The following is a 54,388-nucleotide window of genomic DNA, read 5'->3' on the forward strand; positions in this document are numbered from 1 at the left end:
TTCGCCATCGACGCCACCGCCGCGGGATAAACCACAGCGACGGCGGCCCAGCCGAGAATCATCAGCGGCAGGACGAGAATGGCGAGCATCGCCATCTTGACTTCCCGCGCCTCGATCTTCTTTCCGACAAATTCCGGCGTACGGCCGACCATCAGGCCTGCGACGAAGATCGCCAGGACGACGAACAGCAGCATGCCGTACAGGCCGGCGCCGACGCCGCCGACGATGATCTCCCCTAACTCCATGTTGATCAGCGGGATCATGCCGCCGAGCGCGGTGAAGCTGTCGTGCATGGCGTTCACGGCGCCGCACGACGCGGCGGTGGTGATCACCGCGAACAGCGAGGACGCAACGATGCCGAAGCGGACTTCCTTGCCCTCCATGTTGCCGCCGGTCAGGCCGAGTGCATGCAGGGTCGTGGTGCCGCTGGCTTCAGCCCAATAGCAAACGGCGACGCCTGCGACGAACAGCACGCCCATCACGGCGAGGATCGCCCAGCCCTGGCGCTGGTTTCCGACCATGCGGCCGAACACGTTGGTGAGCGCCGCGCCGAGCGCGAAGATCGACAGCATCTGCACGAAGTTCGACAGCGCGGTCGGATTCTCGAAGGGATGCGCGGCGTTGGCGTTGAAGAAGCCGCCGCCGTTGGTGCCGAGCATCTTGATCGCGACCTGCGAGGCGACCGGGCCGACCGCGATGGTCTGCCTGGCGCCTTCGAGCGTGGTCGCTTCGACGTAGTCGCCAAGCGTTTGCGGGATGCCCTGCCAGACCAGGAACAGCGTGAACACGACGCAGATCGGCAGCAGGATGTAGAGCGTGCAGCGGGTCACATCGACCCAGAAGTTGCCGATTGTGCGCATGGACGCGCGGGCAAAGCCACGGATCAGCGCGACCGCGAGCACGATACCGGTCGCCGCCGACAGGAAATTCTGGTGGGTCAGGCCGACCATCTGGGTCAGATAGGACAGCGTGCTCTCGCCGCCGTAGTTCTGCCAGTTGGTATTGGTGATGAAGGAGATCGCGGTGTTGAAGGACAAATCCTCGGCGACCGCGGACTGACCGGCCGGATTGAACGGCAGCACGGCCTGCAGCCGCATCAGGCCGTAGATGATGAGGAAGCCACCGACATGAAACAGCAGCATCGCGACCGTGTAGGTCAGCCAGTGCTGCTCGCGCTTCTCGTCGACGCCGGAGATCCAATAGATGCCGGCCTCGATCGGCCGCAGGACGGGCGACAGGAAGGTGCGCTCGCCGTTGAACACGCGCGTCATGTACCAGCCGAGCGGCTTGGTCAGCGCGACCACGATCGCGCAATAGAGAATGATCTGGAACCAACCGATCACAGTCATGGCATTAACCCTTCAGGCTTTTGGTCCGGCGCAAAAGCGGCAGGAGCAGCGCGAGCAGGCCCGCGACGAGCGCAGCCTCGGCCAGCAGCAATTTTGCGAGCAGCAGCACGGCGTCAGAACCGCTCGGGCCGCAGCAGTGCATAGGTGAGATAGATCAGGAGGCCGAACGAGACGGCGCCGGCGAGCGCATAATCGAAGATCATGGTCCGCTCCCTCACAGCCGTTCGCAGGCATAGGTGTAGCCGATCGCGAGGGCAAAGAAGAAGAAGCCCAGCGCCAGCATCAAAAGGTCCATCATGGCGATACTCCTTAGGAGAGACGAGTCCGGGATAGCCCGTCTCTGGATCCCGGCGGGCCGCTTGCTGCAATCGAGCGCGGCACGGGCCGGAACTTCACCGCGCTGAAGTGCCACCGTGCCCATAGGTTTTCGAGATGAGACCTGTGGCGACGTTATAGGAATCTCATAAAGGCCGACCCGTCTCGGCGCAGGGCTATCGCGACTGAGAGCCCTCCCCGCAGCCATCCTTCGAGACGCCCGCTTGGGGCGGGCTCCTCAGGATGAGGGCGGACTGCGCGGCCATAGTTTCAGCGGGCACTGACGCCGATGAGCCTCATCCTGAGGAGGCGCGTCAGCGCCGTCTCGAAGAACGAGGCGTGCGCACGGGCTGCCGCTACGAGTCCGCTGACCGGGAAGACCCGGCCGCTTATGGAATCCCTATATCTCTCGCCCGATCCCTCTCTCGTTTTCAAATGCTCTTCCCGCCATCTTGGCGAGGCCGGCCGACTGACCGACGCCAATTCCAGGAGGCCTGACATGACCGCTCTCCACCCGCTCGATCTCCCCTCGCTCGCCGAACAGCTGCGCAAGGCCCATTCAATGACGCGGCCGCTGATGCTCGACATCATCGGTCGCGCCTGCCGACGCTTGCCGTCGCTGGGCCGGGGCGAACGCGCAGCCCGCGTCATGCGCCTGATCGATGCGGAAGCCTGGGCCGATGCGGCGCTGGCGCTGATGGAGCTCGAGCTGCCGATGTGGCAGGTCCGCCGCATCGCCTACGATGACGGCGAGTGGCATTGCGCGCTGTCGCGCGAGCGCGAGCTGCCGGACTGGCTGGATGCCGCGGTCGAAGCGCGCCATGCCGACCTCGCGCTCGCCCTGTTGTCGGCGTTCGTCGAGGTGCGGGCGCTGACGGCCGAAATATCGCGGCCGAGCGTTCCTTCCGTCCGCCCGATGCTGGACCCGCTTTACGAGCCGGTCGCCTGCGACAATTCCCGCTAGACGCATCTGAAAGGACACGAGAAATGCCGACGCCGTTTCTCGGCTTTGGACGACCCCGTCTGAGGGCTGAACAGCAGTTGCGCATATCGAAGCTGCGCAAAGCTCGACTCGAGCGTATCGCCCTGGATGGGTTGGCCATGCTGTCGATGGGCAGCGTGCTCACCGCGCTGATCGCGCTGAGGACCGCAATCCATATCTGGCATCTCCCCGCCTGACCGGCATTGCGGACGTGATGATCTTTCGCGGCCTCGGGGTCTAGTTCCTCACCTCCGCCTCGATCAGTCGCGCCAGCTCCGACGCGGTGACCTCGATCGGCCGGCCGCTGCGCTCGACGCGGGCCTGGATCAGCGCGCCCTGGAGCGCCGACGTGCAGAGCACGGCCAGCGCCTCCGCCCGCGGCCTGGCAAACCCGTCGGCGACCAGCTTGTCACGCAGGATCGATAGCCGTGCCGCATAGGCCTTGCGACCGGCCTCCGACACGGCGCGCTCGCGCGGCGCAAGCTCGAGCAGCACGGTCGTGATCGGGCAGCCGTTACGGAAGCCGGAGCCCTGCATCCAGCCTGCCAGCAGTCTGGCGTGCGCGCGCAAGAGCTCGCCGGTCGAACCGCACTCTGCCGCGAGCTCGGCGACCGTCGCCGCGACGCGGCGGCCCGCCTCCTCCACCGCCGCCACCGCGATCGAGGATTTTCCGTCCGGAAAGTAATGATAGAGCGACCCCTTCGGCGCGCCGCTGACGTCGACGATGTCGTTGAGGCCGGTGCGGGCAAATCCCTGGCGGCGGAATAGCGTCACTGCGGCATTGATGATGGGCTGACGGTGCTTCGGCACGGCCGGCATGGCACTCTCCTCCGCTCAGAAATTATACTGATTGGTCTACATCAGCCTCCGACAGTCAAGACATGACAATGACGGAGAGAGGCAGATGCCTGAGAGAGTGACCTATGAACTGAACGACGGCGTGGCGCGGATCGGGCTCGACGACGGCAAGGTCAACGTGATGTCGGCCGCGATGCTGGGCGAGATCGGCGCCGCCTTCGACCGCGCCGAGACGGAGGCGGAGATCGTGGTGCTGCGCTCAGGCCGGCCCGGCATCTTTTCCGCGGGCTTCGATCTGAAAGTGTTCGCCTCGGGCGATGCTGCCAAGAGCCTGGAGATGGTCCGGGCCGGCGCCGAGCTTGCGCTGCGGCTGATGTCATTTCCGCATCCGACCATCGGCGTGATGGAGGGCCATGCTTACCCGATGGGAACGTTCCTGCTGCTCGCCTGCGACGTCAGGCTGGGCGCGCGCGGACCGCACCGCATGGGGCTGAACGAGGTGGCGATCGGCATCGCGCCTCCCAGCTTTGCCATCGAGCTCGCGCGCAGCCGGCTGCAGCCGGCCTGGCTCAGCCGTACCGTCACGCTGGGCGAGATGTACCAGCCCGAGGAGGCGCAGACGGCCGGCTTTCTCGATCGCGTGGTTGCACCTGAGATGGTCGACGCCACGATCGAGACGATCATCACCGGCCTGCGCGCCATCCACAAGCCGTCGCATGCCACCGCAAAGCGGCGCCTGCGCCGGGGAGCCATGGACGCCATGCGCGCGGCGATCGACCGCGAGCTGACCATGGCTGCCTATGAGGCAAGCAACCGCGCGCGCAGCGCAGTCGCGCTGCCCGGTTGAGGCCGGCTACCCCGCGGAAAAGGCGTTGCCTAAAACCACCTGGCCGATCTGGCGCAGTTTCACGGAACCGTGTAGAGCGGTTTCATGAGCACCAGCAACGTCAACGTCGTCGCCCACCCCCTGGTCCAGCACAAGCTCTCCCTGATGCGGGAGAAGGACCGCTCGACCAAGAGCTTTCGCGAGATCCTGAACGAGATCGGGATGCTGCTCGGCTACGAGGTGACGCGCGACCTGCCGCTGGAGCTGGTGGAGATCGAGACGCCGATCGCGGCGATGCAGGCGCCAAAGATCGCCGGGAAGAAGCTCACGCTGGCGCCGATCCTGCGCGCCGGCGTCGGCTTCCTAGACGGCATGCTGGCGCTGATGCCTTCGGCGCGCATCGCCCATATCGGGCTCTACCGGGACCCGGAGACGCTGCAGGCCGTGGAATATTACTTCAAGGCGCCGCAGGACCTGTCCGACCGCACCGTGATCCTGATGGATCCGATGCTGGCGACCGGCAACTCGGCCTGCGCCGGCGCCTCCCTGCTCAAGGCGCGCGGCGCCCGCGACATCCGCTTCGTCTGCCTCCTGGCCGCCCCTGAAGGCATCGCCAAGTTCCAGAGCGAGCATCCCGACGTGCCGATCTGGACCGCCGCGATCGACGAGCGGCTCAACGACCACGGCTATATCGTGCCGGGCCTGGGCGACGCCGGCGACCGGATGTTCGGCACCAAGTAGACAGGCTTGCGCGACCGGGTTAGTCCGATGGCCATGAGCGCCAACGATTTTTCTCTGCAATCGCTGCTCCGGATCAAGACCGCCGCCGACCCTGCCCTGGTATTCGACGGCAAGGCCGTCTCTCGCGCGGAATTCTTGGCGAAGATCGAGCAGACCGCCGCCTGGCTAGCCGCGCAAGGCATCGGCAAGGGCGACGTCGTCGCGGTCTGGCTGGTCAACCGGGTCGAATGGCTTGCACTGCTGTTCGCCGCCGCACGGCTTGGTGCGGTCGTCGCCGCCGTTAATACGCGCTATCGCAGCGCAGAAGTCGCGCACCTGCTCAAGCTATCAGGCGCGAAGCTCATGGTCGTCGAGGCCGCATTTCGCGCGATCGACTTTGCCGCCATCCTCGCCGATGTCGCCGAGGCCGAGGTGCCCGCGCTGCAACGGCTGGCCGTGGTCGGCGCGGATGCGATCCCCGCACGCTGGCCCTGCGTGCGGTTCGATGCGTTCGAGACGCCTTACCCGCCCCCTCCGCCGATCCAGTATGATGTCGATCTGCCCGTGCTGCTCTACACCACGTCAGGCACCACCAAGGGGCCGAAGCTGGTCGCGCATTCGCAAGCGACGCTGGCGACGCACGCCGTCTCCGTCGCCCGCGCGCTCCAGCTCGATCCCCGGCGTCATTCGCTGCTGGCGATGCTGCCGTTCTGCGGCACGTTCGGCATGACGAGCCTGCTCGGCTTCCTCGCGGCCGGTGCGACCATTCATGTGCTCGATGCCTTCGAGGCAGCGCCGGCGCTGAAGATCCTCAGCACGGAGCGCATCACGCATTCCTTCGGTTCGGACGAGATGTTCCGGCGCATCCTCGCCCTCACCGATGCACCACGCCCGTTTCCGCATCTCGAAGTCTGCGGCTTCGCCGCGTTCCAGCCCGGCTGGCGCGAGCTGGCTGTGGAAGCCGAAGCGCGCGGCATGAAGCTGTTCGGCCTCTACGGTTCGAGCGAGGTGCAGGCGCTGTTCGCGATCGGCCGCCCCAGTGATGCTTTCGCCGATCGGATCGAGGGCGGCGGCTGGCCGATGTCGCCGGAGGCGAAAGTTCGCGTGCGCGATGTCGAGACCGGCGAGCTCGCCGGAAGCCGCGTCTCCGGCGAGATCGAGATCAGCGCGCCCTCACGCTTCCTCGACTACTTCAACAATCCGGAGGCGACGCGCGAGGCGATCACCGCCGACGGCTTCTTCCGGACCGGCGACATCGGCCGGCTGCGCGGCGACGGGTCGTTCGTCTACGAGACTCGCGCCGGCGATGCGATGCGCCTCGGCGGCTTCCTGGTCGCGCCCGGTGAGATCGAGGACGAGCTCAAATCCTGCACCGGTGTCGCCGACGCCCAGGTCGTCGCCATCGATCTCAAGGGCCAGGCGCGCTGCGTCGCCTTCGTGATCCCGACAACGGAGCCGCCCATCCAGGAGACGCTGATCGCGCGCCTGCGCGAGCGGCTCGCCGGCTACAAGGTGCCGGCGCGGATCTATGTCGTGGACGCCTTCCCCGTCACCGACAGCGCCAACGGCGTGAAGATCCAGCGCGCCAGGCTTCGCGCCATGGCGATGGAGCGGATCGCCGCCGAATAGACCCGTTCAGTACGACTTGTTCAGTACGACTTCGCGAGCCCCAGCACCTTTTCCGCGATGAAGCTGAGCGCGAGCTGCGGGCTGACCGGCGCGATGCGCGGGATCAGCACCTCGCGCAAATAGCGCTCGACGTGGAATTCCTTGGCGTAGCCGAAGCCGCCATGGGTCATCACCGCCTGCTCGCAGGCCGAGAAGCCCGCTTCGCCCGCCAGATATTTTGCGGCATTGGCCGCGGCGCCGCAGGGCATGCCCTTGTCGTATTGCCAGGCCGCCGACATCACCATCAGCCAGGCCGCCTCGAGCTCGACCCAGTTCACCGCAAGCGGATGCTGGATGCCCTGGTTCTTGCCGATCGGCCGGTTGAACACGACGCGCGTCTTGGCGTATTCGGTCGCGCGCGACAGCGCGAGCTTGCCGAGTCCGACCGCTTCCGCCGCGATCAGAATGCGCTCCGGGTTCATCCCTTCGAGGATGTACTCGAAGCCTTTGCCCTCCTCGCCGATGCGATCCTCCATCGGGATCTCGAAGTCCTCGAAGAACAGCTCGTTGGAATCGACGATCTTGCGGCCCATCTTTTCGATCTCGTGGACCTTGATCCTGTTGCGGTCGAAATCGGTGTAGAACAGGCTGAGACCGTGGGTGGGCGAGCGCACCTCCTCCAGCGGCGTGGTGCGCGCCAGCAGCAAAATCTTGTGCGCGACCTGCGCCGTCGAGATCCACACCTTTTGACCATTGACGATGTAGCGGTCGTTCTTGGCGACCGCGCGGGTCTTGAGCTGGGTGGTGTTGAGGCCGGTGTTGGGTTCGGTGACGGCGAAACACGCCTTCTCGCGGCCTTCGACCATCGGCGGCAGCATGCGCCTGCGCTGCTCCTCGGTGCCGAACACGACGACGGGGTTGAGCCCGAACACGTTGATGTGCACTGCCGAGGCACCGGACATGCCGGCACCCGACTCGGCAATGGTGCGCATCATGATCGCCGCTTCCGTGATGCCAAGCCCGGAGCCGCCATACTCTTCCGGCACGCAGATGCCGAGCCAGCCGGCGTCCGCCAGCGCCTTGTGGAAGTCGTGCGGGAAGCCGCCGTCGTGGTCCTTCTTCAGCCAATAGGCGTCGGGAAAGCCTTCGCAGATCTTGGCGATGGCGTCGCGAATGGCTTCCTGCTGATCGGTGAGCGCGAAATCCATGGTCTTGATCTCCCTTCGCCAAGCGTTCTTTAGCTCGAAAAACTGCAGGCAGATACGTGAATTTGCCCGCGAAGTGTGTCTACCATGCATGGGGTCATGCGGCGCGACGCTGCGCGTGCGCCGTTATTTCGCAGGGAGGAAACCGCGATGGCCGGACTATATTTCGAGGACTTTTCCGTGGGCCAGGAGTTCAGGCATCCGCTGACCCGGACCGTCACGGAGATGGACAACACCATGTTCAGCCTGCTGACGCTCAATCCGCAGCCGCTGCACATCGATGCGCATTTCGCCGAGAAGACCGAGTTCGGCCAGCGCATTTTCAACAGCCTTTACACGCTCGGCATCATGATCGGCATGACGGTCTATGATACGACCTTAGGGACCACCGTCGCCAATCTCGGCATGACCGACGTCACCTTTCCGAAGCCGGTCTTCCATGGCGACACGTTGCGGGCCACGACAAAGGTGCTCTCAGTGCGAGAATCCAGATCGCGGCCCAAGGCCGGTATCGTCGAGTTCGAGCACCATGCCCTGAACCAGAACGACGAGATTGTCGGCAAATGCCGCCGCATGGCGATGATGCACAAGAGGCCGGTCTGATGCGTTCGATGCTGTTCGTGCCGGGCGATTCCCCGCGCAAATTCGAGAAGGCGAGCGAAGGCAAGGCCGACGCGCTGATCATCGATCTCGAGGATTCCGTCGTCACCGAGAAGAAGGCGGAGGCGCGTGAGCTGACGCTCTCGATGCTGAAGAGCCGCCCCGGCCCGCATCAGCTCTATGTCCGCGTCAACGCACTCGACACCGGCATGACGCTGGCCGATCTCGCCGCGATCATGCCGGGCAGGCCTGACGGCATCGTGCTGCCGAAATCGCAAGGCGGCAAGGACGTGCGTCAGGTCGCAACCTGGCTCGAAGCTTTGGAAGCCGCATCCGGCATCGCGATCGGCGCGACCCGCATCGTCTGCGTCGCGACGGAGACTGCCGGCTCGATCTTCGGGCTCGGCAGCTACAAGGGCTGCTCCCCTCGCCTCGCCGGCCTGATGTGGGGCGCTGAAGATCTCTCCGCCTCGCTCGGCGCCACCGAGAAGGCGAGCGGCGGCGTGTTCCACAGCCCCTACCGCCTGGCGCGCGATCTCTGCCTGATGGCGGCGGCCGCGGCAGAGGTTGCGGCGATCGACACGGTTTACACCGACATCGACAATCTTGCCGGCCTCGAGCAGGAGACGCGTGCCGCGCGGCGCGACGGTTTTTCGGCCAAGGCGCTGATCCACCCCAAGCATGTCGACATCGTCAACGCGGCCTTCGCGCCGACGGAGGCCGAGCGCGCCTGGGCGGAGAAGGTGATCGCGGCGTTCGCGAGCAATCCCATTTCCGGCACGCTGCGGCTCGACGGTCAGATGATCGACAAGCCGCACCTTCGCGCCGCGAAGAAGATTCTCGGCCAGTCCTAGAGCGGGACGCAAGCTTCGTCCGCTAAAGCGAAATGAGATTCGATGTTGCAAGGAGGGAGGTACGCTCCCTCTCCCGCTTGCGGGAGAGGGTTGGGGAGAGGGTGCTTCCGCAATGGGACAATCCCCTAGAGGAGAAAGCCCTCACCCGGCGCTTCGCGCCGACCTCTCCCGCAAGCGGGAGAGATGACCGGCCCGCGGCAGTATTAAAGCTAAACCATCGCGCTATAGGCTGCAGCCTGAAGTTGGCGGTCTCAGTCGAACCCCTGAACGGGCGGTGCCGGGGAATGCATCGGCGCGGCAGGAGCGGCTTGAACCGGCGGAGCCTGGACCGGCGGCGGAGCCGGATTGCCGGCAGCTCTCATCTGGCCGTTGGCGGCCATCGCCTCGCGCGTGCGCGACGGGCTGCCGGTCGCGGCGGCGCGACGTGGCGGCGGCTGCCGGTGCCTGGCCGACTGCGAGCCTCTCAGGCCCCAGGACCGGGCGATCGAAGGTCCGGCCGTGTAGCCGATCAAGGCGCCGGCGACCGCACCGACCGGCCCGAGCACGACCGCACCCGAGACCGCGCCGAGCGCCGCATCGCCCGCGCGCTCCTGCGCGAGCGCGCTCGCGGGCACGCAGGCCAGCATTGCGACAGCAGTGATCAGTGCCTTTTTCATCGGAGCGCCTCCCTCGCGACAGATCACTCCTGCTCAAATATGGCCACACGAGGTTCGCTTGCCGGCCAACAAAAGGCAATCGCGCCCGGAACCCAGCCGGCCGGACGGTTCGACCGGCCGATCATCGATCCCAGGAGCCAGCAACGAGGACAGGCGCGCCAACATCTTGACACCGCTTAGCCGCTGAATATTTTTTCGCCGAGAAGAGATCTTCTCATCCTCGCAAACCAAAGGATCTAACGCGACCGTCTGGAGAGACGACGATGCTCGATGAGAATTTGGCCCGCATTCGTGCGCACCGCAACAACATCCACCGCTACCGGCGCCTGCTGAAGACCAGGCTGTCGCAGCTTGAGCGCCAATTCATCGAGAGGCGACTTGCGGAAGAGCGATCGGCGCTCGATGGCCTGACCGCCACCACCTTTCCCGTCGGCTTCCGCGCCGCCGAAGCGCCGACGGGCGCAATGGGGATGGCGCAATGAACAGCCAACGCGACCTGCTCATCCGCGGCAGCGAGAAGGTCATCGGCCATTACGAGCTGCTTCTTGCCAGCGCCAAGAACGAGCACGAGCGCGAGCTCTATCGCCAGCGCATCGAACGCGAGCGGCGGCTGATCCGGGACTTGCAAGGCGAATGGGATCACCGCGCCGCCTGAGCTGGGAGATCACGCCTCCCCGGCACCGTCGCAGGGAGGGCTATCGCATTTGAGAGCTCTCCCCTGCGGCCATCCTTCGAGACGCCCGCTTGAGGCGGGCTCCTCAGGATGAGGACGGAGTGTGTGGCTACAGTTTCAAGAGACACTGACGCCGATGAGCCTCATCCTGAGGAGGCGCGTAAGCGCCGTCTCGAAGGACGAGGCGTGCGCACCGGCCGCCGCTACAAGTCATATGCCATAGCCCTGCCATCGCACGACGAACCGCTTGCGCGGTTCGTCCCTGCGCATTCGTTTCAGCGGACGAGGCGATTGGGGCCTGCGAGCGCGCTGCTCGTGCCGGCTGCCGGCGCCACTCTCACCGTGGCGGTGAACGGCGCACCGTTGCGCAGCAGCGTGAGCTTCACGTCCTCGCCGATCCGCGCCAGGCCGATCGTGTTGCGGAGCTGGGCGGCAGTGCGGATCGGGCGGTCGTCGGCGCCGGTCACGACATCGCCCTTGCGCAGGCCGGCCTTCTCTGCGGGCGAATCCGCCGCGATCTCGGCGATGACGGCGCCCTGATTCAATCCCTTGTTGACCGACGGATGCAGGTCCTTCAGCGAAATGCCGATGCGACCGCGCTCGACGCGGCCGCTCACGATGATCTGCTCCATCACCTTGCGCGCCATGTTGACCGGAATGGCAAAGCCGATACCGACATTGCCGCCCGCGGGCGAGATGATCGCCGAGTTGATGCCGACGAGCTCGCCGCGCAGGCTGACCAGCGCGCCGCCGGAATTGCCGGGATTGATCGCCGCGTCGGTCTGGATGAAATCCTCATAGCCCTGCTTGCCTAGGCCGGTGCGGCCCAGCGCGCTGACGAGCCCTGAGGTCACGGTCTGGCCGAGGCCGAAGGGATTGCCGATCGCGAGGACGAAATCGCCGACATCGAGCCCGTCGCTGTCGCCGAAGGCAAGCGCCTTGAGCCCGACCGGGTTCTGGACCTGGAGCACCGCGACATCCGTCGGCGGATCACGGCCGATGACCTTGGCGGAAAACTGCCGGCCGTCCTTGGTCGTGATCTGAACGGCGGATGTGCCCTCGACCACGTGATTGTTGGTCAGCACATAGCCGCGCTGGGCGTCGACGATCACCCCGGAGCCGGTCGCATTGACCTCCTTCTCGATCTGCCGGGGGACGTCGAAGAACTCGCGAAACAGCGGGTCGCGATAGAGCGGGTTGTCCTCGCGCACGCGGCCATGCACGGAGATGTTGACGACGGCCGGCGTCACCTGGCGCACCAGCGGCGCCAGGGTCGGTACCGGACCGCCGGTCTTCAGATCCGGAATCTGGCCGGCGGCAGGCTGCGACGCCGTGAGCGTCAGCATCAGCAAGGCCAGGAACAGCAGACGCACAGCATTCATCATCGTCACCCTGCCGCGTTGTGTTGTGAGGATAGTCGGAACCTTGGTGCTTCAGCCTTCGTCGCCTGATGCGACGATCCAGCCTTGCAGGGCCAGAAGCGGGACGGTCCAGGCTGCCGCGGCCTGGCCGAGCAGCACGAGGGCGAGGACGGTGTTGGTGAGGATCATGCCGCCTGCCCTTCGGCGGCGGCCCATGGCCGCCGCAACCGCATCGGGACGCCGCCCCCGCGTGGCGGGTCGTCATTGTCGTTGTCGCCGTCGAGCTTGCGCAAGGCGGCCAGAATGTCGGCGAGCCGGACCGTGTGGCTCATGCCGGGAATCTCGCGCAAGGCGGGATAGGATTCGACCGCGTACATGTCCGATGCCCAGGACGACAGGATGACGCGCTTTTCGGGCGGTGAGAGCTCCTCGGCATTCAGGACGTCGGCAGGCGAGTCGTAGTGGGCGGCGGGATGAAACAGCGGATTGAGAGTGCCGGAATTGGTATTCACGTTGGTCATCGGTTAAGTCTCCCACATGCTCCTTTCCAGGGGGACAGCTTGTTGACGATGAGACGGCGGCGCCACATCGCCGCCGTCTCACTTGACTTAATGCGTGTTGATCGCGATGCGCTTGACGCCTTCGCGTGCCTTCTCCGACTTCGGCAGCGACACGGTCAGGACGCCATTCCTGAACGACGCCTCTGCCTTGTCCTCCTCGACACCCTCCAGCGGAATCTGCCGTTCGAAGGCGCCGTAATAGCACTCGGTGAAGAACCTGCCTTCGCCGTTGCGCTCCGCCTTCTTCTCGCCTCGCACGGTCAGCACGCCATTGGCGATCTCGACCTGAACGTCCTTCTCCGTCAGGCCGGGAAGCTCAGCCGAGACGGTCAGCGTCTTGTCGGTCTCGCTGAGCTCGACCTTCGGCCAGCCGAACCGGCCCTCCATCAGCGGCGACAGGCTGGTCGCCCCGAAGCCGCGGAAGACATCGTCGAACAGACGGTTCATCTCGCGGTGAAGCGTCAGGAACGGATCGAAATTGTCGCGCGCCGGCGCAAGCTCCTGGTTTTTCGACCAGGGAATGAGATCACGAAAAGCCATGGTACCCTCCTTCTTGCATCGGAAAGCGCGGCCCGCGCATGCGCGCGCCGCGTTCCGCCTGTTCGATCGAGCGCTCAGGCTGCTTTCTTCTGCTCGATCTGCGTTGCCGCAGGAGCGCCGCCCGCGATCGGAATGCGACGCGGCTTCATGGCTTCCGGAACCTCGCGGACGAGGTCGATAATCAGGAGCCCGTCCTGGAACGAGGCCTGCTTCACCTGGACGTAATCAGCGAGGTTGAACACGCGCCGGAACGGACGCGCGGCGATGCCCTGGTAGAGGTATTCGCGCGCAGCCGCCTCGGGCTTCCTGCCCTCGATGGTAAGCGCGTTCTGCTCGGCCGTCACGGTGATGTCGCTGGCGCCGAAGCCTGCCACGGCAAGGCTGATCCGGTAATGGTCTTCGCCGGATCGCTCGATGTTGTAGGGGGGATAATTGTCCTCGGTCGCCTGGCGGAGCGTGCTGTCGACGAGGTCGGCCAGGTGGTCGAAGCCGATGGTGGAGCGCCACAGCGGCGCGAAGTCAAAGCTGGTCCTCATAACCAAGTCCTCCAAAGAGCAAGATGGATACGAAGGAGCGCAAGGCGGGATTTCAGACGGGTCCGAAACGACCTGCCCGGCGCCCGTGCCGGACCCTGTTGGCATCCGGCACACCGCTCTCGCGGCGAAAAACGACTTAGAAAACCGGAAACCGGTTTCAAGAGGGGCCAGCGGATTTTTTTTCGACCCCATCGATGGTCCGCCGAGCCCGGACGCTCTCGGCGGCAACGGCAAGGTAAAATAGGGGTAAAATGGGCGGGTCGAGGTAAGGCCAGGTTGCCTCCGCGCATCTGGCCCCGGGCAACGCGCATGACGAACCAAGCGGCAGCACACCGCAGACCAGGGACCCGACCGCGTCCGGCCGGTCGCACGGCGGGTGCGATTGCCCTGCTGGCCGCCGCAACCGCCTTTGCGGCGCAGGCCGACGACATTGCCATCTCGCCTGCCGGGCTAAAGACGCTCGGAACGATCGATGCGCGCTTTCAATCCTACAACATCGAGATGGTGGAGGTGACCGGCGGACGGTTCTGGAAGCCTTATCCGCGAACCGCACGTGGCTTCGACGAACGGGATCGTTACAGCGCGCGGCCGCCGATCGATCTTGCCAATGCACGACTGCGCCTGCTCGCCGCGGCGTTGTCGCCGGCCTATCTGCGCGTGAGCGGCACCTGGGCCAATGCGACGTTCTTTGCCGAGGCGCCGGGAGAGCCACCGCCGGGATTCAACACGGTGCTCAGCCGCGCGCAATGGCGCGGCGTCGTGGAGTTCGCGCATGCGGTCGATGCGGAGATCGTCACCTCCTTTGCGATCAGTCCCGGCAGCCGCGATGACCACGGCATATGGAAGCCGGATCAGGCGCAGCAGCTGGTCGACACCACGCGCGCTCTGGGTGGGCGCATCGCCGCCGCCGAATTCATGAACGAGCCGACGCTCGCAGCGACGGGCGGTGCACCGGCGGGCTATGACGCGGCCGCCTATGGCCGCGACTTCAAGGTCTTTCGCGAGTGGATGCGGCGCGCCGCACCGGAGACGCTGATCCTCGGTCCCGGCTCGGTCGGCGATGCACCATCGCCGTCCGGAGCGGGGCTCACCACGCGGGACCTGCTTGCCGCATCCGGCCCCGGCGTCGATCGGTTCTCCTATCACCATTACAACACGATCTCACCGCGCTGTGGCGGGCACGACGATCCGGCGCAGGCCCTCTCGGAGCAATGGCTGGCGCGCACGGATGCGACGCTCGAGACCTACCAGGCGCTGCGCGACGCATTCGAGCCGGGCAAGCCGATCTGGCTGACCGAGACGGCTGATGCCGCCTGCGGCGGCGGCTTATGGGACCGGACTTTTCTGGACACGTTCCGCTATCTCGACCAGCTCGGACGCCTGGCGAAGGCTGGTGTCCAAGTGGTGATGCACAACACGCTGGCTGCCAGCGATTACGGCCTGCTCGACGAAACAACGTTCCGGCCGCGGCCGAGCTATTGGGCCGCGCTGCTCTGGCGCCGGCTGATGGGAACGATCGTGCTCGACGCAGGCAAACCTGCCGCGCGCGATCTCCATCTTTACGCGCACTGCCACCCAGCCACGACAGGCGCGGTGTCGCTGCTCGCAATCAACACGTCGCGCGGCACATCGCGCACGCTATCGCTGCCGGATTCCGCCGAGCGGTACACGCTGCACGCAGCGCAGTTGCAGGGTACGATTGTGCAGTTGAACGGCAAGAGGCTCACGCTGACCCCTGAGGGCCAGCTGCCCCGGCTCGAGGCACGCGCAGCACCGCCGGGAACGGTCAGGCTTGCGCCGACGACCATCACCTTCCTGGTGTTTCCGAACGCTGCAAATCCGGCTTGCTTGTCCCGACGCTCAGGATCTTAGCGAGTCCCGCGCCGTCTCCGGCGCCAGCAGCGTCGCGAGGATCGTGACGATCGACAGCGCGACGATGTAGACCGACACCGCCCAGTACGAGCCGGCCCATGCCAGCAGCGCAGCCGCGATCAGGGGCGAGAAGCCGCCGCTGAGCGCCGCCGCGACGTTGGCGCCGAGCGAGGCGCCGCTGTAGCGCACCTGGGTGCGGAACAGCTCCGGCATGAACGCGGCCTTCGGCCCGAACAGCAGCGCATGGGTGAGCGTCATCGTGACGACGAGCGCAAGCGTGATCAGCGCCGGCTCCCTGGTGTCGAGGAACCAGAACAGCGGGAATGCCAGCGCCACCGAGAAGACGCCGCCGGCCAGATACAGCGCCTTGCGTCCGAAGATGTCGGACAGCCAGCCGGCCAGCGGCAGCGTCGCGAACTCGACGATCGCGGCATAGACCACCGCATCCAGGATCACCTGCCGGGGTAGGCCGAGCCTGGTCGTCGCGTAAACCACCGTGAACACGGTGAGGAGATAAGCGAGCCCGACCTCCGACACCGTGATGCCGATCGCGAGCAGAAAACTGCGCCAGTCGCGGCGCAGCACTTCGAGGGCCGGCTGCGCCAGCACCTCCTTGCGCTCGACGATCTCCTTGAAGTGAGGCGTCTCCGCCAGCTTGAGCCGCACGATGAAGCCGACGCCGACCAGCAGAATGCTGATCAGGAACGGCACGCGCCAGCCCCAGCTGAGGAAATCCGCCTCGGGCAGCTTCGTCATCAGGGCGAAGATGCCGGTGGAGGCGGCGACGCCGACGGGGAAGCCGACCTGCACCAGGCTGCCGTAGAATCCGCGGCGATTGCCGGCGTGCTCGATCACCATCACGACCGCGCCGCTCCACTCGCCCCCGAGCCCGATGCCCTGAACGAAACGGAGGATCACGAGCAGGATCGGGGCCCAGACGCCGATCTGATCGTAGGTCGGCAGGCACCCGATCAGGAAGGTGCCGAGCCCCATCGCGATCATGGTCGCAACCAGCATGGTCTTGCGGCCGAGCCGGTCGCCGTAATGCCCGATGATGGCGCCGCCGATCGGCCGCGCAACGAAGCCGACCGCATAGGTCGAGAACGCCGCCAGCGTGCCGACGAAGGGATCGAAGCTCGGGAAGAACAGCTTGTTGAACACGAGCGCTGCCGCCGTGCCGTAGATCAGGAAATCGTACCACTCGATCGCGGTGCCGAGCGCACTCGCCCACACCACGTGCGCCGTCGTCGATCTCTCCGCGGAAGCGGAGACCCCCGTTGCTGTCGTCATGCCCTGCCCCAAAGGATTCCAGTGGGCATCATGGCCAAACGTTGTGACGGCTGCAATCTGTGGAAGTGTTGCCTCCCACAGGATTACGGTGCGGGATTTTATGCGCAGGTGGCGCAACACCCGTCATTGCGAGGAGCCCTAGCGACGAAGCAATCCAGACCGCCTCCGCGGAAAGACTCTGGATTGCTTCGCGGAGCCTGTCATCGGGCCGCGCTTCGCGCGGACCCGGTGGCTCGCAATGACGGGTGTTGAGGCAGGAGCGCTCCTTATCCGGCATCACCCGACCATCGTGGAACCCACCCGCCACCATAGTTCGCCATTGACAAATTCATTCGCCATTATCTAATTTACCTCCAACGATCCCGCCGCGCCAAGCGGCCAAGAAGAGAGGAAACGACAATGAGAGGGCTCCTGGCCTGCACTATGCTCGCGGCCATGACTTCGGCGGCCATGACATCGGCGGCGACCGCGCAAGTTTCCGACGACGTGGTGCGGATCGGCGTGCTGACGGACCTGTCGAGCTGGGGCCGCGACAACTCTGGGCCGGGCTCGGTCGAGGCCGCCAAGATGGCCGTGGAGGAATTCGGGCCGACCGTGCTCGGCAAGCCGATCGAGATCATCAGCGCCGACCACCAGATGAAGACCGACGTCGGCGTTCAGATCGTCCGCGGCTGGTTCGACAACGGCAAGGTCGATGCGGTCGTCGACATCCCCAATTCCGGCATCGCCATCGCCGTGCACAACATGGTGCGCGAGCGCGGCAAAGTCGCCCTGCTCTCCGGCCCCGGCGCGAGCTCGCTGACCGACGAGCTGTGCAGCCCGAACACCGTGCACTTCACCTACGACACCTATGCGCTGTCGAAGGTGACGGCCTCCGCCGTGATCCGGGAAGGCGGAAAATCCTGGTACTTCATCACCGCGGATTATGCTTTCGGCCATCAACTCGAGAAGGACGCCACGCGCTTCATCAACGAGATGGGCGGCAAGGTGCTCGGCGGCGTCAGGCATCCGACCAACACCGCCGATTTCTCCTCCTTCGCGCTGCAGGCGCAGAGCTCGAAATCCGACGTGGTCGCCTTCGCCAATGCCGGCCAGGACACCGACAACGCCATCAAGCAATCCGGCGAATTCGGCCTGGTCCAGGGCGGCCAGAAGCTGGTCGGCCTTTTGATGTTCGACACCGACGTGCACGCCATCGGCCTGAAGGCCGCGCAGGGCACCTATATGACCACGGCGTCCTACTGGGCTATGGACGAGGCCACCCGCGCCTGGTCGAAAAAGTTCTACGAGCGGACCAAGGTGATGCCGACCATGATTCAGACCGGCGTCTACGGCGCGGTGCTGCACTATCTCAAGGCGATCAAGGCGGCCGGCACCGACGATTCCGCCAAGGTGATGGCGAAGATGCGCGAGCTGCCGATCGAGGATATCTTCGTCCATGGCGGCAAGTTGCGCGAGGACGGCCGTGTCATCCGCGACATGTATCTCGCCAAGGTGAAGACCCCCGCGCAGTCCAAGGAGCCGTGGGATTATCTGGACATCGTCAAGACCGTGAAGGGCGATGACGCCTTCCGCCCGGTCTCCGAATCCAAATGTCCGCTCCTGAAGAAGTGAGGCCGATATGGCTGGCAACGAGCATGGCGCCATGGAGACCTACGAGTGCGACGTGCTCGTGGCCGGATCGGGTTGCTCCGGCATGTCGGCCGCGATCACCGCGCGTCATCGCGGACTCGACGTGCTGATCGTCGAGAAGGAGCCGCGCTTCGGCGGCACCACGGCCCGCTCCGGCGGCTGGCTCTGGATTCCCGGCACCTCGCTGGCGAAGGCGTACGGCATCGAGGAGACGCCGGAGCAGGCGCGCACGTATTTGCGGCATGAGGCCGGCAACAATTACGACGCAGCACGCGTCGACGCCTTTCTGAGCGCCGGCCCTGAAGCGGTCGATTTCTTCACCACCAAGACCGCGCTGCGCTTCGACATGCCGCTGGTCTTTCCCGATTATCACGCGGAAGCGCCCGGCGGCGCCCAGGGCGGCCGCTCCATGGTGACGCGCCCGTTCGACGGCCGCGAGCTCGGCGATCTCATCAAATCGCTCGGCATGCCGCTGCCCGAGCTCACCGTGTTCGGCATGATGCTCGGAAGCGGCAAGGAGATCATCCACTTCATGCGCGTGACGAAGTCGCTGACCTCGGCGGTCTATGTCGCCAAGCGCCTGTCGCGGCATGTCGTGGACGTGCTGCGCTACGGCCGCGGCATGACGCTCACCAACGGCAATGCGCTCGCCGGGCGCCTCGCAAAGTCAGCGCTCGACCTCAAGATTCCGATGTGGCTGTCTTCGCCCGTGCGCGAGCTGACGGTCGAGAACGGCGCGGTCACCGGCGCCATCGTCTCGCGCGAGGGACGCGAGGTGCGTGTCCGCGCCCGACAAGGCGTCGTGCTCGCCTGCGGCGGTTTTCCGCATGACGTCGAGCGGCGCAAGAAGATGTTCCCGCACGCTCCGACCGGCGTTGAGCATTATTCGCCCGGGCCTACGGGCAACACCGGCGACGGCCTGCGCCTTGCCGAAGGCGCCGGCGGCCGCATCGAGGATCGCCTGCCGAACGCGGCGGCCTGGGTGCCGGTCTCGCTGACCACGCGCAAGGACGGCTCCAAGGGCGTGATGCCGCACTTCATCGATCGCGCCAAGCCTGGCGTGATCGCGGTGATGCGCGACGGCAGGCGCTTTGCCAATGAGGGCAATTCCTATCACGACTTCGTCCAGGCCATGATCAAGGCGGCCAAGCCCGGCGAGGAGATCGCCGCATTTCTCGTCTGCGATCACAAGACGCTGCGCAAATACGGCCTCGGCTGCGTGCCGCCCTTCCCGATGCCCCTCAGTCATCATTTGAAGACCGGCTATCTCATGCGCGGCGACACGCTGGAAGCGCTGGCGGCGAAAGCCGGCATCGACTCCAAGGCGTTCGCCGAGACGGTCAGGCAGTTCAATGCGACGGCGCCGCTCGGACACGACGCCGCCTTCGGCAAGGGCTCGAAGGCCTATAACCGCTACCAGGGCGATGCGCTGCACGGCCCCAACCCCTGCGTGGCGCCAATCGAGAACGGGCCGTTCTACGCCATCAAGATGGTGATCGGCGATCTCGGCACCTATGCCGGCATCGTCACCGACGCGAACGCACGGGCGCTCGACGCCGAGGGCCGGGTGATTCCCGGCCTCTACGCCGCCGGCAACGACATGGCGAGCATCATGGGCGGCAATTATCCCGGCGCCGGCATCACGCTTGGGCCGGCGCTGACCTTCGGCTACATTGCCGGCCGACATCTTGCCGACAGCGCCGCCAAGCGCAACGCGGCGTAGAGCATGATCCGGAAAAGTGTGCAGCGGTTTTCCGAAGAGATCATGCTCAAGCAACGACCCAGGCGCATCGGAGGCGCATGAAGAGAGAGAGCCGCGGCATCCAGTCGATCGAGGTCGGCGGCGAATTGCTTCGCGCGCTCGCCCGCAGCGGCGAGCCGATGATGCTGCGCGATCTCGCCCGCGAGGCCGGCATGACGCCGGCCAAGGCGCATCCCTATCTCGCCAGCTTCTCCCGCATCGGCCTGATCGAGCAGGACGAGAGCACCGGCCGTTACGAGATCGGCGCGCTGGCGCTGGAGCTCGGCCTGATCAGCCTGCGCCGCCTCTCCGGCGTGCGCATCGCGCGGCCCAAGATCGCGGGCCTCGCGAGCCAGATCGGCCACGCCGTCTCGCTCGCGGTCTGGGGCACGCACGGCCCGACCGTGGTGCAGCTCGAAGAGCCGGCCCAGCCGGTGCACATCGTGATGCGCGTCGGCTCGGTGATGGCGCTGCTGGAGACCGCGACCGGCCGCGCGTTTGCGGCGTTCCTGCCGGAGAAGACGATCAGCGCCGCGCTCGACAGCGGCCTCGACCGCCATGGCGTCGGCTACAACCCGAAGCGCGCCGTGAAGGGGGCGAAGGTCGCCGAGATGCTGACCGAGGTGCGCAAACACGGCCTCGCCCGTGCGCTCGGCGATCCCCTGCCTGGCGTCAACGCGTTCTCCGCGCCGGTGTTCGATCATTCCGGCCACGTCGCGCTGGTCGTCACCGCGATGGGCCCAGAAGGCACTTTTGATGCCCGCTGGGACAGCCCCATCGCGCACGCGCTGCGCGACTGCGCGGGGGGCATTTCGAAGCGGCTGGGTTACGGGTTGACGGTCGCGGCCGAGTGAGGGCGCGCCCCGCTACTTCTCCTTCACCGGCACGGTGTAGTTCAGGACCAGGCGTCCACCATCGGGATAGATTGTCTGCCCCGTGATGTAGGACGCATCGTCGCTGGCGAGGAACGCGACCACGGACGCCACCTCGCTCGGCTCGCCGCCGCGGCCGGCCGGCGTGCGTGACATCACCGTCTTGCGGGCGTCGTCCGAGGTGTAGATCGACGACTTCACCATGTCGGTCAGGATCGTGCCCGGTCCGACCGCGACGACGCGGATGTTGTGCGGGGCCAGTGCGACCGCGGCGACCGAGGTGAGCTGCTTCATGCCGCCCTTCGACATCGCGTAGGTCGCAAGCGAAGGGATCGCCAGCAGCGCGTTCACCGAGGACATGTTGATGACGACCCCGCCGCCGCCTTGGGCGATCATTTGCCTCGCCGCCGCCTGCACGCCGAAGAACGCGCCCTTCAGATTGATGCCGAGGATCTCGTCGAATTCCTCTTCGGTGATGTCGAGGATGTCGCGGTTGCGGGCGACGCCGGCATTGTTGACCATGATGTCGAGCCGGCCGAACTCCTTCACCGCGGTCGCGACCAGCTGATCCACGTCCGCGCGCTTGGCGACATTGCCGACGACAGTGCGCAATGCATCCGGCCGGGCGAGCTCCGCGGCCGTCGCAGCCAAGCCCTCGGCATCGACGTCGGAGATGACAACCTTGACGCCGTCGTCCAAAAACCTCTTCGCGCAGGCCTTGCCGATGCCGCGCGCCGCGCCGGTGATGGCCGCGACTTTGCCGGATAGTTTCATGGGTTCACTCCTGGACTAAAGCGCGATGAGATGAGGACGAATCGTCATCGCGCTTTGGGTTATTGTTTGAGCATGATCTTATCGGAAAACCGCTGCGCACTTTTCCGGATCATGCTTAGTGACGATCTCACGGACGCATTCACGCAAAGACGCGCGGGCGCAGCCCGGCATGAAACCAGGTGATCATGGAATAGATGTCGTAGACGGGCAATCCGACCGCGGCCTGAAGCGCGGCGGCATAAGGCGGCATGTTGGTGCATTCGAGCACGATGGCGCCGACATCCGGATGCTTGGCAACCAGCTCCTTGCCGGCCTCGACCACGTCGCGCTCGGCTTGCGCGATGTCCATGTCGTCCTTCTCGGCCTTGATCAGGACACGGAAGAACTCCTTCCCGTTCTCGGTGCCGACCAGCGGCGTGTCGAGCGGCACGCCGGCACCTTCGAGATGGGCCGGCGTCAAGGTCGAGCCCGACACCGTGACGAGGCCGACGCGCTTGCCGGGCGGCAGGGTCGCCTGCACCCACGGCACCTGCATCAGCGAGGAGGTCGCGACGGGAACGCCGACCGCCGCCGCGATCTCTTTCTGGAACAGCGAGAGGAAGCCGCAATTGGTGGTGATGGCCTCCGCTCCGAGCCGCACCAGATCTTTCGCCGCATCGATGAAATCGGGCAAGAGGCCGGCCGCGCCTTTCAGCACCACCTTCTCCGGCGAGGCGCCGCTCACCACGCGATAGAGCACCGGGAATGGCCAGGTCGTGCCGTTGCCCATGTCGCCGGGAATGCGGGGAAAGCGCGCCTCCAGCATCAGGATGCCGAGCGGCGCACCGTAGATGGCCTTGCCGCCACGGGCGATGCGAGAGGACGAGCTGGCTGAGGTGGTCATGGTGCGCTCTCAGAGGAAACGATCGGGTGCGAACGGCGCAAGCGGAATCTCCGGCGCCTTGCCGCTCACGAGCTGGGCGACCAGACGACCGGTGCGAGCCGAGCCGACCAGGCCGACATGGCCGTGGCCGAAAGCATAGACGATGTCGCGCGAGGCGCGCGCATAGCCGATGCAGGGACGTCCGTCCGGCATGCTCGGGCGATGGCCGAACCATGTCTTGACGCGCGAGGCCGGAATGTCCTTCGGCAGCTTCGGGAACATGCCGACGAGGTGGTTGCGCAGGATCTCGGCGCGCCTCCAGTTCGGCGCGGCCTCGAGGCCGGCGATCTCGACCGTGCCGGCGGCACGCAGGCCCTTGTTGGTCCAGTTCACCACCATCTTGGCGTCGGAGGCCATGATCGAGCTGCGTGGACCTGCTTCCGGATTCTCGATTACGACATGATAGCCACGCTCGGTCTCGAGCGGGAGGGGATCGCCGACCGACGCTGTGAGCTGCTTCGAGCGGGCACCCGCCGCGACCACTGCGGCATCACAGGCAATTTCGCCGGTCTCGGTGAGGACAGCCACGAGCTTGTTGCCGGACAACTTCAGACCGGTCGCCTTGGCGCGCACGTGCTTCGCGCCGCTGGCGATCGCATGAGCGGCAAGGGCTGCGACATAAGTGCCGGGATCGCGGCAGCGCCCGGCCTCTTCCACCACGACGCCAAAGGTGTAGCGCGGATGCAGATCCGGCTCACGCTGCCGCATTTCGTCGGCATTGAGCTCCAGCCATTCGACGCCGACCTTCTTGCGCAGGCGCCAGCCGAGATCGTTATCGAAATTGCCGCGCGAGGTGAACACGTGCATCACGCCGTTGCGCTCGATCAGCTCGGGGACGCCGGCTTCTTCCGCGAGCTTTTTGTGCAGCAGCGGCGCGTCCTTCAGGAGGTCGCGCAGCGCGAATGCCGTCGTCTCGACCCGCGCCGCGGTCCAGCCCGACAGCAGATACTTGATCAGCCAGGGCAGCGCCTTCGGCAAGTAGGACCAGCGGATCGCGAGCGGGCCGAGCGGGTCCATCAGATAGCCCGGCACCTTCCTCCAGACGCCCGGTTCCGCCGGCGGAATCACCGAATGCGAGGAGAGCCAGCCGGCATTGCCGTAGCTCGCCGCCTGTTCGCCGCCAGGCTCGCCGGGATCGATCAGCGTGACGCGGTGCCCCTCGCGCAGCGCCTCGATGGCGCTGATCACGCCGACCGCGCCGGCTCCGATGATGGCGACGTGGCGGCCGTCAGGCATCGCTTTAAGCTTTCACCGCTGGCACAAAATCCTTGCCGACCGAGATCGCCCTGGGATCGATGATGCAATGGAGGATCGACGGCTTGCCCGAGGCCAGCGCGCGCTCGAACGCCGGTGCGAACTCCTCGGTCCGCTCGACACGCTCGCCATGGCCGCCGAACGCCTTCGCATACATCGCAAAGTCCGGATTCTTGAGCTGGGTGCCGACGACGCGGCCGGGATAGTCGCGCTCCTGGTGCATGCGGATGGTGCCGTATTGCGAATTGTCGATGATGATGACGATCAGCGGCGCCTCGTACTGCACGGCGGTTGCGAATTCCTGGCCGTTCATCAGGAAGCAGCCGTCGCCGGCAAACGCGACCACGACGCGATCGGGATATTGCCGCTTGGCCAGCACGCCCGCCGGCACGCCATAGCCCATCGAGCCCGAGGTCGGTGCGAGCTGGGCCGCGAAGCTGTGGAAGCGGTGATGGCGATGAATCCAGCCGGCATAATTGCCGGCGCCGTTGCAGACGATCGCATCCTTCGGCAGGCGGTCGCGCAGCCAGGTCATCACCTGGCCGTACTGGAACGTGCCCGGCAGCTCGCGCGCGTTCTCGGTCCACGCCAGATAATCGGCATGCGCCTTGGCGGCTTCGCCCTTCCAGGCCACCGCGCCCGAAGGCTTCAGCGTCTCGACAGCGGCGGCGAAGGCTGCCGGCGTCGCCTGGATCGCCAGTTCAGGCTGATAGATGCGGCCGAGCTCTTCGGAGCCCGGATGCACATGGACCAGCTTCTGCTTCGGATTGGGAATGTCGAGCAGCGTATAGGACGATGACGGCATCTCCGACATGCGGCCGCCGATCAGCAGGAGAACGTCGGCATTGTCGATGCGCGCCTTCAGGCCGGGACTCGGCCCGATCCCGAGGTCGCCGGCATAGTGCGAATGGTCGGCGTCGATCAGCGAGGCCCGTCGGAACGAGGTCGCGACCGGCAGGTCGAACCGTTCGGCGAACCGCGCGATGCTCTTGGCCGCCTCATCGGTCCAGCGCGAGCCGCCGAGAATGACGAGTGGCGCCCTGGCGCCGGCCAGCATGGCGCCGAGCTTTTCGATATCGGCAGGCGCCGGCCAGCTCACGGCGGGCTCGATGCGCATGGCATCGGCAACGGCCGCGGTCTCGGTCAGCATGTTCTCCGGCAGCGCGATCACGACGGGACCGGGGCGGCCCTGCATGGCGATTCGGAAGGCGCGCGCGACCAGCTCCGGAATGCGGTCGGGGCGATCGATCTCGACCGCCCATTTCGCCATCGAGCCGAACACCGCCTTGTAGTCGAGCTCCTGGAACGCCTCGCGCTCGCGCATGCCGGTGTCGACCTGGCCGACGAACAGGATCATCGGCGTCGAATCCTGCATCGCGATGTGAACGCCGTGGCTGGCATTGGTGGCACCGGGGCCGCGGGTGACGAAGCAGACGCCCGGCCGCCCCGTGAGCTTGCCATATGCCTCCGCCATCATCGCCGCACCGCCTTCGGCGCGGCAGATCACGACGTCGATCGGGCTGTCATGCAGCGCATCGAGCGCCGCCAGATAGCTCTCACCCGGCACGCAGGTGACGCGCTCGACGCCTTGGGCGACGAGCTGATCGATCAGGATCTGGCCCCCGGTGCGGGTGTTGCGAATGGTCATGTCGGCTCCCTCGAGACTTCGGCGATACGCAATTGTTCGGGAACTGGCCTAAGACAGGCCGAGAGCGTGCGCAAGGTCGAAAGGCTTCTCGCAGCCTGCGCGGGCGTCATGCCCGTCCCTGCCGTTTGCACTACAGGCCCTGCCGCGGCCATGATGGCGAGGTTCGGCATCTTCGTCTACGATCCCTCTGAATCACTGTTCGGGAGCACCGGAATGCAAACCATTGGCCTGATCGGCGGCATGAGCTGGGAGAGCACCGCGCTTTACTACAAGCTCATCAACGAGCGGGTCCGCGACCGCATCGGCAAGCTGCATTCGGCCCCGCTTCTGATGTATTCCTACGATTTCGAGGAGATCAAGCAGATGCAATATGCCGGCCGCTGGCAGGAGGCGGCGGCGAGCCTCGCGGAGGTCGCGCGGCTGCTCGAAAGTGCCGGCGCGCGGGCGATCGTGTTGTGCACGAACACGATGCACAAACTGGCGCCCGAGATCATATCCAGCGTGAGCGTTCCGTTCATCCACATCGGCGATGCGACGGCCGAGCGGATCCGGGCCAAGGGATATCGGCGGGTCGGGTTGCTCGGCACCAGGTTCACGATGGAGGAAGACTTCTACATCGACCGGTTGCGCGCGCACGGTCTCGACGTCATGGTCCCTCCCGCGGACGAGCGCGCCGAGGTGAACCGCATCATTTACGAGGAGCTGTGCCTCGGCAACGTCACCGCGCCTTCGCGCCGCCGCTACCAGGAAGTGATGGCGGCGCTCGTCTCAAGTGGCGCCGAATGCATCATCCTCGGCTGCACCGAGATCACCATGCTGGTCGGCCCGGACGACACCTCGGTCGAGACGTTCGACACCACCGCCATTCACGCGGAAACGGCCGCCGATTTCGCCATCGGGTGAATCGATCTCGTCAATTTCAGCCCCGCTATCCTCACCCGCTTCGCTTCTGCCGCGCGCTCGCCAGCAGCACCAGCATGAATGAGGCCGCCGTCATCAAGGTCGAGATCGCGGCGATGGTCGGATCGATCTCGTCGCGCAGCGCGGTGAACATGCGCTTGGTCAACGGCTGATACTGGCCACCGGAAATGAACAGCGCGACGATGGTCTCGTCCATCGCCGAGATGAAGGCGAAGATTCCGCCCGCAACCACGCTGGACTTGATCTGCGGCAGCGTCACCGCGAAGAAGCTGCGCAGGCGGTTCATGCCGAGGCTGCGCGCCACCATCTCCTGCGCGGGATCGAAACTCTGCAGGCCCGCGAGCACCGAGATGACGACATAGGGCAGGCCCAGCATCACGTTGGCCAGCACGAGGCCGGGCATGGTCGCGACCAGACCGACCTTGGCATAGACGAAGAAGATGCCGACGGCGGTGATGATGATAGGCACCACCAGCGGCAACAGCAGCGCCAAGTGGATCAGCCTCATGATGCGTAGCTTCGACTGGCTGATGGCATAGGCGGCGGCCACCCCGAACGGGGTCGCGATCACGACGGTGAGGAGGGCGACCGTCAACGTCACCTGCGTCGCCTGCATCCAGGCGGGATTTGAGAAATATTGCTGGTACCAGCGCAGCGAAAAGGACGGCGGCGGAAAGGTCAGAAAGCGCGCGCTGGAGAACGAGATCGGCGCGATGATCAGAACGGGGAGGATCAGATAGATCAGCACCAGCGCGCTGATCACGTAGAGGGCAATCCGTGCAGGCGAAGCGCGCATCATTTCTGCCCCAACACGCGGTCGAGCGAGATGAAGCGACTTACAATGAAGAAGATCACGAGCACACTGATGAGCAGCACGACGGCGACCGCGCTGGCCGCGCCGAACTGGTTGTAGAGCTCGACATTGCGGCTCACCAGCATCGACACCATCACGGTGCGGCCGCCGCCGAGCAGCTCCGGCGTAATGTAGAAGCCGAGGCAGAGCACGAACACCATGGTGCAGCCCGCGAGCACACCCGGCAGCGACAGCGGCAGGAACACGCGGAAAAACGTCAGCGACGGGCTCGCACCCAGGCTGGCGCCGGCCTGCATGAGATCGTTCGGTATCTTCTGCATGGTGGCGTAGAGCGGCAGCACCATGAAGGGCAGCAGGATGTGCACGGTCGCAACCACCGTGCCAAAGGTGTTGTGGACCAGCGCGAGCGGCTCGGAGATCACATCGAGATAGCGCAGGAACTGGTTGATCACGCCGGTGCGCTGCAGCAGCGCCAGCCAGGCATAGGCGCGGACCAGCACGCTGGTCCAGAACGGCAGCACGACCAGCGACAGGATGAGGATGCTCCACCCTTTCGGCACCGAATTGGCGAGGTAGGCCACGGGATAGCCGAGCAGCAGCGCGATCACCGTGACCGCGAGGCTGATCTCGAAGGTCAGCGCAAAGCTGCGCCAGTAGACGTCTTCGGTGAAGACGCGGCGATAATTCTCCAGTGTGAAGCCGTCATGGTAGATCGACTGCCAGGCCAGCCAGCCGACCGGCAGCACGATCAGAGCCAGGATCACCAGCAGCGCCGGTGACACCAGTGCCAGCATCAGGCCGTGCTCACGGCGCTGATGTTTTTGGGAGGGATCTGGCGCTGAAGTCGTCAACGCTGCCTCGCTCACTTCTGCATGAAGGACGCCCAGCGCTTCTCGGCGGCTTCGCCGGCCGGCGAGGACCACCAGGCGTAGGACATCAGCGCCTGCTTGGCGGCGTTGGCCGGCTCGCTCGGCAATTGCGCGGCGCGCTCGGGCTTGATCACGCCCGTCTCGAAGGCCTTGGGGTTACCCGGGCCATAGTCGATGTGCAGTGGCAGATTGGCCTGGTGCACGGGATCAATGGCCTCGTTGAGGAATTTCACCGCGGTGGCGAGATTCGGCGCGCCCTTGAGGATGCAGAGCGATGTGCTCTGCAGGATGCCTTGGTTGTAGGTAAAGGTGACCTTCGCGCCTTCCTTGGCGACCGCGCTGACGCGACCGTTCCAGGCCATCTCCATGTCGACCTCGCCGTCATTGAGCAACTGCGCCGACTGCGCGCCCGAGGTCCACCACACCGTGATGTGCGGCTTGATCTCTTCCAGCTTCTTGAAGGCGCGGTCGACGTCGAGCGGATAGAGCTTGTCGGGCGCGACGCCATCGGCCATCAGCGCCGCCTCTAACGTTGCAAACGGATGGTTGCGCAGCGCGCGGCGGCCGGGGAATTTCTTCACGTCCCAGAAATCGGCCCAGCTGTTCGGCGCGTCCTTCGGGAATTTCTTCTGGCTGTAGGCAAGTACGCTCGAATAGAACTCGTAGGACACTGAATAGGGGCTGCGATAGGCCTCCGGCATCGCCGCGCCGTTTGGAATCTTCGAGAAGTCGAGCTTCTCCATCAGCCCCTGCTCGCCGCCGCGCAGGCAGTTGCCGGTCGGGGTGTCGACGACGTCCCAGATCGGCTTGCCGCTGCCGACCTGCGTCTTGATCGCGGGCCAGGCGTCCGGAATGGAGTCCTGGTTGATGGTGATGCCGAGCTTCTTGGCGGAGGGATCGAGGATCGCCACCGTCTGCGCCTGCTGATAGGCGCCGCCCTGCGAGACGAAGGTGATCTGCTCGGCGGCATCAGCCGCGCTGGTCAATCCGATTGCGCCCAGCAGCGCGCAGCCCAGTCCAAACTTCTGCTTCATCGTCATCCTCGCCTCCTCCAAATAGATCTCACCGACCGATCGCATCGAGAAACTGGTACCATCCGGCGACCATGCGCACGGCGGGCTCCCGCAGCGGATAGAATGGAATCGCCTTCATGCGTCGTGCGTCGAGCAGGCCGACGTCGGGCGTCTCGCCGCGCGCGAAGGCGGCGAGATAGCGGCCCATCAGGCTCGACATCGCAACTCCGGCGCCGTTGTAGCCGACCGAGAAGAGCGTGCGGTCGTCGAGCCGTCCGATATGCGGGACCGAGTTCAGCGTCATCGCAACCAGCCCTGACCATTTGTATGCGAGCGGGACATCGGCGAGATCGGGGAAGATGCCGACCATCGCCTTGCGCAAGGCGTCGAACGCGGCTTGCGAATCCTGCTTGCCGAAGGCGCCGCGGCCGCCGAAGATGACGCGGTTGTCGACCATGCGGAACCAGCGCATCATGCGCTTGGTCTCGGTGTAGGTGCGCCCGGTCGGCATCAGTTTTCCCGCGAGATTGCCGGGGAGCCGCTCGGTTGCGACCATGGCGCTGCGGAACGGAATCAGCGTGCGCTGCAGATGCACTGTGGCGCCGGTCAGATCCGAATAGCTGTTGGTGGCGATGATCGCCTGTTTTGCACGCACCGCGCCTTGCGGCGTCTCGGCGACGATGCCGCCGTTCTCGTGCCGGAGCTTGACGACCGGCGACTGCGCAAAAATCGGAACGCCGCGGCTTGCAACGCCGTTTGCGAGGCCGCGCAGATAGTTCAACGGATGTATCCCGCCCGAACCGGGATTGAGCACGCCGCCGACAAAGATGTCGGAGCCGGTCTCCTCGCGCACGCCGTTCCTGTCGAGGATGCGGACCGCGCCGGAGCCCATTTCGCGCGTCATCCAGTTGGCTTCGTCGATCGCAGCCTTCAGCGTCGTCTCGTTATGCGCGGCCTTGACCTGGCCGGTGCGCGTCAAATTCGCACTGGTGATGCCGAATTCGGACACCAGTTCCTCGACCATGTCGGTCGATTCATGCGCGATCTCGTACATGCGCCGTGCCATGGCGCGCCCGTGCGCGGCATCGATCTCGCGAAACGACAGGCGGAACTTTGCCGTGATCACCCCGCCATTGCGCCCACTCGCGCCCCAGCCGGGGCGGTTCGCTTCGAGCACGACGGGGCTGAGCCCGCTCTTGGCGATGTGGTGCGCGGCGGAGAGGCCGGTGTAGCCGGCGCCGATGATCACCACATCCGCCTTTTGCTCGCCCGACAGCACGGGAAACGCGCGCGCCGGCTCCGCCGTGGCTTCCCACAGTGAATTGACCGATGGCAGCGCGCGCCAGTCCCGTGTCATGCCACAGCTCTCCGTTACGCCGCCGGCCCGATGGCCGCGTCGGCAAGCGCCTTCAACGTCGGATAATGGAAGTCCGGCTTGGTCAGCGTCTCCACCGCCGGCGTGCCGCCGAAGCCGGCGATGCCCTGGCGACGCTCGATCCAGCACACCTTGTAGCCGAGCTTCCGCGCGATCCCGATGTCATGATACTGGCTCTGCGCGACGTGCAGGATGTCGGACTGCTTGTAGCCGAAGGCCGACTGGCGGCCCTTGTTGTAGGCGAAGAATTCCGGGTTCGGTTTTGCAACGCCGGTGTCGTCGGCGCAGACGGTGTCATCGAAGGGATTACCGAGCGCATGCGCGTAGCACGACAGCGCCACGCGGTCGGCATTGGTCATCGCCACCAGGCGGAACTTCGTGCGCAGGCGCTTCAGCGCCTCGACCGAGTCCGAGAACGGCCCCCAGCGCAGCACGGCAAGCTGGAAGACGTCACAGGAGGCATCGTCCGCCGGCAGCCCGAGCTCGTTGGCGAGATAGCGGTAGACGTAGAACATCACCTCGCTCGAACGCTCGTAATGCTTATCGCGCCCGCGCTTGTAGGATTCGAAGATCTGGTCATCACTGAGCTCGGCCGCCTTCTTGCCTCCGATCTTGCGGACCGCTTCAAGCACGCCGGTCTCGAAATCGATCAGGGTGCCGACGACGTCGAAGGTGAGCACCTTGAAATTGCTGAACGCGGCTTGTGTCGACATATCAGTTTCTTCTCTCGGGTTGGATGAGGCTTCAGTTTCAGTCCCGCACCCTGGGCACGACAATGGTGTCCTCGGGGTGGAGCGTGACGGTAAGGCTGCCGCCGAGCGGCGGGATGCGGTGATAGGCCTGGTGATAGCTCGGCTGGCGCAGGCTGAGTGCGATGCCATCGGCGAGCGCGAGGAAAACGCGCAGACTCTCGCCCTGATAGACGATGTCGGTGACGGTCCCGGTCAGCCGGTTACAGGCGGCATCCTGCGCGCCATCATCGATCAGCAGCTTCTCGCTGTGCACGGCCAGCATCAGGGCATCGCCATCGGGAATGGCGCGTGCGCTGCGCAGCAAGGCATTGCCGAGCGCAACGCTGGAGCCATCGACGCGGCGGACCGGCAGCATCGTGGCTTCGCCAATGAAGCTGGCGACGAAGGAATCGACGGGATGGTCATGCAGCCGCGCCGGCTCGTCGATCTGGACCAACCGACCGTCCTTCATGACGGCGACGCGGTCGCTCATGGTCAGCGCCTCGCGCTGGTCATGGGTGACATAGATGATGGTCGCGCCGATGCGCTTGTGCAACGCGCGCAGCTCGATCTGCATGGATTCGCGGAGCTGCTTGTCGAGCGCCGAGAGCGGCTCGTCCATCAGGATCAGGCGCGGCTCGAAGATCATGGCGCGCGCCAACGCCACGCGCTGGCGCTGACCGCCGGAGAGCTGCGCGATGCCGCGCTCTTCATAGCCGGCAAGCCCGACCATGCTGAGCGCTGCGCGCACCTTGTCCGGCCAGATGGATTTCGGCAGGCGTCGCGCGCGCAAGGGAAAGGCGACGTTCTCGCCGACGCTCATATGCGGAAACAGCGCGTAGTTCTGGAACACCACGCCGATGTCGCGCTTGTGCGGCGGCATGTAGGTGACGTCACGGCCTCCGAATAGAATCGTGCCTGAGGTCGGCAGGATGAAGCCGCCCAAAATGCCGAGCAGCGTGGTCTTGCCGGAGCCGGACGGGCCAAGCAGTGAGACGAATTCACCGGCGCTGACATTGAGCGAAACGTCATCGAGGGCGCGAACGGCGCCATAGGCCTTGCTGGCGGACCTGATCTCGACGCTTTCCGCTCGCTTGTCCAACGATCGACCTCGCGATGTCCCTCAGCCGGCGTGCCTCACTGCGCGCCATAAGCCTGCTTTATAGACAGGGATTTGGAGCACTCACGGCCGAAGCGTGCGCTGCACCAAATCCTCGCTCTAAAAGCCTGTCTTTAGGCTGTCATGCTCATGACACCAGACTTGGCAAAATCCGGCAATTGCCAAATTCTCACCGCGCCCATAACATGACGTTATGCCAGAGCTCCGTCGCATGCTGCCGTCCGGCAACGCCCTGTTCGTCTTCGACGCGGCGGCGCGCAATGGCAGCTTCACGGCTGCGGCCGCCGAGCTGAACGTCACGCAGCCGGCGGTGAGCCGCATGCTCGGCCAGTTCGAGGAGCATCTCGGCGTCCGCCTGTTCGATCGCAAGGCGGGCCGCGCGGTGCTCACCGAGGAAGGCGAGCTGCTCTATCGCCGCGTGCTCGAAGGCTTCCGCAGCATCGAGAGCGGGCTCGTCGAGATCGAGCGGCGCCGCAAGGGCACCGAGACGGTGACGCTGTCGGTCTCCTCCGCCTTCACCACGCACTGGCTAATGCCGCGCATCGACAAGCTGCAGAAGCAGTTTCCGCAAGTCGATCTGCGTTTCCAGTTGATTTCCGGCGCGCTGCGCGGACCGGTGGAGAATGTCGATCTCGGCATGCGCTTCCGTGACCGCGACGAGCCGCCCTCCGGCGGCACGCTGGTGATGAAGGAAGTGATGCTGCCGATGTGCAGCCCCGGCTATCTCGGCGAGACCGATCCCGCCGAGGGCAACACCATCATCCGCCTCGCCGAGACACCGGGCGACTGGGCTGCGGATTACGCTTCCCTCCTCACCGGCCGCCGCGGCGCGGCCAAGGCGCTGAGCTTTACCGACTATGCGGTCGTGGTGCAGGCCGCGCTGCTCGGCCAGGGCATCGCGCTCGGCTGGCTGACGGTCGCCTCGCACTGGCTGCTCACCGGCGCGCTGGTGCCGGCCTCCGACCGGCTCACCACCACGCGCCGCATCTGCGAATTCCTGCCGCCGCGCAACCGCCCGATGCGCCCGATCGCCGCCGAGATCCGCGACTGGATCATCGCGCAGATGAAAAGCGAGATCGCCGCGATCGACCGGCTCTATCCGAAGCTCGGCGCCATGGCGGCGTGCTATTGAGCCTGGAGCGAGCTTCACAAGAAGCCGTCATGCCCGGGCTTGTCCCGGGCATCCACGTTCGCCGTGCCACGTGGTAAGGCGTGGATGGCCGGGACAAGCCCGGCCATGACGCTGTGGAGGCGTCGCCCCCCTCCCTCCACGTCATTGCGAGCGTAGCGAAGCAATCCAGAGTCTTTCCGCGGAGGGATTCTGGGTTGCTTCGCTGCGCTCGCAATGACGACGTGGATAGAGTTGTGGCTCTACCGATGCTCGATCGCCCTGATCGCGCCGCGCAACTCTGCGAGGCCGCGCAGGCGGCCGATCGCGGTGTAGCCGGGATTGGTGCGCTTGGTGGCGGCGAGATCGTCGAGCATGCGGTGGCCGTGGTCGGGACGGAACACGATTCGCTTGTCCGGTGCGCGCCGTGCGTTCTCCTTTAGCAGCGCCTTGAGCACCGCGATCATGTCGACGTCGCCGTCGAGATGGTCGGACTCGTAGAACGACAGCCCGTCCGCCTCGCGCTTGGTCGCGCGCAGATGGGCGAACGCGATGCGCGGGCCGAAACGCTCGGCCATTTCAGGCAGATTGTTCTCCGCGCGCACTCCGAGCGAGCCGGTGCAGAAGCAGATGCCGTTCGCCTTGGACGGCACCGCATCGAACAGCGCCTGATAATCGTCGGCCGACGAGGCGATGCGCGGCAGGCCGAACAGCGGCCGCGGCGGATCGTCCGGGTGCAGCGTCAAGGAGACACCGAGCTGCTCGGCGACCGGCGTCACGCGCGCGAGGAATTCCGCGAGATGCCGCCTCAGGATCTCAGGCGTGATGTCGCGATAGGTCTCCAGCCGGTCGCGGAATTGCGGGATGGTCATCGGCTCGGTGGTCGAACCCGGCAGCGCGCTGGCGATCACCATGACGAGATAGTCGATATCCGCCTGGCTCATCTGCTCGAACAGCTTTTTCGCGCGCGCCTGCTGCTCGGGGCTATACTCCTGCGCGGCCGCCGGGCGCTTCAGGATGTGCAGTTCAAATGCCGCAAAGCGGTCCTGGTCGAAGCGCATGGCACGGGCACCGTTCGGCAGCTCCCATTCCAGATCGGTGCGGCACCAGTCCACCACGGGCATGAAGTTGTAGCATATGATCTTGATGCCGCTGGCCGCCACCGCCTCCAGGCTCGCAATCCACACCTCGATCGACTTGGTCGCTTTTCCGCCGAGGCGCTTGACGTCGTCGGGGATCGGAATCGATTCCACCACCGACCAGGTCAGCTGCGAGCGGCCGGGCTGGCCATTCTCGATGAAATTCTTGCGCTCCTCGACCGCCTTGCGCGTCCAGGCCTCCCCGATCGGCACCTGATGCAGCGCCGAGACGATCTGGCTCGCCCCGGCCTGCCTGACATCATCGAGCGAGACCGGATCATCCGGCCCGTACCAGCGCCATCCCTCCAGCATCATGTGCTGCCTCCCAAAGCGTTTTCGAGCGAAGTCGGTACGCGGTTCGCGTGAAGAAAACGCGTCAAAACAAAAGTCAGTTCGCGGTCAGCACGACCTTGACGCTCTGCGAGCGGTCCAGCGCCAGCCGCAGCGCATCAGGCGCGGTCGAGAGCGGCCGCTCGGCGGTGACCAGCGACAACACGTCGACGCTGCCGTTGCCGATCAGTTCCACCGCATTCATGAACTCGAAGCCGAAGCGGAACGAGCCGCGCAGGTCGATCTCCTTGGCCATCACCGCATTCGACGGCGTCGGGATCTGGCCGCCCGGCAGATTGCCGATCTGCACCACGACGCCGCCGCGCCTGACGATGCCGATCGCGCTGGCTAGGCCCGCAGCCGTGCCCGAGACCTCGAAGGCGACGTCATAGGGGCGCAACGCGGCCTGCGCCTTCAGCCCTTCCTCGCCGGCCGAGACATTCTCGACATGGGAGGCGCCGAGCTTGGTCGCAAAAGCCAGCGGCGCCGGCGCGATGTCGGCCACGGTGATGTCGGCCATGCCGGCGCGGTGCGCCGCGAGCATGGTCAGAAGCCCGATCGGGCCGGCGCCGAAGATGATGCCGCGCTTGCCCTCGATCTTGCCGGCGCGCGCGACCGCGTGCAGGCACACCGCGAGCGGCTCGGCCAGCGCCGCGGCCTGGTACGAGACGTGGTCCGGGATCTTCACGCACTGCGCCGGGATCGCATCGAAATAATTGGCGAAGCCGCCTTGCATGTGCGGCGTCTTCGAGGCCGATCCCATGAAATAGATGTTCTCGCACAAGTTCGGCCGGCCTTCGCGGCAGGCGACGCAATGGCCGCACCAGCGCGACGGGTTGACGGCGACGCGGTCGCCGACCTTCAGGTTCGCAGCGGCACCGGAGATCTCCACGACCTCGCCCGAGATCTCGTGTCCCAGCACCAGCGGCGACTTCACCACGAAGTCTCCGGTGCGGGCATGACGGAAATAGTGCATGTCCGAGCCGCAGATGCCGCCGGCACCGAAGCGGATGCGGACCATGCCCTGGCTAAGCTTGTCGAGCGGATGCTCGATCATGCGCAGGTCTTCGGGGCCGAACAGGGTCGCGGCGAGAGCAGTCGAGGTCATTTGGAGAGTCCCATGTATTTTGGCAGCCAGAGGGTCAGTTCGGGAATGAAGGTGATCGCGATCAGCGCCAGCATCAGCGGCACCAGCCAGGGCAGGATTGCCACCGTCGTGCGCTCGACGGAGAGCTTTGCCACGCGGGCGAGCACGAACAGCACCATGCCGAGCGGCGGATGCAGCAGGCCGATCATCAGGTTCAGCGTCATGATCAGGCCGAAATGAATGGGGTCGATGCCGAGCTTGAGCACGATCGGCAGCAGGATCGGCACCAGGATGGTGATCGCCGCCGTGGTGTCGATGAAGCATCCCACGAACAGGATCAGGACATTGGCAAGCGCCAGGAACACCCATTTGTTCTGGGTGATGCTGAGCATCCAGTCCGACAGCATCTGCGCCGCCTGCGACACCGTGAGCAGCCAGGCGAAGATCGAGGCCGCCGTGACGATGAACAGCACTGAGGCCGTGGTCTCGATGGTGTCGAAAGTCGCCTTGGCGACGGTCTGGAACGTCATGGTGCGGTAGCGCACGAGGCCGAGGAACAGCGACCAGATCACCGCGGCAACCGCAGCTTCCGTCGGCGTGAACCAGCCGAGCGTCATGCCGCCGATCAGGATCACCGGCGCCATCAGCGCCATCACCGCCGAGAAATCGAAATACCAGTCGATCAGGAGCAGCGTGCCGAGGCCGATGACGACGGCGGTGTTGACCGAGAGACCGGCGAGGACCATCAGCCAGATCGCCATCGGGAATGACAGCACGATCAGGATCTCGAGGCCGGCCGAGCCGAGCTGCGGCCAGGAGAACGGCGTGTCGCTGCCCCATTTGTTCTTGTGCGCGAAATAGGTGACGGTCACCATCATGAACAGCGTCAGCACGACGCCGGGAATGACGCCGCCCAGGAACAGCGCGCCGATCGAGACGTTCGCCATCATGCCGTAGATCACGAACGGCAGCGACGGCGGGATGATCGGCCCGAGCGTTGCCGAAGCCGCGGTGACGCCGACCGAGAACTCGGTGGAGTAGCCGTGGTCCTTCATCGCCTTGATCTCGATGGTGCCGAGACCGGCGGCATCCGCAATCGCGGTGCCGGACATGCCGGAGAAGATCACCGAGCCGATGATGTTGACGTGGCCGAGGCCGCCGCGCATCCACCCCACCAGCGCAACCGCGAATTTGTAGATGCGGCCGGTAACGCCGGCGATGTTCATGAGATTGCCGGCCAGGATGAAGAACGGCACGGCGAGCAGCGGGAAGCTCTCGACGCCGGCGATCATGCGCTGCGCCAGCGTGACATCTGGCGTCACGCCGCTGACCAGGATGTAGAGCAGCGACGACACCGCCATGGCGATCGCCACGGGAACGCCGAGCAGCATGAGAACGAGAAAGCCTCCGAGCAACAGCAGCATGGTTTTATCCTTCCGATCCGTCGTAGGCACCGGGACGTTCGAGGACCGAGTAACCCTGCCGCCAGTTCTGGATTGCCACCTGCACGGAGCGTGCGAGCATCAGCACGAACCCGAGCAACACGGCGTAATAGACATAGTCCTTGGGAAGATTGATGGTGGTCATCTGCTCGTCGCCGATGATCCTGATGTAGACCCAGACCAGCTTGATGGCGTAGCCAAAGAAGGCGATCCGGATCAGGTCGATCGCGGTCGACAGCACGCGCCCTACGGCATGCGGCAGGTAGCGATAGACGAGGTCGACCTGGATATGCCGCGACAGCCGTACGCACATCGACGAGCCGATGAAGACCACGCCGATCAGGCAATAGGTCGCGATCTCCTCGGTCCAGGCGTAGCTGTCGTTGAGCACGTAACGGGTGAAGAACTGCAGGAAGACGGCGAGCGCCATCACCCAGAAGATCGCGAGCGCCACCCAGTCCTCGAAGGCGTAGACGCCGAGATCGACCTTCGGCGTCGCCTCCTCCTCGAAGGTGTGCGCGATCTCGTCCGCGGTGATCTGCCGGTGGATTTCGGCGGTGGACATGTTACCTCTCTCCAAATCGTCGTTCCGGGGCGACGCGTCAGCGTCGAACCCGGAATGACGTCTTTGTTCTACTGTCTCACGCTTGCTCCGCTCCTCATCCTGAGGAGCTTGCGAAGCAAGCGTCTCGAAGGATGCCCCCGGGCGACGCCTGGGCTTTCATGGTTCGAGACGCGCTTCGCGCTCCTCACCATGAGGGTCTTATGGCGGGGCAAGCGGCGGTCACTTCACCGCCTGGATCTTCTCCCAGTCGGCCTTGCGGTATCCGAACGTCTCGAACGCGACGTTCTTCAGCACGGTGTCGCGGAACTCGTTCTTGTCGACCTCGGTCACGGTCAGCCCCTTGTCCTTGAAGAAGGCGACCAGCTTGGCCTCGTTCTGCTTGATCTCTCCGGTGGCCTTGGCAGCCGCCTCCTGCGCCACATCGGTGAAGATCTTCTTGTCCTCGTCGCTGAGCTTCTTCCACAGCGCGCCGGCGATCACCGTGTTGAGATGGTCGACGATGTGGCCGGTCAGCACGATGTGCTTCTGCACCTCGTAGAACTTCTTAGCCTCGATCGTCGTCAGCGGATTTTCCTGCGCCTCGACGGTGCCGTTCTGGAGCGCGAGATAGACCTCGGCGAAGGCGATCGGCGCGGTGTTGGCGCCGCAGGCGCGCGGCATTGCGAGATAGGCCGGAACGTCGGGCACGCGGATCTTCAGGCCCTTCATGTCCGCGCAGGTCTTGATCGGCTTGTTGGACGAGGTCTGGCGCACGCCGTAATAGGTCACCGCGACGATGTGGTGGCCGCTCTTGTCCTCATAGCCCTTGGCGAGCTCCTTGAAGATGTCGCTCTTGGTGTAGGCGAGCAGATGATCGGCATCGCGGAAGGTGTAGGGATAATAGGTCACGCCGATCGGCGCGAAGCTCTTGGCCGCGAAGCTCGATCCGGAGATGATGATGTCGACCGAGCCGAGCGAGAGGCCCTGGTTGATGTCGGTCTCCTTGCCGAGCTGAGAGGCCGGATAGACCTCAATCGCATAGCGGCCGTTGGTGCGCTTGCCGATCTCCTGCGCGGCCCAGACCGAGGCGGTGTGGAACGGCTCCGAGGGCTCGTAGACATGGGCCCATTTGAGCTTGGTCTGCGCCATGCTGGCGCTGGTCGCTGCCAACAGCGTGGCGGCGGACATCACTGCTGCAATCGTCATCTTCTTCAACATCGACTTTTCCTCCATCGTTCAAGTCTGCTTCTTGTTTGCCCGCCCCGAACCGGAACGGACCGCCCATTTCATGGCCTCCGCGCGCCACCGCTCTTGGCCTGTTTCTTCGATGGTCGTTTTGATTTCGCCGGCTGAACCCCGGACGGCGCCGCCCGCTTCTGTGCAGCCGGCGCCCCTGCTGATGTCTCGGCACCAAAATTCTGTGCAAAGCGCTCCTGCGAATGCGCGAGGTGATCGCGCATGGCGTCATGGGCCGTCAGCGGCCGGCGCGCAGCGATGGCGTCACGCACGGCCCGGTGCTCGTCGAGCGCGGTTCGCCACGTGGTGGGGTTCTCGAAATAATGCGCTAGCTGCGCGAAATAGGGATTGAGGCGCTGGTCGAACAACTCGCCGACCACCCGCACCAGCACGGCATTGCCGAGACATCCTGCCACGGCGATATGGAAGGCGCGGTCATGAACCATCGAGGCTTCGCCAGGATGGTCGACATTCTCCATCGCGACGAGCGCGGCGTCGATTCGGTCGATGTCATCTTTGGTCGCCACGCGCGCGGCTTGCTCTGCGATGGCGCTTTCGAGGAATTCGCGGGCACGCAGCAGCTCGAACGGGCCTTCTATGACCGCTGATGGCGCCGGCGCGGCGATTGCGGCGGGCTCGATCACATAGATGCCGGATCCGACGCGGATGCGCAGGCGGCCCTCGACCTCGAGCGCAATCAAGGCTTCGCGCACGGTGGGCCTCGACACCTTGAGCTGCTCGGCGAGCTCGCGTTCGGTCGGCAAGCGGCTGCCGACCGCGTACTCGCCGCTGTCGATCAGGCTTCGCAATTGATCGGCGACCTGGCGATAGAGCCGTCTCGCCTCCACAGCTTCCAGCGGCACGCTGGTCCTCCCGAAAAGGTCTCGCGCGGCGCCTTCGGCGCCCGCGGCCCGCCAATTTGGAAAATTGGTCTTACCAATTGACCGGAGCATTGACCTGATACGGACGCCATGTCAAGCAGCGGCAAAGCAAAGGGAAGACGTCCATGCGCCAGAGCTCGATGCGCCTTGATTCCACTTGCCTTGGTCGCGCCAATCTCGACCGGCTGGCACCTGCCATCCGCCGTCCGGCCTATGACTGTTCGCGCGTCACGCCCGGCATCGTGCATCTCGGCCTCGGGGCGTTTCATCGTGCCCATCAGGCCGTCCTCATCGACGATTGCCTTGCTAGTGGCAGCATGTCCTGGGGCATCATCGGCGCGAGCCTGCGCAGCCCGGAGACGCGCGACGCCCTCGCCCCGCAGGACCATCTCTACACCGTCGCCGTGCGTTCCGCCGAAGGTACCGAGCACCGCGTGATCGGCGCCCTGCTCGACAGCGTCGTCGCGCGCGAGAAGCCGGCAGCCCTGATCGAGCGGATGGCCGGTCCCGCCATCCGCATCGTCTCGCTCACGGTGACCGAGAAGGGCTATTGCCACACGCCGCAGACCGGCGATCTCGACGAGCGGCATCCTGATGTCGTGCACGACCTCAATAATTTCGACGCGCCGCGCTCGGCGCCGGGCTTCATCGTCGCCGCGCTGGCACGGCGGCGGGCGCAGGGTCTTTCGCCCTTCACCGTGCTGTGCTGCGACAACCTCGCCGCCAACGGCCACACCGTGCAGCGGATCGTCACGCAGTTCGCCGCGCTGCGTTCTAGGGAACTCGGCAAGTGGATCGCCGACACGGTTGCTTTCCCCTCGACCATGGTCGACCGCATCGTGCCGGAGACGACGGATGCCGACCGCGATGCGGTCGCATCTGCGCTCGGCATGCGCGACGCCTGGCCTGTCATGACCGAGCCGTTCACGCAATGGGTGGTCGAGGACCGCTTCACCGCGGGCCGGCCGGACCTTGCCGCAGCGGGCGTCGAACTCGTCGGCGACGTCAAGCCGTTCGAGCTGATGAAGCTGCGGCTCCTCAACGCCAGCCATTCCGCGCTGGCCTATCTCGGCTATCTCTCCGGCTACGAGACCATCGCCGACACGATGCAGGATCCGCATTTTGCGCGCCTTGCCGCGCAGGTGATGGAAGAGGCCGCGGTGACGCTGACCATGCCATCAGGCACGGATCTCGCCGCCTATCGCGCCTCGCTGCTCAAACGCTTCGCCAATCCGGCGCTGCACCACCGCACCTGGCAGATCGCCATGGACGGCTCGCAAAAGCTGCCGCAGCGGCTGCTCGGCGCGATGCAGGATCGCCTTGCGAGAGGCCTGCCGATCGCAACGCATGCGCTCGCGGTCGCCGCCTGGATGCGCTACGTCAGCGGCGTCGACGAGCAGGGACGGCCGATCGACGTGCGCGACCCGCTCGCCGCCGAGTTCGCCGCGCTGGCGCGCGAGGCGGGACCCGTTGCCGAGCGCCTCGCGCCGGCACTGCTCGGGGTGGCGAAGGTGTTCGGGCCGCTCGGCGCCGAGCCGCGCCTGCGCGAGGCCGTTACCGCGGCGCTCGGCCGCCTTTATGCCGACGGCGCGCGGCGGGCCGTGGCAACGCACGTTTCGGCGTGACCACGACGTGGGCAGCATCATGAATGCTGCACTGCGGCCAAAGTCGACGGAAAGTCGCGCTTGATTTTTGCCTGTCCTTGCCCCACCCGAGAGCGATGGGAAACGACACTAAGGTCATCGCCGCCAACGCGGCCTTTTACGCGGCGTTCTCGACCGGCGACTTCGCCGGCATGGAACGGATGTGGGCGGACGACGACGGCATCTCCTGCATCCATCCCGGCTGGCCGGCCATCATCGGCCGCGCCACAGTGATCGGAAGCTGGCGCGACATCCTGCAAAACCCGCAGCGGCCGCAGATCGTCTGCGCCGAGCCGCAGGCCATCGTCGACGGCGACAGCGCCCGCGTGCTCTGCATCGAGATCGTCGACGGCACCGCGTTGGCTGCGGCGAACCATTTTCGCCGCGTCGGCGACGACTGGCGCCTGGTGCACCATCAGTCCAGCCCGATCGCGCAGATTGTCGAACAGGCCGAGGACGATAGAGCCAGTCACCGCGTCCACTGAGCGCGGCGATCACGGCGCCGTGATCTACTGTGCATGGGGTCGTTTTTCAGCTTTTGTTTGGCGGTCGAAAGTTCCGACAGATCGTCGAGCACGATATGCGCGCCGGTGAAGTCGTCGCCTCCGAAGAACGTGCTACGGGTGATCAGAACCGGGATGCCCGCGCGCGAGGCCGCGATCAGGCCGTTGCCGGAATCCTCAATCGCAACGCAATCGGATGCCTCGAGCTTCAGCCGCGCCAGGATCTCGAGATAGACGTCCGGTGCCGGCTTCTTGTGCCTGACGTCGTCGCCGGCGACGATTGCGTCGAAATCCGCGGTCCAGCGTTTGCCCAGCGCCTGCGACAACAGCGCATCGATATTGCCGTGCGATGTGGTGGTCGCAATCGCAAGCCGCTGGCCGCGCGCCTTCGCGGCCCTGAGCAAATCCGTCACGCCCGGCCGCAAGGGACAGCGGCCGGTCTCGACCAATTCGGCATAATGGGCGGTCTTGATGCGGTGAAGCTCTGCGATGTCCCCGTCCGACAAGGGCGGAGCGGTCAGTAGCCCGTTGTGGTAGGCGCGCATGCGTTCCTTGCCGCCCGTCACCCGCAGCAGGTCCTTGTAGACGGCGCGGTCCCACTGCCAGTCGAGCCCGTGGCGGGCGAAGGCAAGGTTGAAGGCCTGCCGATGCAGCTCCTCGGTTTCGGCCAGGGTGCCGTCAACGTCGAAGATCAGCGCGGCCGCGCGCCGGATCAGATCGGCGGCGTCCGCTGGCGGCTGAACCAACGCTTCGGCCTGCATGATCGATGCCTCCCTTCCGACGCTGCGTAAAGCGAGCATCGGCCGAGCCGGAGGGCGAGACAAATCGCAATATCTTTTGCCGGACCCAAAAATCTCTTATGAGCGAACGGGGCGCGACGCGCGAACGGGAACTTTCGACCTGCACGGGAGACGCATGCGGCTCTTCATCCTCGGCCTCGGCTACAGCGCGCGGCATTTCGTCCGCAAGCACGGCGACAGCTTCTCGCATGTCGCCGGCACCGTGCGCAATCCCGCGCAGCGGGACGACCTTGCCGGGATCGAGGTGCATCCGTTTTCCGGCAGCCTTCCGTCGCCCGAGACGGTTGAACGGGTTCGCGACGCCGACGTCCTCCTGGTGTCGATCCCGCCCGGCAGCGGCGGCGATCCCGCGCTCGCAGCCTTCGCGGACGTGCTGACAGGGCGGCAACGCAAGGCCATCTATCTCTCCACCATCGGGGTGTACGGTGATCACGGTGGAGCGTGGGTCGACGAGAGCACGCCGCCGCAGGCCATCCTCGACCGCACGCGGATGCGGATCGCGGCGGAGCAGGCCTGGACGGATGCGACGGGCGGCGATGCCGCGATCCTGCGGCTTGCCGGCATCTACGGTCCCGGCCGCAACGCGCTGGCGACACTGCGCGCGGGAACGGCGAGGCGCATCATCAAGCCGGGACAGGTGTTCAACCGCATCCACGTCGATGACATCGCGAGCGCGATCATGGCCGCTGTTCATCACCAGGGCGGCGGCGTTTGGAACGTCTGCGACGACGAGCCGGCGCCGCCGCAGGACGTGATCGGCTATGCCGCGCAGCTGATGGGCGTGGCGCCGCCGCCGGAAGAAGCGTTCGCCACCGCCGAGATGTCGGCGATGGCGCGCAGCTTCTATGCCAGCAGCGCCCGCGTCTCCAACGAGAAACTGAAGCGCGAGCTCGGCGTCACGCTGGCCTGCCCCACCTATCGGCACGGCCTCGACGCTCTCTGGCGCGCAGGCGAAGGACGTTAGGGTTCCTGCGCTCCGATGCGTCCCAGACATGCCGCCCCCGCGCTTGACTTCGTCCCTGTGCGGTCATGATCTAGGCATCGAGCGAGCCACTGCACAACGAGCTCGCCTCTTGGGAGAATGCAATGAATAAGACGATCGCCATGATCGCGGCAACGATTGCTGTCGTCACGCTCGGCGCCGCGCGCGCTGCGCCGCTGCCCGAAGCCAGTCCCGACGATGTCGGATTTTCGAAGCAAGGCCTTGCACGCCTCGATAATTTCTTCGCGCGCGAGATCGCGGCCAAGCGCGTTCCCGGCGCAGTGGTCGCCATTGCGCGCGACGGCAAGCTCGTCCACTACAAGGCCTATGGCCTGCTCGATCCGGCCAAGGGCACGCCGATGCCGCTCGACGCGATCTTCGCGCTGGCCTCGATGACCAAGCCGATGGCAGCGGTCGCCGGCCTGACGCTGATGGAGCAGGGACGGCTGCCGCTCCAGGCCAAGCTGTCCGAATACTACCCGGGCTTCGCCGACATGAAGGTCGGCGTGCCTCAGGCGGACGGATCACTCAAGCTCGAACCGCAGACCTCGCCGATCTTCATCCACGATCTCTACCGGCATACGTCGGGGTTGATGTATGGCGGCCGCCCCGACTCATCGAGCCCGGTGGCGCGGCAATATCCCGATGGCATTGCGCCGGCGATCGAAGGCGACACCCAGGCTTTCATCGATCGCATCACCAAGCTGCCGCTGGCGCAGCAGCCCTCGACCGCGTTCGAATACGGCTTTTCGATCGATGTGCTCGGCGCGGTCGTCGAGAAGGTGAGCGAGCAGAAGCTTGGCGACTATCTCGCTGCCAATGTCTGGCAGCCGCTCGGCATGAAGGATGCGACCTTCCATCCGACCGAGGCGCAGCGCCCGCGCCTCGCCCGCCCCTTCCCGAACGATCCGCTGACGGGCAAGCCGCAGGCCATCAAGCTCCTGGACACCCCAACCAAGTTCGATTGTGGCGGCGCCTGCTCCTTCGCGACGGTCGGCGACTACATCCGCTTCGGACAGATGCTGCTCAACGGCGGCGAGCTCGACGGCCAGCGCATCCTCGGTCCGAAGACCGTCCGTCACATGACGGCGAACCATCTCGGCCCCGAGATCAAGAACAACGTCGCCAATGTCGAGCCGCATCGCGGCGGCTTCGGCTTCGGCCTTTCGGTGGCGGTCCGGACGGCCGAAGGATTGTCGTCGGTCCCCGGCAATCCGGGCGAGTTCACCTGGAACGGAGCCTACGGGACGCAGTTCTTCTGCGATCCCAAGGAGCGTCTCGTCGTCGTGGTAGGGACGGCGGCACCGGGTGAGCTCAGGAAGTATTATCGCGAGCAGGTCCAGGACATCGTCTACGGCGCGATGACGAAGTGAGATCGTCATGCCCTGAAAGAGAAAGGGCGGCCGCTCCGGCCGCCCTTATTAATCAGCGTCAGCTCAACACGCCGTATTTCTTGAACCAGGCCTCTGCCTGCTTCCAGGCATCTTCCGCGGCGTCCTTGCGGTAGCTGCCGCGATAGTCGGCATGGAAGCCGTGCGGCGCTTCGGGGTAGATCTTGAAGTCGGCCGTCTTCTTGCTCTGCTCGAGCGTGGCCTTCATCTGCTCGACCTGGGCGACGGGAATGCCGGTATCGGCGCCACCATAGAGGCCGAGCACCGGCGCCTTCATCTCGGGCGCGAGCTGCAGCGGGCTCTTCGGCCACAACGGGTTGGCTGGATCGACCAAGGTCCCGTAGAAGGCAACGCCCGCCTTGAGCGCACCGCTGTGGGCGGCATATTCCCAGACCGTGCGGCCACCCCGGCAGAAGCCGATGATGCCGAGCTTCGTTGTGTCGCCGCCTTGCGATCCTGCCCAGGCCACCGTCGCGTCCAGATCCGACAACAGCTCCGCGTCCGGCTTAGCATTCACCACCGGCAGCAGCTCCTTGATATCCGTGACCTTGGTCAGGTCGATGCCCTTGCGGAAATAATAGTCGGGCGCCACTGCGAACGCGCCGAGCTTGGCGAGGCGCCGCGTCACATCCCGGATGTATTCGTGCAGTCCGAAGATCTCCATCGCCACGATGATCACCGGCGCCTTGGCGTTGCCGGCCGGGCGGGCGAAATAGGCGGGCATTTCCTCGGAGCCGACCTTGATCCTGGCATCGCCGGCCTGGAGGCCGCTGGTATCCGTCGTGATGATGTCGGCCCGGACCGGACCGGCCGCGAGGGTGTAGCCAGCGGCGACGGCCGCGGTGGCGCTCATGAATCCGCGCCGCGAGAGCGGAGCCACTTTCGTCAGTCCAACGACGTCGGATGTCACGGTCGTTTCAAAGCTCATCGATCTTCCCATTCCTGATTCCCATGCTGATGCCCCCTCGGGCGCCGCATTCGCCGATAATTGCCGGATAAACGCAAGTCACCAGCCTGCGAGGACGCGGCTCGCCACGTCAGCCCTTCGTTGGCGAGCGCCGGTGTCCGCCGCCCGCCGGAGCGTGGGCCGTGTGCCGGACTTAACCGTCTGGCTGCACTGCATCGCAACATCCATTAACCGAAAGGAATGGTTCTTTCCCTGCCGGCCAGGCCGCTCGGCGCTGTAGAGAATGCACCTGTGCGCGCACCCGACGTGCCCTGCCGCAACAAATGGCAGCCGGGGTGACGACAGTGACACATCATGTTGCTTGCGCATCGCTCATCATCACCAAATCACGTGCGAACCGCGGTCATTTGATTGAAATTTTCAGAGGATCTTGGCCGCGCGATTTACCCGGTCTTTCTTTGTGACACCCTAGTTCCACGGCCGGAAGTTCCATCTTCGGAAACGCAGAGGCTTCTTCCCGCGACGCGCGATGCTCGCCCGCAACGGACGACGGAGCGCGAGCGGGTCTCATTCTCGTCCGCCCCCGATTGCGCTACCTGAGGCCCAATTGAATAAACGTTATCCGACCTGGAACTGAAATGAATTTGGCTCGTGAATCGATTGAACTGTTGGAGCAGGCCGCACGCATCCTTTGGTTCGAAGGCACCAAGCACGGTTTGCGCGACCGCGAATGGATGGCGCTGCGCTTTCTCTCCCGCGCCAACCGATTTTCCCGAACCCCCTCGGCGCTGGCGAGCTACGTCGGCACCACGCGCGGCACCGCCTCGTTCATCATCGGCGAGCTCGAGCGGCTCGGTTATCTCGAGCGGAAGCGCTCGGCCACGGACAAGCGGTCGGTGACGTTGAGCGTGACCCAGCAGGGCAAGAAGTTCCTGATGCGCGATCCCGTCAGCGTCCTCGTCGAAGCGATTGCCGTTCTGGACGACGAGGTCAAGATCCGCTTCCGCGACACGTTCCGGCACGTGCTGGACCACTCCGATGCCGCCGAGCAGCGGCACCACACCGACGTCTGCAAGCGGTGCATCTTCCTGCGGGAGGATCGCGCCAATACCGACAGCAAGACGACGGCCGAGTTCAGCTGCCGCCTGTTTCGCGCACCGATCGCCGAGGCGGAGGTCGATCTGCTGTGCACCAGCTTCGAGCATCACCGCCAGTAGAAGGCGGCTCGATCAGGGCGTCGCCTTGCGCGACGAATAGATAACACGGCCGCTGGCTTCCACCACCAGGCGCCCGTTCTCGTTCCTGATCTCTTCGATGCGGCCAAGGCCGGGCACCTGCTGTCCCAGCACGGCTTCGATGACGCCGTTCGGGCCTTGTAGGATCGCGATCCCCTCATAGGCCTGGCGGACCGCCCAGCCCTTGATCGCCTTGCGCGGCGCCGACGCACGCTCGGGCGCGGGCACCGATCCCGTGAACTCGGGCGCGGCGACCGCGGCCATCATCGGCCCTTGCGGCAACACCGGCTGCGTCTGCACCGTCGCCGGCGCGGGAGCTTGGGCTTGGGCTTGGGCTTGGGCTTGGGCTTGGGCCTGCACCTGAGCGAGCTTGTCGAGCTTCACCGTGGAGGACGAGCTCACCCGCTCGATCCGGTCGAGATTCTCGGCAAACCTGCCGAAGCGATCGTTCGTGACCTTGCTGGATTGATCGACCGCGGTCCGCAAGCCGTCGAGGTTTTCAGACACGCCCGACACCTGCTTGCGCAGTTGCGCGACGGTCTCGCGCAGAATCCTGATTTCCGCATTGGCCGCAGCGTTGTTCGGCGCGGGTTGCGTGGTGAGATAGGCGATCACGCCGGTGCAGGCGCAGACCACGAGCATGGCGGCGACCGCCAGAGTTGCGAGCGGCGCGACCCATGTCGGACGGGGTGGCGGCGGCTTCGCCACGATCACGGCCGGCTTGATCACGGCCGGCGCGGGCTTCGGGATCGCCATCTTGTCGAGGCGGGCCTTGGCACGGATGCGCTTCAAGCCATCGAGTGCCTCCTTTGCGAGAGCCTCGTCGCTGGCCGCGGCCGATACGCGCTTTTCGCTCGCGGCAGGCTTGGTCGTTCGCGCCGCGTTGTCCATTGCATCGCTCGCGTCCGGCGCCGGCTTCGCCGCCGCGGAAGCATCCGCGGTCGCGTTGGGACGAGCTTGTCCATCGGACAACATATGAAAATGCTCCGTTCGGTTTCGGTCTGTCGAACGACGATATTTGCCGAAGCTTGCCTGAAACGTGCGGGTCGAAAGCCGTTCATCGCGCGCGATGCGACATCGCATGAGTCGATCGCGTCATACACGTGGCGATAGTGCGACTCGAAAGACACACACACGCCAAGATTTCACCAAGTTGGAGTCTTGGCGCAACGTGAGTCGAACTGCCGCATGCGGAAAAGCGAGTTCCAGAGTCAATCCGGGGTTGAAAACCCATCAATGTGCGTGCCCGGAGCACCACCCGAAATAGCTGTAATTGTACGGGGATGCGGAACTATACAACCATCACGATGCAAAACTAGTTTGGCATCAAAATCAACTGATGCGATCTGATACATCAAGAAACAACCTGAAACAAATCAACAGCATCAAGCGCGTGTAGCAATCGCTTTCTTACGCACGCTTGATCGGGAATCGGCAATCGCTACGGTTCTACTCAAGTGATTCTCGCCAGTTGGCGAGGAGATCGACACGGTTCAGCAGTGTTCGGACGCGATGAGCAACTTGGCGCAACTGTTCTAGGTCGTTTCTCAACCTGCTCCGCGAGGTGATCAGTAAGACACCCGCCGAGCCTCACGCAGTAAGCGTTTCAGTATCGAGTTGAAGTAACAGGCCTGCGAGACGCAGGCGCTGAACGCGTAGGGCTGCCCGCGAATATCGAAACCACAACAACGGTTCGCGGGATGGAATGTCGTCAAACAGCATCGTTGCCGAGCCGGGGCATCACAACAACCAACCGGCCGCAACAAGTGCGAAACAGGGGCGAAAGACTGATGTATATTATCGTTGATGATCGTGAGAGCGTCGCGAACAGCTATGTCGGAGGGCTCGTTCGCGAAGGCGTATCGTCGATCGGCTTCTCCTCCGGAGAATTCTGGGACTGGCTGCAATCTGCGAGCGAATCCGATCTGGCGGCGGTGGACGCTTTTCTCCTCGGGGATTGCGATGCCCGCGGAAGCCTGCCGCGGGCGATGCGCAAGCGCTCATCGGCTCCTATCATCGCCATGAGCGGCCAGAAGATGCTCAAGAACACGCTGGAGCTGTTCGAATCGGGCGTGGACGACGTCGTGCACGTGCCGATCCATCTGCGCGAGATCCTCGCACGAACGGCCGCGATCGCGCGCCGCCGGGTGGGCGAGCTGCCGAGGCCCTGCGAGAGCAGGATCCAGGTCTTCTTCAACGGCCGTGATCCCGAAATCGCGGGCCACGCCCTCACCCTGCCCCGCCGCGAACTGCGCATTCTCGAATATATGGTGGCCAACCACGGCAAGTGGATCACCAAGACGCAGATCTTCAACGCGGTCTACGGCATCTTCGAGTCCACCTTCGACGAGAGCGTGATCGAGAGCCACGTCAGCAAGCTGCGCAAGAAGCTCCGCGACCGCCTCGGCTTCGACGCGATCGTGGCAAGGCGTTACGTCGGCTACCGCCTCAACATCCCGGCGGGCGAAACTCTCGACGAGCCGGTGCAGGAGCTCGAGGACGTCGGCATCCTCTTGAAGCGGGCGCAGGCCGCCCCCGCGGCATACCCGGCCGGAAACTGACAAGGGCGCAAGCCTGGCACGAACCGACAACGGCCTCCGCACTTCGCGGAGGCCGTTGCACGTTCAGCGGCGGAGACGATCGGATGAGCAGCGCTTATACAGCCATCCCGCGCTACGGCTTCTGCTGGAATTCTTCCTTGGACACGTAATTGAAGTCCTCGACCAGGACGTCCTGGACGATGTCACCCTGCATCCGTTCGTTGACGCGCTGCTTGATGGCCGTCGTCAGGATGGCGAGGTCGTAACGGGCGAGCTTCCTGAAGTCGAGACGATCGTCGGCATAGATCCTGCGGAAGGCCTCGTCGACGACGAACGGCTCCGGCGGGACGTTCAGCTGGTGCATGGTCCGCGCCTCCATGGTGTAGACGAAGCGCGCGACGATGTAGCCCTGGACATTGCCGTTTTCGACCATCGGCACGCTCAGCGCCCGCGTCTTGTGATATTGCAGCCCTTCGAGATACTCGTCCTTCGCCGGCAGCAGGCTGCCCTTCTCCTTCCAATAGGCGACGGCATAGCTCGTGCCCGCCGTGAGGATGCATACCCAGAGCCCGGCCAGCACCAGCCTGATCATTTTCCGTCCTGCGCTGTGCGACCGGTATAGGTGCCGTCGGACTCGGCGTCCTTGACCGCCTTGACGATGATGCTCGCGACTTCGCGGACCGCGTCGTAGTGCATTTCCAGAATGGAGCGATTTCGCTCGAGCTTCTCGCGCAGCCGCTGAATCTCCTCGGTGATCTCGACCTCGCCGCCAAGGTGCATCCGCGCCCGCATCAGGCGGACGAACTCGAGCATGCTCCGGCTCTTCCGCGCGCTGAAGTCGTCGAAATCGATCTTCTGGCCGGTCGCGAGCGCGGTCGTCTCCTCCTCGACGATACCTGTGAGCCGGCGGATTGCGGCCAGCAGGCCACGCATTTCGTCCGATCTCACCGTGTCGGCGGCGTCGACCCTTGCCTCGCCACCCCCGATCGGCAGCAACACGGGCAGCAGCGCATCCCCCGCTTCGGCTTCCGTCGTCACCATCTCGGTGTCCGCGACCGCCTGGTCCATCGCCACGGCCACCGCGCCTTCTTGTGCCTGCATTGGAAATTCACCTCTCAACTTCTGTCACCCGTTCGCGGATCATGATTTGGCCTTCGCAGCGTCCGGTCCAGCCGGATGCGCGGCGGCGAGCTGCCGGGCGATGCCGACACCGTTGCCCTTTGCCAGCTGGCTGCCGAGCTGCTCTGCAAGCATCGACTTCCAGACGCCGCCAGCCGTGCCCTTGCCGAAGACCTCCTCCGACTCCTTCGGCAACATCGTCTCGACGAAGGTCTGGAGGATGAAGGCTTCGAACTTGCGGTAAACCTCACCGGATGCCGGCGCCTTGATCACCTGCACCGGCGCCCCGTTCACGGCACCCGACTGCGCTTCCGCGACTTTCGCCGCGGATTGATCGGCGGTCGCCGCTTTGGCCTTGCCGACTTCCGCCTCCATCGTGGCGGCGAAATCGGCGTCCGACGATTTCAGCGCGTCGAGCTTCGCGGTCGCGGCGCGCTGCGTCGCGGGGTCCGCGGCTTCGAGGACGTCGAGGACGAGGTCGGGCGTCGCTGTCACGATCATGTCTTGTTCCGGTTGGCTGGCTGTGGCGTCCAGGCGTGCACGGTAAGGCTCGTTCCCGTCATGTCCTCGAGCGAGCGCTTCTCGGCATCGCGGAGCTTGTCTGCGAGTGCGGCCTTGGCGACCTCCTCGATCTGTTTCACGCGGCGGGTCTCCCTGCGAACCTGGTCGAGCTGCTGCACGGCCTGCGCCTGCACCGCACGGGCGCCGACGCTCGCCCTGTTGAGACGCCGCGCGATCGATTCGTTCGACGATCCCGCCGGCGGCTTTCCATCGTTCAAGGCTCCGACCAGCCATTCTTGCTCGTCCTGCAGGCTGCGCTCCTGCTGCCGCAATTGAGCGAGCTGCCATTCGGAGAGCCGGAGCTGCAGCTTCACCAGCGAGACCATCCGGCCGAGCTTGTCCGCGCGCGATGTCATGACCCGGTCACTCCGCCAGCCACGACGACGCGCCCAGCATGAACTGCGTCAGCAGCTCGTCGCTGGTGAGGTAGAGCAGCAGGAAGCCGCCGAACAGCACGAAGGGCACCGAGATGAAATAGACCGGAATGGCCGGCGTCAGCTTGTTGATCAGGCCGACCGCCAGGTTGACGATGACCGAATAGACGATGAAAGGGCTCGAGATCCGCAGCGTCAGCACGAACGCTTCCGAAAGGCGGCCGACGAGCAGCTCGAGCGCGACGCTGCCGCCCAGCCTGCTGCCGGGCTTCCAGACGTCGTAGGAGTTCATCAGCCCCCGCAGCACCTGCCAGTGCTGGTCGGTCATGAAGAACAGCGTGGTGACGGCCGCCATGATCAGCGGCACCAGGGCCGGCGCCGGATCGGTGTCGGCGATCGGTGTGCCCGGGATGTTGCTCAGCCCGATCGCGCTCGCCATCATGGTCGCCATAGTCTGGAGGGCGAGGAAGAACACGCGCCCGCCGAGCCCGATGACGCTGCCGACCACGAGCTCGGAACAGATCAGGAGCGCGAGCGTCAGGGGAGCCGCGTTGTCCGTGAGCGGCTTCAGGACGGCAATCAGGATCGGCGTCAGTGCAAACGTCGTGACCAGCGCGACGAACAGGCGCACCTGGGGCGGAACGTTGACGCTGGAATAGCCGGGCACCAGCATCAGGCAGGCGCCGATGCGGCAAAACACGATGAACGTCACCAGCACGCTGTCGGCGAGCCCTGAGATCACGATATGGCTCCCAGCGCCCTGATCTCGGCGCTGCGCGCGACTTCGACATGCGACAGGATCGGCAAAGTCGGGAACACCCGCTCCAGGATCATCCGGACATAGGGGCGCGCTTCCGGCGTCACTGCCAGCACCGCGCTGGTGCCGCTCTCGGTGAATTTCCGGATCGCGGCGCTGGCTTCGGTCGCGAACTGCTCGATCAGGCGCGGGTCTGCGTCGAACTCGACGACGTCCCCCTTGGCATCGCGCTTCAGGCTCTGGTGGAAAGCGAGATCCCAGCGGTTGCCGAGACGGACCACGTTGAGCACGCCATTGTCGGAGAGATCACCGCAAATCTGCTGGGCGAGTCGGGTCCGAACGTGCTCCGCCACCTGCTCGGAGCGCCGCACATGGGGCGCGATCTCGGCGATCGCCTCGAGGATCAGGTGAAGATTGCGAATGGAGACGCGCTCGGCAAGCAGGATCTTCAGGATCGCCAGCAGGCCCGAATAGGAGATCTGCGACGGGCAGAGATCCTCGACCAGGCGCTTGTATTCGGGATCGAGCCGGTCGAGCAGGGCGCGCATGTCCTTGTAGGACAGCAGCTGGGCAAGGTTCGCCCTGATCACTTCGCTCAAATGCGTGAGCAGCACCGACAAATTGTCGACCGGCTTGCAGCCCTGCCGCTTGACTTCGTCGGTGAAGGCTTCCGTCACCCACAGCGCCTTCATGCCGAACGCGGGCTCGATCACCTCGTCGCCCGGCACGTCGGGCTTGCCGTCCTTGTCGACCAGCACCAGCACCTCGCCGAGCCTGAGCTCGCCATGGGCAACGCGCGTGTCGTGAATCCGGATCTGGTAGCTCTTGGGATCGATCGACAGATTGTCCGTGAGCTTGATCTCGGGAATGACGAAGCCGTACTGCTTGGCGAATTTCTTGCGGATCTTGGCCACGCGGTGGGCAAGCTCGGTGCGCGAGCCCAACAGATGGACCGAAAGGTGGCCGCCGAGCGCCAGCTCGATCTCGGCGGTCTTGAGCTGCTCCTTGACGGACTCCTTGGCCTCAGCCTGGGCGCGCTCGTCGGCCTTGCGGGCCTCCTCCTTCTGCTTCAGCGCGGCCTGCCGCTTCGGCAACGAATAGCCGACGAAGGCCATGACACCCCCAAGCAGCACGAACGGCGCCATCGGCAGTCCCGGCATCAAAGCGAGCACGAACATCATCAGCGCGGCGGCCGACACCGCGCGCGGATAGCCGCCGAGCTGCCGCAGCACCGCCTGCTCCGCCGAGCCCGTGGTGCCGCCCTTGGAGACCAGGAGGCCCGCCGACAGCGACACGATCAAAGCCGGCATCTGCGACACCAGACCATCGCCGACGGAGAGCTTGGTGTAGACGTCGGCCGCGCGGGACAGAGTCAATC

57 protein-coding genes (2 of these 57 only partly in view) are annotated in these 54,388 nt (G+C 65.3%); 21 read left to right on the forward strand and 36 right to left on the reverse strand.

Annotated features, from left to right (window positions below; all coding sequences use genetic code 11):
* The 3 genes from kdpA to ACM43_RS18605 all read right to left on the reverse strand — a co-directional run.
* Positions 1 to 1,349 carry the 5' portion of a potassium-transporting ATPase subunit KdpA gene (gene kdpA, locus ACM43_RS18595; protein WP_271542012.1) on the reverse strand. Its footprint begins 355 nt before the window's first position, so 1,349 of the gene's 1,704 nt are visible here — the first part of the coding sequence; the start codon lies at positions 1,347 to 1,349; the stop codon falls past the left edge of the window.
* Between the two features lie 113 nt (positions 1,350 to 1,462).
* Complete coding sequence (locus ACM43_RS18600) at positions 1,463 to 1,552, reverse strand: K(+)-transporting ATPase subunit F (protein ID WP_035698142.1); 90 nt, start codon at positions 1,550 to 1,552, stop codon at positions 1,463 to 1,465.
* Positions 1,553 to 1,563: 11 nt separating this feature from the next.
* Positions 1,564 to 1,770 (reverse strand): hypothetical protein, encoded by a 207-nt coding sequence (locus ACM43_RS18605; protein ID WP_271542014.1) that lies wholly within the window; start codon positions 1,768 to 1,770, stop codon positions 1,564 to 1,566.
* Positions 1,771 to 2,163: 393 nt separating this feature from the next.
* On the opposite strand from ACM43_RS18605, the gene ACM43_RS18610 reads away from it, so the two are divergent.
* A complete protein-coding gene (locus ACM43_RS18610) occupies positions 2,164 to 2,628 on the forward strand; it encodes a hypothetical protein (protein WP_271542016.1) in 465 nt (154 codons plus the stop codon).
* 23 nt (positions 2,629 to 2,651) lie between these two features.
* Complete coding sequence (locus ACM43_RS18615; protein WP_271542018.1) at positions 2,652 to 2,843, forward strand: hypothetical protein; 192 nt, start codon at positions 2,652 to 2,654, stop codon at positions 2,841 to 2,843.
* Positions 2,844 to 2,883: 40 nt separating this feature from the next.
* Here the strand turns inward: ACM43_RS18615 and ACM43_RS18620 are convergent, their stop codons facing one another.
* Entirely contained in the window at positions 2,884 to 3,465 is a 582-nt protein-coding gene (locus ACM43_RS18620; protein WP_271542020.1) for a TetR/AcrR family transcriptional regulator, read from the reverse strand.
* Positions 3,466 to 3,550: 85 nt separating this feature from the next.
* Between ACM43_RS18620 and ACM43_RS18625 the strand changes: the two genes are divergently transcribed.
* From ACM43_RS18625 to ACM43_RS18635, 3 genes are all read left to right on the forward strand, one after another.
* Positions 3,551 to 4,291: a crotonase/enoyl-CoA hydratase family protein gene (locus ACM43_RS18625; RefSeq protein ID WP_271542043.1), complete on the forward strand. Its 741-nt coding sequence runs from the start codon at positions 3,551 to 3,553 to the stop codon at positions 4,289 to 4,291.
* Between the two features lie 84 nt (positions 4,292 to 4,375).
* Positions 4,376 to 5,011, forward strand: coding sequence for a uracil phosphoribosyltransferase (upp, locus tag ACM43_RS18630; protein WP_172786898.1), 636 nt, complete (start codon positions 4,376 to 4,378; stop codon positions 5,009 to 5,011).
* 33 nt (positions 5,012 to 5,044) lie between these two features.
* Positions 5,045 to 6,619: an AMP-binding protein gene (locus tag ACM43_RS18635; RefSeq protein ID WP_271542124.1), complete on the forward strand. Its 1,575-nt coding sequence runs from the start codon at positions 5,045 to 5,047 to the stop codon at positions 6,617 to 6,619.
* A gap of 20 nt (positions 6,620 to 6,639) precedes the next feature.
* Here the strand turns inward: ACM43_RS18635 and ACM43_RS18640 are convergent, their stop codons facing one another.
* Positions 6,640 to 7,806, reverse strand: coding sequence for an acyl-CoA dehydrogenase family protein (locus tag ACM43_RS18640; RefSeq protein WP_060735112.1), 1,167 nt, complete (start codon positions 7,804 to 7,806; stop codon positions 6,640 to 6,642).
* A 96-nt stretch (positions 7,807 to 7,902) separates the two neighbouring features.
* On the opposite strand from ACM43_RS18640, the gene ACM43_RS18645 reads away from it, so the two are divergent.
* Entirely contained in the window at positions 7,903 to 8,406 is a 504-nt protein-coding gene (locus ACM43_RS18645) for a MaoC family dehydratase (RefSeq protein WP_333919378.1), read from the forward strand.
* Positions 8,406 to 9,257 carry an HpcH/HpaI aldolase/citrate lyase family protein gene (locus ACM43_RS18650; protein WP_271542051.1) on the forward strand — a complete coding sequence of 284 codons (852 nt, stop codon included), beginning with the start codon at positions 8,406 to 8,408 and terminating at the stop codon, positions 9,255 to 9,257. The genes ACM43_RS18645 and ACM43_RS18650 overlap by 1 nt, the downstream gene beginning before the upstream one ends.
* A 251-nt stretch (positions 9,258 to 9,508) precedes the next feature.
* On the opposite strand, the gene ACM43_RS18655 is transcribed toward ACM43_RS18650, so the two are convergent.
* A complete protein-coding gene (locus ACM43_RS18655; RefSeq protein WP_271542053.1) occupies positions 9,509 to 9,913 on the reverse strand; it encodes a hypothetical protein in 405 nt (134 codons plus the stop codon).
* Positions 9,914 to 10,176: 263 nt separating this feature from the next.
* On the opposite strand from ACM43_RS18655, the gene ACM43_RS18660 reads away from it, so the two are divergent.
* Both ACM43_RS18660 and ACM43_RS18665 read left to right on the forward strand, forming a co-directional pair.
* On the forward strand, positions 10,177 to 10,395 hold the full coding sequence (locus tag ACM43_RS18660; protein WP_271542055.1) for a hypothetical protein: 219 nt from the start codon (positions 10,177 to 10,179) through the stop codon (positions 10,393 to 10,395).
* Positions 10,392 to 10,568 (forward strand): hypothetical protein, encoded by a 177-nt coding sequence (locus ACM43_RS18665; RefSeq protein ID WP_193760435.1) that lies wholly within the window; start codon positions 10,392 to 10,394, stop codon positions 10,566 to 10,568. The genes ACM43_RS18660 and ACM43_RS18665 overlap by 4 nt, the downstream gene beginning before the upstream one ends.
* A gap of 293 nt (positions 10,569 to 10,861) precedes the next feature.
* Here ACM43_RS18665 and ACM43_RS18670 read toward each other — a convergent pair whose 3' ends face one another.
* The 4 genes from ACM43_RS18670 to ACM43_RS18685 all read right to left on the reverse strand — a co-directional run bounded on the left by ACM43_RS18670 (position 10,862) and on the right by ACM43_RS18685 (position 13,583).
* Entirely contained in the window at positions 10,862 to 11,968 is a 1,107-nt protein-coding gene (locus ACM43_RS18670) for a trypsin-like peptidase domain-containing protein (protein WP_271542058.1), read from the reverse strand.
* Positions 11,969 to 12,132: 164 nt separating this feature from the next.
* Positions 12,133 to 12,468: a hypothetical protein gene (locus ACM43_RS18675; RefSeq protein ID WP_157281818.1), complete on the reverse strand. Its 336-nt coding sequence runs from the start codon at positions 12,466 to 12,468 to the stop codon at positions 12,133 to 12,135.
* Between the two features lie 87 nt (positions 12,469 to 12,555).
* Entirely contained in the window at positions 12,556 to 13,047 is a 492-nt protein-coding gene (locus ACM43_RS18680; protein WP_036007189.1) for an Hsp20/alpha crystallin family protein, read from the reverse strand.
* A gap of 74 nt (positions 13,048 to 13,121) precedes the next feature.
* Positions 13,122 to 13,583, reverse strand: a complete 462-nt coding sequence (locus tag ACM43_RS18685; RefSeq protein ID WP_271542060.1) for an Hsp20 family protein — start codon at positions 13,581 to 13,583, stop codon at positions 13,122 to 13,124.
* 309 nt (positions 13,584 to 13,892) lie between these two features.
* Between ACM43_RS18685 and ACM43_RS18690 the strand changes: the two genes are divergently transcribed.
* Complete coding sequence (locus ACM43_RS18690) at positions 13,893 to 15,455, forward strand: hypothetical protein (RefSeq protein WP_271542061.1); 1,563 nt, start codon at positions 13,893 to 13,895, stop codon at positions 15,453 to 15,455.
* On the opposite strand, the gene ACM43_RS18695 is transcribed toward ACM43_RS18690, so the two are convergent.
* On the reverse strand, positions 15,444 to 16,745 hold the full coding sequence (locus ACM43_RS18695) for an MFS transporter (protein ID WP_271542062.1): 1,302 nt from the start codon (positions 16,743 to 16,745) through the stop codon (positions 15,444 to 15,446). The two genes, ACM43_RS18690 and ACM43_RS18695, sit on opposite strands and share 12 nt — an antisense overlap.
* Before the next feature lie 399 nt (positions 16,746 to 17,144).
* Between ACM43_RS18695 and ACM43_RS18700 the strand changes: the two genes are divergently transcribed.
* From ACM43_RS18700 to ACM43_RS18710, 3 genes are all read left to right on the forward strand, one after another.
* Positions 17,145 to 18,359 (forward strand): ABC transporter substrate-binding protein, encoded by a 1,215-nt coding sequence (locus ACM43_RS18700; RefSeq protein ID WP_271542063.1) that lies wholly within the window; start codon positions 17,145 to 17,147, stop codon positions 18,357 to 18,359.
* A 7-nt stretch (positions 18,360 to 18,366) separates the two neighbouring features.
* Complete coding sequence (locus ACM43_RS18705) at positions 18,367 to 20,100, forward strand: FAD-dependent oxidoreductase (protein WP_271542064.1); 1,734 nt, start codon at positions 18,367 to 18,369, stop codon at positions 20,098 to 20,100.
* Between the two features lie 77 nt (positions 20,101 to 20,177).
* Positions 20,178 to 20,972, forward strand: coding sequence for an IclR family transcriptional regulator (locus ACM43_RS18710; protein WP_157281830.1), 795 nt, complete (start codon positions 20,178 to 20,180; stop codon positions 20,970 to 20,972).
* 12 nt (positions 20,973 to 20,984) lie between these two features.
* Here ACM43_RS18710 and ACM43_RS18715 read toward each other — a convergent pair whose 3' ends face one another.
* From ACM43_RS18715 to ACM43_RS18730, 4 genes are all read right to left on the reverse strand, one after another.
* Positions 20,985 to 21,764: an SDR family NAD(P)-dependent oxidoreductase gene (locus ACM43_RS18715; protein WP_271542065.1), complete on the reverse strand. Its 780-nt coding sequence runs from the start codon at positions 21,762 to 21,764 to the stop codon at positions 20,985 to 20,987.
* Between the two features lie 139 nt (positions 21,765 to 21,903).
* Positions 21,904 to 22,647: an aspartate/glutamate racemase family protein gene (locus tag ACM43_RS18720; protein ID WP_271542066.1), complete on the reverse strand. Its 744-nt coding sequence runs from the start codon at positions 22,645 to 22,647 to the stop codon at positions 21,904 to 21,906.
* A gap of 9 nt (positions 22,648 to 22,656) precedes the next feature.
* A complete protein-coding gene (locus ACM43_RS18725) occupies positions 22,657 to 23,922 on the reverse strand; it encodes an NAD(P)/FAD-dependent oxidoreductase (protein ID WP_271542067.1) in 1,266 nt (421 codons plus the stop codon).
* A 4-nt stretch (positions 23,923 to 23,926) separates the two neighbouring features.
* Entirely contained in the window at positions 23,927 to 25,588 is a 1,662-nt protein-coding gene (locus ACM43_RS18730) for a thiamine pyrophosphate-binding protein (RefSeq protein WP_271542068.1), read from the reverse strand.
* A gap of 213 nt (positions 25,589 to 25,801) precedes the next feature.
* On the opposite strand from ACM43_RS18730, the gene ACM43_RS18735 reads away from it, so the two are divergent.
* Positions 25,802 to 26,491, forward strand: coding sequence for an aspartate/glutamate racemase family protein (locus ACM43_RS18735; protein WP_271542069.1), 690 nt, complete (start codon positions 25,802 to 25,804; stop codon positions 26,489 to 26,491).
* A 31-nt stretch (positions 26,492 to 26,522) separates the two neighbouring features.
* Here the strand turns inward: ACM43_RS18735 and ACM43_RS18740 are convergent, their stop codons facing one another.
* The 6 genes from ACM43_RS18740 to ACM43_RS18765 all read right to left on the reverse strand — a co-directional run bounded on the left by ACM43_RS18740 (position 26,523) and on the right by ACM43_RS18765 (position 32,413).
* A complete protein-coding gene (locus tag ACM43_RS18740; RefSeq protein ID WP_036042384.1) occupies positions 26,523 to 27,308 on the reverse strand; it encodes an ABC transporter permease in 786 nt (261 codons plus the stop codon).
* Positions 27,305 to 28,117 (reverse strand): ABC transporter permease, encoded by an 813-nt coding sequence (locus ACM43_RS18745; protein WP_198399642.1) that lies wholly within the window; start codon positions 28,115 to 28,117, stop codon positions 27,305 to 27,307. Before ACM43_RS18745 ends, ACM43_RS18740 begins: the two co-directional genes overlap by 4 nt.
* Before the next feature lie 68 nt (positions 28,118 to 28,185).
* Entirely contained in the window at positions 28,186 to 29,232 is a 1,047-nt protein-coding gene (locus ACM43_RS18750; RefSeq protein WP_271542070.1) for an ABC transporter substrate-binding protein, read from the reverse strand.
* A gap of 22 nt (positions 29,233 to 29,254) precedes the next feature.
* The gene (locus tag ACM43_RS18755) at positions 29,255 to 30,562 is read right to left on the reverse strand and encodes an NAD(P)/FAD-dependent oxidoreductase (RefSeq protein WP_271542071.1); all 1,308 of its coding nucleotides are present in this window, start codon (positions 30,560 to 30,562) and stop codon (positions 29,255 to 29,257) included.
* 14 nt (positions 30,563 to 30,576) lie between these two features.
* Complete coding sequence (locus ACM43_RS18760) at positions 30,577 to 31,293, reverse strand: HAD family hydrolase (RefSeq protein ID WP_157281848.1); 717 nt, start codon at positions 31,291 to 31,293, stop codon at positions 30,577 to 30,579.
* Positions 31,294 to 31,330: 37 nt separating this feature from the next.
* Complete coding sequence (locus ACM43_RS18765) at positions 31,331 to 32,413, reverse strand: ABC transporter ATP-binding protein (protein WP_271542072.1); 1,083 nt, start codon at positions 32,411 to 32,413, stop codon at positions 31,331 to 31,333.
* A gap of 211 nt (positions 32,414 to 32,624) precedes the next feature.
* Here ACM43_RS18765 and ACM43_RS18770 point away from each other — a divergent pair, with 211 nt between their 5' ends.
* Positions 32,625 to 33,563: a LysR family transcriptional regulator gene (locus ACM43_RS18770; protein ID WP_157281852.1), complete on the forward strand. Its 939-nt coding sequence runs from the start codon at positions 32,625 to 32,627 to the stop codon at positions 33,561 to 33,563.
* Positions 33,564 to 33,802: 239 nt separating this feature from the next.
* On the opposite strand, the gene uxuA is transcribed toward ACM43_RS18770, so the two are convergent.
* The 6 genes from uxuA to ACM43_RS18800 all read right to left on the reverse strand — a co-directional run bounded on the left by uxuA (position 33,803) and on the right by ACM43_RS18800 (position 40,180).
* Positions 33,803 to 34,990, reverse strand: a complete 1,188-nt coding sequence (gene uxuA, locus ACM43_RS18775; protein ID WP_271542125.1) for a mannonate dehydratase — start codon at positions 34,988 to 34,990, stop codon at positions 33,803 to 33,805.
* A 76-nt stretch (positions 34,991 to 35,066) separates the two neighbouring features.
* A complete protein-coding gene (locus ACM43_RS18780; RefSeq protein ID WP_271542073.1) occupies positions 35,067 to 36,116 on the reverse strand; it encodes an L-idonate 5-dehydrogenase in 1,050 nt (349 codons plus the stop codon).
* Positions 36,113 to 37,519: a TRAP transporter large permease gene (locus tag ACM43_RS18785; RefSeq protein WP_036042393.1), complete on the reverse strand. Its 1,407-nt coding sequence runs from the start codon at positions 37,517 to 37,519 to the stop codon at positions 36,113 to 36,115. Before ACM43_RS18785 ends, ACM43_RS18780 begins: the two co-directional genes overlap by 4 nt.
* A gap of 4 nt (positions 37,520 to 37,523) precedes the next feature.
* Positions 37,524 to 38,102, reverse strand: a complete 579-nt coding sequence (locus tag ACM43_RS18790; RefSeq protein WP_271542074.1) for a TRAP transporter small permease — start codon at positions 38,100 to 38,102, stop codon at positions 37,524 to 37,526.
* 219 nt (positions 38,103 to 38,321) lie between these two features.
* Entirely contained in the window at positions 38,322 to 39,287 is a 966-nt protein-coding gene (locus ACM43_RS18795) for a sialic acid TRAP transporter substrate-binding protein SiaP (protein WP_404546305.1), read from the reverse strand.
* An 80-nt stretch (positions 39,288 to 39,367) separates the two neighbouring features.
* Positions 39,368 to 40,180, reverse strand: a complete 813-nt coding sequence (locus ACM43_RS18800) for a FadR/GntR family transcriptional regulator (protein WP_271542075.1) — start codon at positions 40,178 to 40,180, stop codon at positions 39,368 to 39,370.
* Between the two features lie 158 nt (positions 40,181 to 40,338).
* On the opposite strand from ACM43_RS18800, the gene ACM43_RS18805 reads away from it, so the two are divergent.
* Together ACM43_RS18805 and ACM43_RS18810 are read left to right on the forward strand one after the other, a co-directional pair.
* Positions 40,339 to 41,823 (forward strand): mannitol dehydrogenase family protein, encoded by a 1,485-nt coding sequence (locus ACM43_RS18805; RefSeq protein ID WP_271542126.1) that lies wholly within the window; start codon positions 40,339 to 40,341, stop codon positions 41,821 to 41,823.
* A gap of 95 nt (positions 41,824 to 41,918) precedes the next feature.
* Positions 41,919 to 42,326, forward strand: coding sequence for a nuclear transport factor 2 family protein (locus ACM43_RS18810; protein ID WP_036007097.1), 408 nt, complete (start codon positions 41,919 to 41,921; stop codon positions 42,324 to 42,326).
* Here the strand turns inward: ACM43_RS18810 and ACM43_RS18815 are convergent.
* Positions 42,311 to 43,105, reverse strand: coding sequence for an HAD family hydrolase (locus ACM43_RS18815; protein WP_271542076.1), 795 nt, complete (start codon positions 43,103 to 43,105; stop codon positions 42,311 to 42,313). The two genes, ACM43_RS18810 and ACM43_RS18815, sit on opposite strands and share 16 nt — an antisense overlap.
* Positions 43,106 to 43,259: 154 nt before the next feature.
* On the opposite strand from ACM43_RS18815, the gene ACM43_RS18820 reads away from it, so the two are divergent.
* Together ACM43_RS18820 and ACM43_RS18825 are read left to right on the forward strand one after the other, a co-directional pair.
* Positions 43,260 to 44,108 (forward strand): SDR family oxidoreductase, encoded by an 849-nt coding sequence (locus ACM43_RS18820; RefSeq protein WP_271542077.1) that lies wholly within the window; start codon positions 43,260 to 43,262, stop codon positions 44,106 to 44,108.
* Between the two features lie 122 nt (positions 44,109 to 44,230).
* The gene (locus tag ACM43_RS18825; RefSeq protein WP_157281867.1) at positions 44,231 to 45,499 is read left to right on the forward strand and encodes a serine hydrolase domain-containing protein; all 1,269 of its coding nucleotides are present in this window, start codon (positions 44,231 to 44,233) and stop codon (positions 45,497 to 45,499) included.
* 58 nt (positions 45,500 to 45,557) lie between these two features.
* Here the strand turns inward: ACM43_RS18825 and ACM43_RS18830 are convergent, their stop codons facing one another.
* Positions 45,558 to 46,445, reverse strand: a complete 888-nt coding sequence (locus ACM43_RS18830; RefSeq protein WP_271542078.1) for a dienelactone hydrolase family protein — start codon at positions 46,443 to 46,445, stop codon at positions 45,558 to 45,560.
* A gap of 617 nt (positions 46,446 to 47,062) precedes the next feature.
* On the opposite strand from ACM43_RS18830, the gene ACM43_RS18835 reads away from it, so the two are divergent.
* Positions 47,063 to 47,641, forward strand: coding sequence for a MarR family winged helix-turn-helix transcriptional regulator (locus ACM43_RS18835; RefSeq protein WP_271542079.1), 579 nt, complete (start codon positions 47,063 to 47,065; stop codon positions 47,639 to 47,641).
* A gap of 12 nt (positions 47,642 to 47,653) precedes the next feature.
* Here ACM43_RS18835 and ACM43_RS18840 read toward each other — a convergent pair whose 3' ends face one another.
* Entirely contained in the window at positions 47,654 to 48,634 is a 981-nt protein-coding gene (locus tag ACM43_RS18840) for a hypothetical protein (protein ID WP_271542080.1), read from the reverse strand.
* Between the two features lie 815 nt (positions 48,635 to 49,449).
* On the opposite strand from ACM43_RS18840, the gene ACM43_RS18845 reads away from it, so the two are divergent.
* Complete coding sequence (locus ACM43_RS18845) at positions 49,450 to 50,220, forward strand: response regulator transcription factor (protein ID WP_157281875.1); 771 nt, start codon at positions 49,450 to 49,452, stop codon at positions 50,218 to 50,220.
* 112 nt (positions 50,221 to 50,332) lie between these two features.
* Here the strand turns inward: ACM43_RS18845 and ACM43_RS18850 are convergent, their stop codons facing one another.
* The 6 genes in view from ACM43_RS18850 to flhA are tightly spaced (at most 39 nt apart) and all read right to left on the reverse strand, a layout consistent with a single transcriptional unit that may run on beyond the window.
* Positions 50,333 to 50,791, reverse strand: coding sequence for a hypothetical protein (locus tag ACM43_RS18850; RefSeq protein ID WP_036007081.1), 459 nt, complete (start codon positions 50,789 to 50,791; stop codon positions 50,333 to 50,335).
* A complete protein-coding gene (locus ACM43_RS18855; protein ID WP_271542081.1) occupies positions 50,788 to 51,300 on the reverse strand; it encodes a flagellar biosynthesis protein FlgN in 513 nt (170 codons plus the stop codon). Before ACM43_RS18855 ends, ACM43_RS18850 begins: the two co-directional genes overlap by 4 nt.
* Positions 51,301 to 51,339: 39 nt before the next feature.
* Positions 51,340 to 51,819: a rod-binding protein gene (locus ACM43_RS18860; RefSeq protein ID WP_198399646.1), complete on the reverse strand. Its 480-nt coding sequence runs from the start codon at positions 51,817 to 51,819 to the stop codon at positions 51,340 to 51,342.
* Positions 51,816 to 52,235: a hypothetical protein gene (locus ACM43_RS18865; protein WP_157281879.1), complete on the reverse strand. Its 420-nt coding sequence runs from the start codon at positions 52,233 to 52,235 to the stop codon at positions 51,816 to 51,818. Before ACM43_RS18865 ends, ACM43_RS18860 begins: the two co-directional genes overlap by 4 nt.
* 7 nt (positions 52,236 to 52,242) lie before the next feature.
* A complete protein-coding gene (gene fliR / locus ACM43_RS18870; RefSeq protein WP_271542082.1) occupies positions 52,243 to 52,995 on the reverse strand; it encodes a flagellar biosynthesis protein FliR in 753 nt (250 codons plus the stop codon).
* Positions 52,992 to 54,388, reverse strand: the 3' portion of a protein-coding gene (gene flhA, locus ACM43_RS18875; protein WP_271542083.1) for a flagellar biosynthesis protein FlhA. 685 nt of this gene lie beyond the right edge of the window; only the last 1,397 of its 2,082 coding nucleotides appear in the window; the start codon falls outside the window, past its right edge; its stop codon occupies positions 52,992 to 52,994. Before flhA ends, fliR begins: the two co-directional genes overlap by 4 nt.

Source organism: Bradyrhizobium sp. CCBAU 45321 (assembly GCF_028128975.1).
GTDB lineage: Bacteria > Pseudomonadota > Alphaproteobacteria > Rhizobiales > Xanthobacteraceae > Bradyrhizobium > Bradyrhizobium yuanmingense.

Excerpts from the sequence above, each read along its gene's own strand:
- ACM43_RS18770 (WP_157281852.1), top strand. The coding sequence starts at position 32,625 with ATGCCAGAGCTCCGTCGCATGCTGCCGTCCGGCAACGCCCTGTTCGTC.
- ACM43_RS18740 (WP_036042384.1), bottom strand. The coding sequence starts at position 27,308 with ATGATGCGCGCTTCGCCTGCACGGATTGCCCTCTACGTGATCAGCGCG.
- ACM43_RS18645 (WP_333919378.1), top strand. The coding sequence starts at position 7,903 with ATGCGGCGCGACGCTGCGCGTGCGCCGTTATTTCGCAGGGAGGAAACC.
- ACM43_RS18680 (WP_036007189.1), bottom strand. The coding sequence starts at position 13,047 with ATGGCTTTTCGTGATCTCATTCCCTGGTCGAAAAACCAGGAGCTTGCG.
- ACM43_RS18785 (WP_036042393.1), bottom strand. The coding sequence starts at position 37,519 with ATGCTGCTGTTGCTCGGAGGCTTTCTCGTTCTCATGCTGCTCGGCGTT.
- ACM43_RS18840 (WP_271542080.1), bottom strand. The coding sequence starts at position 48,634 with ATGTTGTCCGATGGACAAGCTCGTCCCAACGCGACCGCGGATGCTTCC.
- ACM43_RS18635 (WP_271542124.1), top strand. The coding sequence starts at position 5,045 with ATGAGCGCCAACGATTTTTCTCTGCAATCGCTGCTCCGGATCAAGACC.
- ACM43_RS18665 (WP_193760435.1), top strand. The coding sequence starts at position 10,392 with ATGAACAGCCAACGCGACCTGCTCATCCGCGGCAGCGAGAAGGTCATC.
- ACM43_RS18685 (WP_271542060.1), bottom strand. The coding sequence starts at position 13,583 with ATGAGGACCAGCTTTGACTTCGCGCCGCTGTGGCGCTCCACCATCGGC.
- ACM43_RS18750 (WP_271542070.1), bottom strand. The coding sequence starts at position 29,232 with ATGACGATGAAGCAGAAGTTTGGACTGGGCTGCGCGCTGCTGGGCGCA.
- ACM43_RS18620 (WP_271542020.1), bottom strand. The coding sequence starts at position 3,465 with ATGCCGGCCGTGCCGAAGCACCGTCAGCCCATCATCAATGCCGCAGTG.
- ACM43_RS18860 (WP_198399646.1), bottom strand. The coding sequence starts at position 51,819 with ATGATCGTGACAGCGACGCCCGACCTCGTCCTCGACGTCCTCGAAGCC.
- ACM43_RS18610 (WP_271542016.1), top strand. The coding sequence starts at position 2,164 with ATGACCGCTCTCCACCCGCTCGATCTCCCCTCGCTCGCCGAACAGCTG.
- ACM43_RS18690 (WP_271542061.1), top strand. The coding sequence starts at position 13,893 with ATGACGAACCAAGCGGCAGCACACCGCAGACCAGGGACCCGACCGCGT.
- ACM43_RS18755 (WP_271542071.1), bottom strand. The coding sequence starts at position 30,562 with ATGACACGGGACTGGCGCGCGCTGCCATCGGTCAATTCACTGTGGGAA.
- ACM43_RS18650 (WP_271542051.1), top strand. The coding sequence starts at position 8,406 with ATGCGTTCGATGCTGTTCGTGCCGGGCGATTCCCCGCGCAAATTCGAG.
- ACM43_RS18815 (WP_271542076.1), bottom strand. The coding sequence starts at position 43,105 with ATGCAGGCCGAAGCGTTGGTTCAGCCGCCAGCGGACGCCGCCGATCTG.
- ACM43_RS18850 (WP_036007081.1), bottom strand. The coding sequence starts at position 50,791 with ATGATCAGGCTGGTGCTGGCCGGGCTCTGGGTATGCATCCTCACGGCG.
- ACM43_RS18700 (WP_271542063.1), top strand. The coding sequence starts at position 17,145 with ATGAGAGGGCTCCTGGCCTGCACTATGCTCGCGGCCATGACTTCGGCG.
- uxuA (WP_271542125.1), bottom strand. The coding sequence starts at position 34,990 with ATGCTGGAGGGATGGCGCTGGTACGGGCCGGATGATCCGGTCTCGCTC.
- ACM43_RS18865 (WP_157281879.1), bottom strand. The coding sequence starts at position 52,235 with ATGACATCGCGCGCGGACAAGCTCGGCCGGATGGTCTCGCTGGTGAAG.
- ACM43_RS18790 (WP_271542074.1), bottom strand. The coding sequence starts at position 38,102 with ATGTCCACCGCCGAAATCCACCGGCAGATCACCGCGGACGAGATCGCG.
- ACM43_RS18825 (WP_157281867.1), top strand. The coding sequence starts at position 44,231 with ATGAATAAGACGATCGCCATGATCGCGGCAACGATTGCTGTCGTCACG.
- ACM43_RS18675 (WP_157281818.1), bottom strand. The coding sequence starts at position 12,468 with ATGACCAACGTGAATACCAATTCCGGCACTCTCAATCCGCTGTTTCAT.
- ACM43_RS18705 (WP_271542064.1), top strand. The coding sequence starts at position 18,367 with ATGGCTGGCAACGAGCATGGCGCCATGGAGACCTACGAGTGCGACGTG.
- ACM43_RS18715 (WP_271542065.1), bottom strand. The coding sequence starts at position 21,764 with ATGAAACTATCCGGCAAAGTCGCGGCCATCACCGGCGCGGCGCGCGGC.
- ACM43_RS18810 (WP_036007097.1), top strand. The coding sequence starts at position 41,919 with ATGGGAAACGACACTAAGGTCATCGCCGCCAACGCGGCCTTTTACGCG.
- upp (WP_172786898.1), top strand. The coding sequence starts at position 4,376 with ATGAGCACCAGCAACGTCAACGTCGTCGCCCACCCCCTGGTCCAGCAC.
- ACM43_RS18600 (WP_035698142.1), bottom strand. The coding sequence starts at position 1,552 with ATGATCTTCGATTATGCGCTCGCCGGCGCCGTCTCGTTCGGCCTCCTG.
- ACM43_RS18615 (WP_271542018.1), top strand. The coding sequence starts at position 2,652 with ATGCCGACGCCGTTTCTCGGCTTTGGACGACCCCGTCTGAGGGCTGAA.
- ACM43_RS18780 (WP_271542073.1), bottom strand. The coding sequence starts at position 36,116 with ATGACCTCGACTGCTCTCGCCGCGACCCTGTTCGGCCCCGAAGACCTG.
- ACM43_RS18760 (WP_157281848.1), bottom strand. The coding sequence starts at position 31,293 with ATGTCGACACAAGCCGCGTTCAGCAATTTCAAGGTGCTCACCTTCGAC.
- ACM43_RS18720 (WP_271542066.1), bottom strand. The coding sequence starts at position 22,647 with ATGACCACCTCAGCCAGCTCGTCCTCTCGCATCGCCCGTGGCGGCAAG.
- ACM43_RS18820 (WP_271542077.1), top strand. The coding sequence starts at position 43,260 with ATGCGGCTCTTCATCCTCGGCCTCGGCTACAGCGCGCGGCATTTCGTC.
- ACM43_RS18830 (WP_271542078.1), bottom strand. The coding sequence starts at position 46,445 with ATGAGCTTTGAAACGACCGTGACATCCGACGTCGTTGGACTGACGAAA.
- ACM43_RS18805 (WP_271542126.1), top strand. The coding sequence starts at position 40,339 with ATGCGCCTTGATTCCACTTGCCTTGGTCGCGCCAATCTCGACCGGCTG.
- ACM43_RS18605 (WP_271542014.1), bottom strand. The coding sequence starts at position 1,770 with ATGGGCACGGTGGCACTTCAGCGCGGTGAAGTTCCGGCCCGTGCCGCG.
- ACM43_RS18660 (WP_271542055.1), top strand. The coding sequence starts at position 10,177 with ATGCTCGATGAGAATTTGGCCCGCATTCGTGCGCACCGCAACAACATC.
- ACM43_RS18670 (WP_271542058.1), bottom strand. The coding sequence starts at position 11,968 with ATGAATGCTGTGCGTCTGCTGTTCCTGGCCTTGCTGATGCTGACGCTC.
- ACM43_RS18640 (WP_060735112.1), bottom strand. The coding sequence starts at position 7,806 with ATGGATTTCGCGCTCACCGATCAGCAGGAAGCCATTCGCGACGCCATC.
- ACM43_RS18745 (WP_198399642.1), bottom strand. The coding sequence starts at position 28,117 with ATGCTGGCACTGGTGTCACCGGCGCTGCTGGTGATCCTGGCTCTGATC.
- ACM43_RS18835 (WP_271542079.1), top strand. The coding sequence starts at position 47,063 with ATGAATTTGGCTCGTGAATCGATTGAACTGTTGGAGCAGGCCGCACGC.
- ACM43_RS18845 (WP_157281875.1), top strand. The coding sequence starts at position 49,450 with ATGTATATTATCGTTGATGATCGTGAGAGCGTCGCGAACAGCTATGTC.
- ACM43_RS18730 (WP_271542068.1), bottom strand. The coding sequence starts at position 25,588 with ATGACCATTCGCAACACCCGCACCGGGGGCCAGATCCTGATCGATCAG.
- ACM43_RS18655 (WP_271542053.1), bottom strand. The coding sequence starts at position 9,913 with ATGAAAAAGGCACTGATCACTGCTGTCGCAATGCTGGCCTGCGTGCCC.
- ACM43_RS18855 (WP_271542081.1), bottom strand. The coding sequence starts at position 51,300 with ATGCAGGCACAAGAAGGCGCGGTGGCCGTGGCGATGGACCAGGCGGTC.
- ACM43_RS18795 (WP_404546305.1), bottom strand. The coding sequence starts at position 39,287 with ATGACGATTGCAGCAGTGATGTCCGCCGCCACGCTGTTGGCAGCGACC.
- ACM43_RS18725 (WP_271542067.1), bottom strand. The coding sequence starts at position 23,922 with ATGCCTGACGGCCGCCACGTCGCCATCATCGGAGCCGGCGCGGTCGGC.
- ACM43_RS18710 (WP_157281830.1), top strand. The coding sequence starts at position 20,178 with ATGAAGAGAGAGAGCCGCGGCATCCAGTCGATCGAGGTCGGCGGCGAA.
- ACM43_RS18735 (WP_271542069.1), top strand. The coding sequence starts at position 25,802 with ATGCAAACCATTGGCCTGATCGGCGGCATGAGCTGGGAGAGCACCGCG.
- ACM43_RS18695 (WP_271542062.1), bottom strand. The coding sequence starts at position 16,745 with ATGACGACAGCAACGGGGGTCTCCGCTTCCGCGGAGAGATCGACGACG.
- ACM43_RS18625 (WP_271542043.1), top strand. The coding sequence starts at position 3,551 with ATGCCTGAGAGAGTGACCTATGAACTGAACGACGGCGTGGCGCGGATC.